We start from the raw sequence: 57,671 nt of genomic DNA, 5'->3' as shown, positions 1-57,671 counted from the left end.
CCGCCCGCACCGGGCCCGCGGCCGGTTCGCGCGCCCGGCACCGGTCCGGCCGGTTCCGGTTCCGGTTCTGATCTTCGGGAGCCGCCCCGAAGGCACTGCGTCGCAGCTCAGGGCTGTGATGTCGGTCTCGACCGTCGCCACCCGGGCAACGGCTTATTACCGTTTTGTTACAAGGCTGATGATCGGGCAAGCTTGCGGACCACGCAGATCCGCGCTTAGGTTGCCGCTGGCAACAAAATAGGAACCTGACCGCTACCCAACGTTCGAGAGGCGGCCACGATGCCCGTGGGGGGTTGCGAACGATGAACGAGGCATCCGTCCTCCTGGAGATGCGTTCGATCACCAAGGAGTTCCCCGGCGTCAAGGCACTGGCCGACGTCAACCTCAGGGTGTACGCCGGCGAGATCCACGCCATCTGCGGCGAGAACGGCGCCGGCAAGTCGACCCTGATGAAGGTGCTGAGCGGCGTCTACCCGTACGGCACTTACCAGGGCTCCATCACGTACCGGGGCGCGGAGGCACGATTCTCCGACATCCGGGCGAGCGAGCGCGCCGGCATCGTGATCATCCACCAGGAGCTCGCGCTCGTCCCGAACATGTCGATCACCGAGAACATCTTCCTCGGCAACGAACCACGCCGGCGGGGCGCGGTCGACTGGAAGGTGGCCAACCGCCGCGCGATCGAGCTGATGGCCCAGGTCGGTCTGCGCGAGGACCCGGACACGCTGGTCAAGGACATCGGTGTCGGTAAGCAGCAGCTCGTGGAGATCGCCAAGGCGTTCGCCAAGGACGTCCGGCTGCTGATCCTGGACGAGCCGACCGCAGCGCTCAACGAGGCCGACTCCCGGCACCTGCTGGACCTGCTGCGTGGCTTCCGCGACCAGGGCATCACCTCGATCATGATCTCGCACAAGCTCAACGAGATCGAGGCGGTGGCCGACCGGATCACCATCCTTCGGGACGGCCGCACCGTCGAGACGCTCGACGTGAAAGCCGGCGGGGTGGACGAGGACCGCATCGTGCGCGGCATGGTCGGCCGCGAGCTGAGCAGCCGCTTCCCGGACCACACCCCTCGGATCGGGGAGGTGTTCTTCGAGGTCCGGAACTGGAACGTCCGGCACCCGATCTCCGCCGAGCGGAAGGTCTGCAAGAACGAGAGCTTCGTCGTACGCCGGGGGGAGATCGTCGGTTTCGCCGGACTGATGGGTGCCGGGCGGACCGAGCTCGCGATGAGCGTCTTCGGCCGCTCCTACGGGGTGTACGAGTCGGGCACGATCGTCAAGGACGGAAAGGAGATCGTGCTGAAGTCCGTGGCCCAGGCGATCCGCCACGGCCTGGCGTACGTCAGCGAGGACCGCAAGGCGGTCGGGCTCAACCTGCTCGACGACATCAAGACCTCGACCGTGTCGGCGAAGCTATCCAAGATCACCCGCCACGGCGTCGTCGACGAGGTCGCCGAGTACCGGGCCGCCGAGGCGTACCGCAAGGACCTGCGGACCAAGGCGCCGACGGTGGACGAGGGGGTCGCCAAGCTCTCCGGCGGCAACCAGCAGAAGGTCGTCCTGGCGAAGTGGATGTTCACCGACCCGGACCTGCTGATCCTCGACGAGCCCACCCGGGGCATCGACGTGGGCGCCAAGTACGAGATCTACGGCATCATCCAGCGGCTCGCCGACCAGGGGAAGGGCGTCGTCGTCATCTCCTCGGAGCTGCCCGAGCTGATCGGGCTCTGCGACCGCATCTACACCGTGTTCGAAGGCGCCATCACCGGTGAGATCGACCGGCGCGACGCGGACCCGGAACTCCTCATGAAGCAGATGACCTCGACGAAGAAGATGCAGACACGATGAGCCGAATCAAGGACCTGCGGAACAACCTCTTCGGAGGCACCACCTCCAACGCACGCCAGTTCGGGATGATCTTCACCCTGCTGGCCATCGTCCTGCTGTTTCAGTTCCTGACCGATGGGCTCACGCTCCGGTCGGACAACCTGATCGCACTCTTCCAGCAGAACTCGTACATCCTCATCCTGGCCATCGGCATGCTGATGGTGATCGTGGCCGGCCACATCGACCTGTCGGTCGGCTCGATCGCCGCCTTCGCGGGCATCCTGGTCGCCAAGGCGATGGCCGACTGGTCGCTGCCGTGGCCGCTGGCCATCCTCTACGGGCTCGCGATCGGCGCGGTCATCGGCGCCTGGCAGGGCTTCTGGGTCGCCTACATCGGCGTGCCGGCCTTCATCGTGACGCTGGCCGGCATGCTGCTCTTCCGCGGTGGCAACCAGTTCATCGGTAACGCCAACACCGTCGCCGTGCCGGAGGGCTTCCGGGTCATCGGCGCCGGCTTCCTGCCCGAGGTCGGACCGGACACCGGATACAACAACCTCACCCTGCTGCTCGGCCTGGCCGCCTGCGCCGCCGTGGTGTGGCGCGAACTGCGGGACCGCCGGACCCGGCGGGAGATGAAGGCCGACCCGATCCCGATGTGGATCTCGCTGCTCCGGCTGGCCGTCATGATCGGCGTGATCGTGTTCGCCGCCCTCCGCTTCGCCAGTGGCCGGGTCGGCACCAGCTTCCCGGTCTCGGGCGTCATCCTGGTCGCGCTCGTGCTCGCCTACTCGTTCTACACCCGTAACACCGCCAGTGGACGGCACATCTACGCGGTCGGCGGAAACTCTCGGGCGGCCGAACTCTCCGGGGTGAAGCTCAAGCGGGTCAACTTCTTCGTCATGATGAACATGTCGATCCTGGCCGCGCTGGCCGGCATGATCTTCGTGGCCCGATCGGCCGCGTCCGGTCCGCAGGACGGCAACGGCTGGGAACTCGACGCCATCGCCGCGGTCTTCATCGGCGGGGCCGCCGTCTCGGGCGGCATCGGCACCATCAGCGGTTCGATCGTCGGCGGCCTGGTCATGGCCGTGCTCAACAACGGCCTCCAACTGCTCGGTGTCGGCACCGACCGGGTGCAGATCATCAAGGGTCTGGTGCTCCTGCTGGCCGTCGCACTCGACGTCTACAACAAGAGCCAGGGCCGCTTCTCCGTCATCGGCAGCATCACCCGGCCGTTCCGGCGGGACACGAGCCCACCTCCCCAGACATCGTCCGCGACGGATCAGGAATCCGCCCGGACCGCGGTGCCCGGCTGACGGCCACCGATCCCTCTCCGCACCACCTCACCAGAAGGGCACATTGCAGCCATGCGTAATCTGATCGGCAAGTCGGTGGCGATCGGCGCCATCGCGGCGCTGGCACTCACCGCCTGCGGCTCCGGCCGTGACGGCGGCTCCGGCGGCGACCAGGGCAGCAGCAAGGGCTTCGCGGCCGACTCCCTCATCGGCGTCGCGCTGCCGGCCAAGACCTCGGAGAACTGGGTTCTCGCCGGTGACCTGTTCACCAACGGCCTCAAGGAGGCCGGGTTCAAGAGCGACGTGCAGTACGCCGGCGCGTCGACCACAGTCGCCGACCAGCAGGCCCAGATCACCGCGATGGTGACCAAGGGCGCCAAGGTCATCGTCATCGGCGCGACCGACGCCGCCCAGCTGTCGACCCAGGTCGCCGCCGCCCACCAGGCCGGTGTCAAGGTCATCGCCTACGACCGGCTCATCACCAACACGCCGGACCTCGACTACTACGTCGCGTTCGACAACTTCAAGGTCGGCCAGCTCCAGGGCCAGGCGCTGCTGGACGGCATGAAGGCCAAGAAGCCGAACGGGCCGTACAACATCGAGCTCTTCTCCGGTTCGCCGGACGACAACAACGCCGGTGTCTTCTTCGACGGCGCGATGAGCGTGCTCAAGCCGGCCATCGACAAGGGCGACGTCGTCGTGGCCTCCAAGCAGACCGACGTCAAGCAGACCGCCATCCAGGGCTGGAAGGCCGAGGGCGCCCAGGCCCGGATGGACCAGCTGCTGACCTCGACCTACGGCAGCAAGACGCTGGACGGCGTCCTGTCGCCGAACGACACCCTGGCCCGCGCGATCATCACCTCGATCAAGGGTGCCGGCAAGCCCGTCCCGGTCGTCACCGGCCAGGACTCCGAGGTCGAGTCGGTCAAGTCGATCATGGCGGGCGAGCAGTACATGACCATCAACAAGGACACCCGCAACCTGGTCAAGCAGACCATTGCGATGGTCAAGTCGCTCCAGGGCGGCAACGACCCCGAGGTCAACGACACCAAGTCGTACAACAACGGGGTGAAGGTCGTCGACACGTACCTGCTGCCGCCCGTGGCCGTCACCAAGGCCAACGCGGCCGAGGCGTACGCCAACGACCCGAAGCTCGCGCCGCTGACCAAGTGAGCGTCGGGAGGTAGTTCCCGGAGCCGGTGGTCCGGGGCCGAGGCCCCGGACCACCGGCTCCGTTCTTCATCCGGGCACCCACCCCGCCGCGGCGCGGAAGGAGGCGAACGACGATGCCGGTGTCGGCATCGCCCCGATCCGCCGGGCCGGGCCGGGGCCGCCCGGCTCCCCCGCCGCCCGCACCCGGCACCAGCCAGGAGGAGATCCGGCGGCAGAATCTCGGCGCGGTGCTGCGACACGTGCATCTGCACGGACCGACCTCGCGCGCCGAGCTGACCAGCCGGCTCGGGCTGAACCGCAGCACCATCGGCGCGCTCGCGACCGAACTCGCCGTCGCCGACCTGGTGCGCCGAGCGCGGGTCGTCGTGCCGGACGGCCCTCGTTGGTGCTCGGTCCGCACGCCGACCGCGTCCAGGTGCTCGCGCTGAGCGTGGAAGCTCGTCGGCTGCGCGTGGCGCGCTTCGGGCTGGGCGGACGTCTCCTCGACCTGCTGCCCGCCGAACCCGGCGGGGACGCCACCTTGATCGGTACCGCCGAGCTGGCCTTCGGCCGGCTGCTCGCCGACCCGCTGACGGTGGCCGCCGGAGCCAGCCCCGTGTTCCCGATCCCGGCTGAGTTCGGTCACCACCATCAGGGCTCGGGCCACCACACCGGACGGACCGTGGCCGTCGCCGCGCGGTGCCGGGTGTCGAGCGGCGCGCCGATCAGCCTCCTCGCGGGCGCCTCGACGGCCACCTCGACAGGCATGGCGGATCGTTCGCCGGGGAATAGTGCCGGGCATGGCCTCGTACTCGGTGAATCTTGCGGCTGTCGCCCGCGCCCGGCGGCTCATCGAAGCACGCCAGTACGTCCTCGACAGCGACTGGGGCGTCGTCCAGCCCCGGGCCACCGACGAGAACGGCTACCTCGACAGGCACTCGTGGCACGAGTACGGCGAATGGTTTCTCGGCCGCACCGAGGGAGCGAACGAGGAGACGAAGGCCCGGTACGCCTTCGTCTACGGCGACTTCCGCCGCGTCCACCGGTCCGGACTGGTCGCGTGCGTCTACCGCGCCTCGGAGTGGCGCCACAAGGACGTCGAGCTGGCCGCGCACGACCTGCTGCAACTGCTCGACCAGAACGCCGGCTGACCCTGCGCACGGGGGTGGACCGGACGCACGCGGGACGCCGGCTCCGTACGCCATCTGGCCGTGCCCGCGAGACCCGCACCGCGGCCGGCACCGACTCGCCAAGCGGGCGCGAGTGGCGTCTGCGCTGTCCGCCGCCGGGGCGGCCGGCACCGGCCGCTACTCGAAGAACTTCAGGCTCCAGCCGGTGTCGGTGTTCGGCCCGGGGACGTTGGCCCGCCGGTAGGTGGTGTTGCCCCACCAGCAGAACGTGCCGGTGTACCAGAACCGGTTGCTCCAGGTGTAGGGCGTTCCCTTCGGCACCGCGTGGAACATCAGCGGGAATCGCGGCCCGGCCGGCGGGCTCGTGGCGATGTCGCCATGCAGCAGCACGAAGGTGTGATGCCCGGGGCCGTTGACGTAGAGGGTCGGATCCCAGCCGGACATCATGGTGGACCGGTTCGAGCCGAACAGGCAGCCGTTGGACTTGTACCAGTCCCACACGTACGTCGGGTCGCCGCCGGCCCGCAGTCGCAGGTCCGCGAGACAGTACTGGTCGCTCCAACTGCCGTTGGCGGAGTAGACGATGTGCAACTGGCCGTTCGGGTCCCGGATCGGCTCCGGCCCCTCGTTGATGAACGGGTTGCCGACCACCCGCTCCCACGGCTCCCGCGGTTGGGAGATGACGTAGCGCGCGCCGACCGGCGTGGTCGGGCTGCTCATCCTGGCGAGGTAGATGTTCTGCTCGACGTTTGTGTCACCGGCCCATCCGGACCAGACGAACCAGCGCTGCCCGTTGAACGTGAACAACGACCCGTCGATCGCCCACTTGTCGTCCGGCAGGGCCAGTTTCTGCTCGGCGGTGTACCCGCTGTCCGGCGACGTCGAGCTGATCACGAACGTGCGGCGACTGCTGCCCGCGCCCAGCGCGAAGTAGATGTAGTAACGTCCGCCGTCGAGGACGATCTCCGGTGCCCAGACGCCGCCGCGGCCCCGGGTGTCCGTCCACACCTGGCGCTGGGCCGCCCCGCTCAACTGGTCGGGTGACGAGGCTTGACGAACGGCGATGCCGTCACCGACCGACTGGGCGGAGATGTAGGTGCCGCCGACCCGGATGACACTGGGATCCGCCGCCCGGATGCTCTGCGCGGCCTCGGCCGGCGAGTCGACGAACCCCACCTGCCACAAGCCGGCCGCGGCGAGCAGAACCGCGACGAGGAGACTCCCGAGCATCCGCTGTCGTTTCATGGCATCGTCCGGTTCCGTTTGGGTTCGAGAGGCGGCTGACCTCCCGGCGCACGAGAGCGCTCTCCCAGACTGACCAATCGACGCTCGCCGTGTCAACCATCGACTCAGATCGATTCAGGGTGAGAGCGGCGGACCGATCGTCAGCCGGCAACGTGGCGACCGCGACGTGCCGGTGGCCCGCCCGCCGGATGCGGTCGGCGAGCCACCGGCAAGCGCCCGTCAGCCGTTGTCGATCAGGCCGGCGATCTCGTTGTAGATCAGGTGTGCCTTCGCACCCTGGTTGGACGGACACCCACCGAGGTGGTGCAGGGCGATGACGCGGTGATTGGCGTCGAGTACCGGCGAGCCCGAGTTGCCGCCCGAGGTGTCGCAGCTGTAACTGATGTTCCAGGTGTTGTAGTTCGCGTTGCGCACCGTGCAGACACCGCCGTTCTGCGTGTCCTCGTAGATCGACAGTCGCTTCGGGCTGCCGTCACCGTGCCCGGGCACGTACATCCGGGTGCCGGTGCTGGTCGCGGTCGTCCTCAGGTAGAGCGTGCCGAACCCCTGGATCGCGGCGAAATTGTTCACCGAATAGAGCGCGTAGTCCAGCTCGCCCGACCCACCGCTGCTCACCCGGTAGAGGGTCGCACCACTCACCTTCGTGCCCGGGCCCGGGTTGTTGCCGCCACAGGTGGCGCACTGGTAGTTGAACTGCGCCTCGCTGGCGCTGACCACGGACTGGGTCGAGAAACAGTGCTTGTTGGTCAGCATCCGGTTGGTGTTCCCGACCCGCCAGGTGGTGCACAGTCCGCCGCCACCGATGAGCAGGCGTGCCACCGCCCGGCCGCGGGCGTACTCGGTGGGGTGGGTGCTCTGGTAGCAGACCACGTCCCGGCGGGCGTCGGTGCTACAGACGGACGTGGTCGAGAAGTTGTGCCGGGCGATCTCGGCCTGGTCGTAGCCCCGCCAGAACCGGTCGACGTCGACGACCGCGCGAGCGGGCCGCGCGCTGTGCAGCGTCACCACGGCGGTGTCCCCTGTCACGGACATCGCCCAGAAGCCCGGCCCGCCGTCGGTGGTGTAGTCCGAGCCGGTCGTCCGGTCGAGGCTCCCGTCGTACCGGTAGCTCTCTCGGCCGTCCGGGCTGGACACCGTGACGTAGTCCCCCTCGTTCAGCCGCAGTGCACTGAAGTGGACCTTGACGTACGTGGCGCCGGGATGCCGGATGAGCTGACGCGCACTCGGCCGGTCGGCGGTGCGGGTGGTGTCGAGTGTGCGCAGCTCACCCACAGTGGTGACGCCTTCGGCGGAGAACTGTGCCGCCTCCGGCGCCCGGACCGATGCCGGCGCCACCGGCCGGGTCGGATCCGCCCCGGAGGCGGATGCCGGCAGCAGGCTCACCCCGAGCGCCCACACACCGAGCACTACCGCCGCGTATCGCGCACCGCGCCGCAACATCTCTCTCATCCGCACTCCTTTCCGAGGAACGGCGGATGCCGTCCCGACGGGCTCCCCCGCACCAGCAATCTATAGAAGGATATCGATTTTTAGCGGGATGCGGTACCGCCGGATCGACGGCCGGCCCGGCAGCGACGCCGGAGCGCCGCACCGTCGCCCGCCCGTCAGGTCCCCGGAGCCGGGCGGCCGAACCGGTACGACGTGTCGGTGACGACCGTGGCGCAAGGGGGCCACGGCCGGGCCGCCCTTACGGTTTGACGTGCCGCGCACATCGCCGCCGGTACGGTCGGACACGTGGATTCGCAACCGGCGCGAGGCGCGGCACCTGGTCACGGCCATCACCGGCGGGCCGACGGACCGGCTGACGACAGCGCCGAACGGACCGGCCGTTCGACCGTCGAGCAGCGTTCGGGGTTGACCCGAGACCTCACCGGGTTCGAGCTGGCAGAGGCGTTCCTGCTCGCCGCCGTGATCGCCGTTCTGGCCATCCGCGGATTCCTCGCGGTCAGCGGATATCCGCAGGTGAGCGGCTCGGGACTGCATATCTCACACATGCTGTGGGGCGGATTGGGGATGTTGGTCGCCCTGCTACTGCTGTTGCTGTTCGTGGGCAGTCGGGTACGCAACGCGGCCGCCTGGATAGGAGGTGCCGGTTTCGGCACCTTCATCGACGAGTTAGGCAAGTTCATCACCCAGGACACCGACTACTTCTTCCAGCCCACCATCGCGCTGATCTACGCCGTGCTCCTGGCCGTCTTCCTGTCCGTACGATTCTTGTCCCAACGCCGTCCGCCCTCCCGGGCCGAGCAACTGAGCTACGCCTACGGCGCACTGACCGACCTTGCGGCGGGACGCCTCAGTGAACGCCGCCGCCGACAGGCGCTGGATCTCCTCAGCGGCGACGATCCGCCGGCGCCACAGGTCTGCGCACTCCTCGACCAGGCCCCCGAGCCCGCTCAGCCGCCGAGCGGGTGGATCCGCCTCACGCGTTCCATGGACCGGGCGCTGACCAGGCTGAGAGCGGTTACCGCCCATCCCATCGTGCGCCGTGCCGTCATCGGGCTGTTCTTCGTTCTCGCCACAGGCATCGTCGCAGTCCTGATGACCCGGATCGTCCGGCGCGGCGACGCCACACCACCACTGAACGTCGAGACCGTCGGCACGATAGCGACCGTCCTCGGCGTCGGAGTGTGCAGCCTGCTCGGGGTCGCGCAGCTATTGTGCGGTGCACGGGTCACCGCACTTCGCCTCTTCTACCGGGCCGCACTGGTGGCGCTGTTCATCGGGCAATTCGTCGCCTTCATCGCCGTTCAGTTCTTCGCGCTGATCAGCTTGGCGGTGAACCTGCTGGTGCTCGCCACGCTCCGGACCGAACTGGCCGCCGAGACCGACGACCGTCGGTGATCGTCTGCCGAGAGACCTCGGCGCCATACACCTCGGCCAGGTGAGCCTGGCTCTCGCCGGCGGGCACGCCGATCCCGTTCAATCGGCCTGCTCCGGCCCTTCTCTGGCCGCTGCGGGAACCGCCTCCGGCGACGGCGACACGAGCGACGACGGCGGGAGGGCCGGCAGCGATGACGACGGGTGGGGGTCCGTCGCGAGGAGGGTCTGGGCGGCAGCCACCAGGGCCACCACACCGGCCGGCAGGGCCAGCTCGATGCTCGGTGCGAAGGCAGGGCTGTGGTTCGTCGGCAGATTGGCGAGCTTCTCGGCCGCGTTCGCACCGGGCGCCGCCCGCCACCGACGCGGCCCGACCGTGCCGAGCATCCAATAGCTGCTCGGTATCCCTCCGGCGGTCAGCAGCGGAAAGTCTTCGGACGCGAGGGAAGGCGGCCACCAGCCGACCCGCTCGGGCCCGAACGCTCGCTCGTGGGCCGCCCGGACCCGGGAGGTCGTTGCCGGATCCGCGACGTGGGCGGGGGTACGCGACACGACCCGTACCGTCGGCTCGCGCGGGCTGCCGGCGGCCTCGCAGGTTGCTCGGACGGTGCGGATGACGCTGCTCAGCACCCGGTCCAGTGTTGCCTCGTGCAGCGCCCGGATCGTCACGCCGAGGGTGGCGTGCTCGGCGATGACCCCCGGGTGGTGGCCGGCGCGCAGCGTGCCGACTGTGAGCGCCACCTGCTCGGCCGGGCTGACCTGACGGGCCACCACGGCCTGCAGCTGCACGACGATGGTCGCGGCGAGCACCACGGGGTCCACGCACAGGTGCGGGGTGGCGGCGTGCCCACCTCGGCCGGGCACGGTGATGTCCAGGGTGATGCAGCCAGCCGTCAGGGGACCGCTGCCGTGGGCGACCATGCCTGCCGGTAGTGGTGCGGCGTGCTGGGCGAGGAGCAGGTCGGGACGGCCGAACCGCTCGTAGAGGCCGTCGTCGAGCAGCGCCGCCGCACCCCGCATGGTCTCCTCGGCCGGCTGCCCGAGGATCAGCAGTGTTCCTCGCCAGCCGTCGCTGTCCCGGGCCAGGTGGGCGGCGGCGCCGACCGCCGCGGCCAGGTGCAGGTCGTGGCCGCAGGCGTGCATGACGGGCACGGTCTGGCCGTGGGCGTCCATGCCGGTCGCGGTGCTCGCGTATGGCAGGCCAGTCTGTTCCGCGACCGGCAGCGCGTCCAGCTCCGCTCGTATCAGCACGCACGGGCCGACCTCGTTGGCGAGGACACCGACGACGCCGTGCCCGCCGATACCGGTCGTGACCTGGGCGCCGATCCCCCGTAGAGCGGCCGCGAAGCGGGCCGCGGTGCGTTCCTCCATACCGGACAGCTCCGGGTTCGCGTGCAGGTCGCGATAGAGCCGGGTCGCGTCGGCGATGACCTCCGGATGGATTGCCGGGCCGCTGGGGCGGGTGACGGTCCGCACTGCGGGTGGTGCCATGGGGTTAGCCAAGCCCACGCCGCTGTCACACCGCTGACATGACATGACAGCGGTTTGCGTCGGCGGCCGTGGGCGATCGGTGAGCGCGCTGAGGTGTGCTTGCGGCGGGGCCGGACGAACCGGCCGGACACCGACCGTTAGGAGTCATCATGGCGCCCGAGACCGACCTCAACGCGCTCGCCGAGGAGATCCTGGAGCTGGAGTCGGAGACCTTCGCGATTTCCGACTACGCCGACGCGTCCGAGGCGATCCTCGCCTCCTGCTCCTCGTCGGGCACCACGTCGACCTGCAGCAGCACCACGTCCACCACCAGCTGCTCGGCCTGACCGATTGCGGCACGGCGTCGGGCCGCCCAGCGGGCGGCCCGACGTTTCGCGTGCCCGCCCACCGCCGCCCCGCGCGCCCCGGCGCCGTTCGTGCCGCGACCGCCCCGCTACGGGAAGGGATGCGGCACGAGGCGCAGATCGGCGTCGGTGAGTTCGGCGTCGGCGAGGCCGGCGGCCGCAGGCGCCGTCCGTAGCCGCGGCAGGTGTGGTGCGCGCTGCCGGATCCAGCCGAAGTCGATCGGTAGCAAGCCGGGCACGATCATGCAGGCCGAGCGGAGGCCGAGCGTCTCCTGCTCGGGCGTGGTCTGGTCGACCATGACCGCCTCAAGTCCCCGCGCGCGCAGCAGATCGAGCACACGGTGCAGGTCGTCGCGCAGGTCCCGGGTGCCAGGGGGCCGGTAGCTGGCGAACAGCTGCCCGATGGGGGCCGTGTCACCGCCGTGGAGGTAGGTCTCGGCGTGCACCGCCATTCGTGGCAGGCCGAAGAGCGCCGAGTGGTCCGGCAGCCGACGGACAAGGGTGTAGTCGTCGGCCATCAGCTCCAGCTCGGGCCGACGTCGACGCACCGTGCCGGGCTGATGAGGGATGTAGGTGAGCGCCTCGGCGAGCGCCGCGGCCACCGCCTGCTGCGGGTCGAGGTGCGCCGCGGCGGCGAACGACAGCAGGCCCGGGCCGCCATCGTGGCGGACGGCGAGGCTGGTGACCACGGGTACGTCGAGGTCGATGCGGTTGTCGAAGGCGTAGAGGCGGTAGCCCTGCAGCTCGGCGCGGTCGGCCATCGCCCGTACTGCCGGCGGGCAGGTGTCGAGGTCGATGCGGGGCAGTGTGAGGTTGCCGTACCAGGCGAGCAGGAACGCGTCGCGCTCTATCAGCTCCAGCAGCCCGAACAGGGCGGCCTCCTCGATGCAGCTGCCGGTGGCGCAGCCGCTGGAGGAGGAGAGCAGGAAGGTGTCCCCCGCGGCCGGCGAGCTGTAGAAGCAGAGCCGGCGGGGCACCAGTACGGGCCGGCCCGTGTGCAGGTTGCGCCCCCACACCCAGGGGATCGGCCGCTGCGGGTCGAATCGGCGCAGGATCGGGTCGGTGTCGTACACCGCGTCGGGGTAGCTGCCACAGGCCTCCGGATGTAGCGCCGCCGCGGTGAGGTCGGTGTACGCGGCGATGACCGGAGTGACGTTGCGCCGCCGGTGGGTGCCCGCGTACCGCTCCAGCCCTTCCAGGTAGGCCAGCGACCGGCTCGCGTCGTAGCCGCCGGCCTGGCCGCTCCAGGAGACGTCGAGCAGCCCGCCGTAGCCGCGGATGAAGACGCTGCCGGTCACCGGTGCGGTCGTCGGCGAGGTGACGGTGAGTTGGGTGCCCACGCCCAGCGCGCCGCAGACCGGGTTCACCAGCGCGGCCTCCGGCAGCGGATAACTGCTCGAGGCGCGCAGCCGGTAGGTGTCGGGGTGCGGCTTGAGTCGGGGCTCGTGCGCGAGCATCGGACTGTCCGGGGTGTCGGGCTGCGGGATGGCGCAGGAGGGGCAGCGGGGCTCGGCCAGCAGGGGGAAGCTGCGGACGCGCAGGCTGGTGAGGTCGAGCTGGCTGACTCGGGGCAGCGGGGTGCTGTGCCGGTCCCAGCTGTCCGGCGGCGGCAGCGGCGGGCCGGCGTGGATGGCGCGGTGCAGATCCCAGACGGCGTCGAGCTGGTAGGCGGTCAGCTGCGGCCACGGGCCGACTGCTGTCATCTGCGCGCCGACTTCCAGGGCGTCGCGCTCGCTGCGGGTGCGTAGCCGCTGCCAGCGGATGGCCAGGCAGTGGCCGCAGGCCCCGCCCGCCGCGCCTGCGTACGGGCCGATCAGCACGGCGGTGGCGCTGAGGTGCACGGTGGCGTCGCGACGGTGCGGCTGTGCTGCGGCGGGTGCCGCGAGCGCGTCGATGTCTCCCAGTGTCACCACCCGCGGTTCGCCGCCGGCAGGGTGTGCCGTCCACCGGCGGTGCAGATGCTCCCGGAGCCGGTCCGCGGCGGCGGCGAGCGGGACGGGTCGCGCCGCCGCCGCGGTGGTGGTCATGAGTCGTTGCTCCATCGGAACGTGCGCACCCCGACGAGCGCGAACACGGCGGCGAACGCGACCAGCGCGGCGCAGGAGAGCAGGTAGTCGGTCATGGTGCCGAAGCCGGTGAAGGCGTAGGCCATGCCGTCGTTGACGTAACGCAGCGGCAGCGCCCGGGAGATCCCCTGCAGCCAGCCCGGCATGAGTTCGAGGGGGTAGAACGACCCGGAGAGGAAGGCCATCGGCACCACGATGCAGTTGGCGATCGCGGCGACGGCCTCTGCCGTGTTCGCCCGGGAGCCGACGATCAGGCCGAGGGCGAGGAACGCCGTCACCGCGAGCAGCATGGTCGGGATGGCCAGTGGCCACGTCGGGTCCGGGCGCATGCCGAAGACCGGCAGCATGGCGACGCCGACGAAGAGCAGGCTCTGCGCCACGCCGATACCGAGAGCGACGACGTAGCGGGAGCCGATCACCGACCAGAGGCTGGTCGGTGAGAGCCGGATGATGCGCAGCAGGTCGTCGTTGCGCCACTGCATGAGGGTGAACGACACCCCGAAGAGGGCGGCGCTGGCCAGGCCCCAGGACAGCACGCCCGGGGCGATGTAGTCGACGTAGCCGCGGCCGGTGTCGCCGACCTGCTGGTTGCGGAAGATCAGCCCGAAGATGACGAGGAAGACCAGCGGGAAGGCGAAGGTGAAGAACAGCGTCGTGGCGTCCCGGACGGTGGCCTTGTAGGTGGCTCGGGACAGTGCGGCGTATGCGCTCATGCCTGCGGCGCTCCGATCAGCTCCAGGTAGACCTCTTCGAGGGTGGCGGGCCGGGTTTCCACATCGTCCAGATCGGCCTCGGCGCCGAGGGCGGCGAGCACCCGCGCGGTGTGCGAGGTGCGCAGCACGAGCGTGTCGTCTTCGACGTGAACGCCGTCGACGCCGTCGAGGTTGCCGGCCTGCTCGGGGCTGAGCCGGCCGGTGGGGACGACCAGGCGGGTGCCGATGCCGGAGCGGGCGATCAGCTCGCGGGGGCTGTCGAGGGCGAGGACCCGCCCGGCGGAGAGGATCGCGACCCGGTCGCAGAGTCCCTGCGCCTCGTCGAGGTGGTGGGTGGTGTAGACGATGGTCTTGCCGATCGTCTTGAGCTTGCGCAGCATCTGGCCGAGGTCACGGCGGGCCTGCGGGTCCAGTGCGGCGGTGGGCTCGTCCAGGAAGATCACCTGGGGGTCGTGCACGAGCGCCGAGGCGATGGCGAGGCGCTGGCGCTGGCCGCCGGAGACGTTGGTGACCCGGACGTCGCCGGAATCGGTGAGCCCGACCAGCTGCAGAGCCCGTTCGGCGGCGGTCGCGGGCAGGCCGTAGAGGGCGGCGACCGTCACCAGGTGCTCGCGGGCGGTCAGCCGGGTGAAGAACGCCGAACGCTGGGTCTGCACACCGATCAGAGGCAGCAGGTCGAGGTTGCGCGGGGCCGGGGACCGGCCCAGCACGGTGACGCTGCCGGTGTCGGGGACACGAAGGCCCTCGATCATCTCGATGAGCGTGGTCTTGCCCGCCCCGTTGGGTCCGAGCAGACCGAAGAACTCGCCGCGGCCGATCGAGATCGAGATCTCGTCGACCGCTCTCACCTCGCCATACGACTTGCTCACGGCGTCCAGCACGATCGCTGGACCGTCGGTGGGTGACATCGGTTCGCCTTTCACTGGTTGTTCCGGTGCAGTGGTTGCGGTGGGGTCCGGTCCGCGGGACGGTGCCGGTGTGGCCGGGCCAGCCAGCCGGCGATCGTCAGGCCGACGATCGCGGCGGGCGGGACGTAGGAGAGCGTGCCGAGGGCGGGACGCAGCAGCGCGCCGCCGACGCCGATCACGACGGCGGCGACGGCCGCGAACGCGATCAGCCACCAGCCGGCGAACAGTCCGAGCTGGACTGCGGTCCGCCGCGGGTAGCGTGGGCCGGGCCGGCGCACCAGCCGCCGCGGGAGCGTCGTGAGGTAGCGGCGGCTCTCCGGGGCCAGGTTCAGCAGGCCCAGCAGGTGGCTGACGATCTTGTAGCCGTCCAGCGGTGGCAGCGGGACGAGGTTGACCAACGTCTGGGCGGCTCCGACCAGCACGTACGCGCTGAAGAGCCGGTCGGCGAAGGCGCCCGGCAGCGCCGCGAGGGCCACACCGACGACCAGCAGGACCAGTCCGTTCGCCACCGCGCCGGCCACGGCGATCATCACTTGCTGGGATCGACGCGGAAGGTAGAGGTAGTCCTCGATCTCGCAGGTCAGGGTGATCAGGTTGATCCGGTTGACGGTGGCGCCGACGTGGACGGCCACGAGCGCGTGGGCGAACTCGTGCAGTGCCGCGCCGAACCAGGCCAGTAGCGTCAGCGCGAGCAGGGCGACCGGGTCGGTGAAGGCCGGGCGGGCAGCCTGCCAGAGCGGGCCCAGCCGCAGCCCGACCACCGCCAGCAGGGCGGCGACGAGCACGGCGAGCAGCGCGAAGACCGCTGGGCGCAGCAGCCACCGCAGCCGGTGCGCCCACCAGCCCAGCACACCGAGTGGTGCCGGGCCGCCCGGCGCGCTGTCGCTGTCGTCGCCGACGGTGCCGACGGGTCGGGTGGACAGCAGGTCGCGCTCGTGTAGCAGCCACAGCAGCCGGGTCCAGTGCTCGTCGCCGAGGCGGCGACCGTACTCGGCGGCGTACTCGGCGCCGACGTCGGCCAGGGACCGGGCGCCGTCGAGGCGGCGCAGCAGGAACTGCTCCTTCGGCGAGATCTCGAACGCCCGAGCGCTGCGCCGGTCCTTGATCAGGTAGACCGTGTCGGGGCCGCGCCGCAGGGGCCGCGAGAAGATCAGGTCCGCGCGCAGCCGGGGCCGCTTGGCCAGCAGGCCGGAGCCGCTCACGCCGGCACCGCCGGGTCGCGCAGCACCCGGGCGAGCAGGTAGGACAGGTACGCCTCGTCGCGGATGGTGGCGTGCAGCCGGTTGTTGGTCATGTGCAGGTACGGCGAGAGCAGCGACGCGAGCGCCTCCCCCGGGTCGTCGACGACCCGGTCGTCGCCGCTCCACGCGCTGATGACCAGCTCACCGGAGCGGGCCAGTGCGAGCACCTTCTCGCGGAGCTGGACGGCGTGCTCGGCCCAGCCGCGCAGGAACCCGGGCAGACGCTCGGTTTCGCCCCGCGCGACGAGGGTGAGGATTTGCCGCACCCGCCGGCCCAGCTCCCCGGCGACGCTGTCGTACATCCGGGTGTACTCGTCGACGCCGATGAGGCTGGTGCCCGCGAAGGCGTGGTGCCAGAAGTGGTGGTACCGGTCGAGGAACGCGATCAGTTCCTCCCGGTCGGGCAGAAACGTGCCGGCGAGCACCGTCATCAGCTGCGCGGCGGTGCCCAGCAGTACCGGGCGCAGGTGCAGGTTCATCGACGAGATGGCCCGCAGCACCGTGTCGCTGGAGTGCTGGAAGTGCCACTCGGCGATCTCGATGCCCGCCGGGCCGCCGTACTTGCCGTACTCCGGCTCGTAGGGGCGGTAGCTGTAGGAGTTGTTGGGTGCCAGCAGCATCTGCCCGTTGGCGTCGATCAGCTGCGCCGGTCGCCCGTCGGGGAACTCCAGCGCGAAGAGGATGTCGTAGAGCTCCCGCAGGTAGCCGGTGCCCATCGCGTACAGCGCCGGGCGGGTGGTGAGGAACCGGCTCACCGCCGCCTCGGCGCGCTGGCGCACCGCCGGCTCGTCGGCCGGTGTGCGCGGTCGCAGCCGCAGCCGCACATGGGGCCCCTCCAGCCAGTAGTTGATGAAGAAGTGACCGGCGAGCAGGTTCTCCTCGGTCAGTTCCCGGATCAGCGGCGCCACGCATTCGACCAGGAGTGGCTGCGGGTTGGCCGCGTAGAAGACGTGCAGCGCGAGCCACTGCCCGCAGGGGTCGGCGACGTGCTCGGCGGCGGTCGGTGCGGCGGCGGACGTGGTCATGGGGTTTCCCTCTCGTCGGTGCGGAAGGTCTCCACGGCCAGCTCGCTGACGTGTCCGCCGTGCTCGCCGTGGGCGGCCAACTCGTCGGCGGCGGGCAGCAGCTCGCGCAGGACGACCCGGTCGTGCGGCCCGTTGAGGCCGGCCCGCAGCGCCTGCATCGACAGTGGGCTGCCGAAGTCGACGTACTGCGGTTTCGGGTTGCTCACCCGTTGCGCCGGGTCGGCCGGGTAGACGGTGGCGAAGACCTGTTCGGGCACGCCGTGTCGAGCGCGCCACCGGCGCCAGTCGAGAAACGCCGCCGCGTCGGCGCCGGGATCGCCCGCGTCGGGCAGGTCGCGTACCCGCACCGACCAGCTGCGGCGGCTGAGCACGACGTTGCCGGCGCGCAGCCGGGGCCGGGTGGTGACCCCGTCGGCGGCGGCCGCGGCGGGCACCCCGCGCCACACGTCGAGGCGCACCATCGACGCGGGCGAGAGCAGCAGCAGCGTACGCGGGATCTGCGGCAGTGCCATGGGCACCAGGTAGCCCAGGTAGACGGGGACGACCTCCCGGTCGAGCCGGGTGGAGCGCAGCACGATCCGGTCGGTCTTCGGGTCGTGCACCAGGTAGAGGTCGTCGAGGGTGAGTTGCCGTTCGGGCGGGACGCTGCTGGTTTCGGCAGGGCAGACGATCACGTAGTCGGTGAGCCGGTCGTGCAGATTCAGGTTGGTGGTGGCCGCGCCTCCGGTGAGCTCGGCGAAGACCACGCCCGGCGGGGTGATCTCGGCCGTCTGGGCGCGCAGCCGTTCGGCGAGGGTCGGGGTGTCGGCGTCGAAGCAGTGGGTGAACCGGCTGAACGGGAAGCAGCTCCCGCCGAAGGACTGGTTGAGCACCAGCAGCGGGTCGGTCTCCCGCAGCGCCAGCTGCACGAAGTGTCCCTGCGGGTGGACGCCGCCGTTGGTCTGCCCGAGCAGCGCGCCGACCTCGTCGAGCAGGTCGGCCGGCAGTGCCAGTTGCGCGCACCGCGGGTCGGCGTCCGCGAGCGCGGCCAGCCGTGCGGCGAACAGTTGCCGCGCCTGGTCGAGCGCGGTCATCTCGGGCCGGCCCAGCCAGTTCTCTTCCGGGGTGTAGCTGCCGTCGTCGGCGAACGGGCGCCGGCCCGCGGTGTAGGAGGAGTACTGGTCGTAGAGGTCGTCGTGGAAGTCCTCCACCAGCCGCAGCAGGTCGTCGCAGCGGCCGCCGACGCCGAAGCGGGCCAGGAAGAAGCCGTGGAACATGATCCGGTGCGGCAGGTTCTGGTCGAAGGCGGGCAGCACGCGTTCGACGGCGGCGAGGTCCACGCCGACCAGCCGCCGCCAGGGTTCGGCGGCGACGGCGACCGGATCACCGGCGACCCGGCTGTCCTCGTAGAGCAGCGTCTGCGGCAGGGTCGGATCCTGCTCCCCCAGCGACCGCATGCTCGTGCGCAGCGCTGACCGCAGCCGGTGCAGCAGCGCGCGGCGCTGCGCGAGGTCGCCGTGACCGAAGGCGTCGACCAGCTCGGTGATCTCGTCAAGCTGGCCGGCGAGCTGGGCGGCCCACGGCCGGTCGAGCTGGGCCAGGGTGGCGGCCAGGGCCCGTATCGGGTCGGCGACGTGCACGTCGGTGTCGAGGCCGACCAGCCGCAGCATGCCCAGCCGCAGCAGCGTCGACAGGTACGCCTCGCCGTCGTCCCGCTCGGCCCCCATGCCGGCGCAGAGTCGGTCCACCAGGTCGGCGCAGCGCATCGTGGCGCGCTCCTGGAGCAGGGCTGTTACCTCGTCCAGGACGCCGCTGCGGCGCAGGAAGAACAGCCCGTCGCGGACCGAGTCGAAGCTGACCGCGGCGCTGTCGTCACCGGTGGTGACCCAGTGGCGTACGTAGCGGATCCGCTCGGCGTCGCGACGCCACCCCGGGCTCAGCGCCACCGGCAGGTCGCCGCGCCGGCGCGGGTCGGCGCTGATCAGGTCGGCGAGCCGGGCGACCAGGACGACGTTGAGCCGGACATACCGCTGCCACTGCTCGCCGACGGCGATCTGAAGCCCCGATGCGCCCTCGGTGAAGCGGCCCAGGGCCACCGCGGTGAAGGTGCTGAACGGGCTGGTCTTGCATGCGGTTCGGTACAGGTAGGACAGCAGCGAGCGCTCGACGCGGCGGGTGCGTTTGTTGGCCGGGGCATCCAGCTGTGGCGGGGCCGCGGCGGCGAGCTGCTCGTCGAGGGTCGGTGAGGCCAGCTGCAGCCCGCCGCGCAGGCGCGGTTCGTCGGCCAGCCGCCACAGGTGTGCGCGGGCTCGGGTGGCGTCGGCGGCGAAGATCGCGCCGCCCTCGTCGTGGCGCCGTGCGAGCTGCGCCCGCCGCTGCAGCCAGCGCCGCACTGCGGGCAGCGCCTGCGGTCGAGTCTGCTCGACGGCGGCCAGCGCCGGCTCGGGCGCGGCGGGCAGGACGTTGCCGAAGATCTGCCGGCGCAGCGTCAGCAGCCTCCGCCGGGCCGCGGTGTCGTCGTTGTCGTTGACCAGTTCGTGAAGCAAGTGGCTGAGCTGCTCGCCGTCGGCGGCGAGCTGCTGCTCCAGGGCGAGCACGTCGTCGGCCCAGGCGCACACAGTGGGGCAGCGCAGCGGGTCGACGGTCGACAGGGGCAGGCCGGCGACGCGGGCGGTGAAGTAGGCGCCGGTGCGCCAGCCGGCGGGCGCCGCGGCGCGCGGCGGGCTCTGCGACAGCACGGCCGGGTTCACCGCAGCTCGTAACGGTAGTCGCCGGGCTGCCCGCGCTCGTCACCGGCGAGCATGATGAGCAGCGGGAACTCGCCGCTGTCGGTCAGCCTCAGCTCCTCCAGGTAGGAGACGCTGTCGAAGCCCAGCGCGACTCCCGCACCGAGGCCCAGCGCGGCGGCGGCGGTGTAGAAGCTCTGGGCGATCGCGCCGACGGTGGCGTTGACGAGGTTGTAGCCGCGCTCGCCGGTGGCGTCCAGCACGGCGTGGGTCCGCACCGTCGGGACGAGCACCACCGCGGCCTGCTCGAGGTTGTAGTTGGCCAGGAAGTAGTTGCGTTGCAGAAACGCCCCCGGTGGCCCGTCGGTGACGGCGACCAGGCTGTGCTCCTGCGGGTCGTAGGCGTAGCCCCCGGCGGGTACGTCGGCGACGTGGTTGATGAAGGCGTAGATCCGGGCCAGCGGCCGGTCGGCGGGGCCGTCGATCTCCGACGGCACGGTGCTGGCCGCGGCGGCCTGCAGCAGCGCGGCCAGCTGCGGGGCTGCCATCGGCCGGCGGTGCAGGAACCGCCCGAAGCTGCTGCGGCGGGCGGTGAGGGCGGCCTCGACGGGCAGCGGCATCGGCGCGGCGGCGGGCAGCGGCAGGCGGGGCCCGCCCGGCGCCGGGTGGGCCGCGGCGGACGCCAGCGAGCCGGTGGCGGGCCGGTCGAGCGCGGCGGCGGTGCTGCGGTTGATCCTGTGCAGGGTGTCGAAGCGGAGCAGGGTCCGGGAGCGTTCCTGGTCGTGGTGGCGCACCCGGACCGTCGCCGGCCGCCGGGTGGGCTGCGGCGGGTCGGCGGCGGGTGACGGGCCGTCGGGTGCGGCCCAGGTCAGCGGGACGACGGCGAACAGCGCCTCGTCGTCGGGAGCGAGGCCGAGCAGGTCGCCGAGGGCGGCCTGGTCGAACCAGAGCACCGGGCGGATCTGACGGCCCTGGGCGCCGGCCCACAGCCGCCAGGTCTGCAGCAGCGTTCCCACGTCCATCGTCACGGCGTGGTAGGAGAAGTTGTTGTACTTGAACGCGTTCTGCCAGTACTTCACCCCGATGATCAGGAACTGGCGGGCGGGGCGGGGCGGGTCGACCGCCGCGTTGACCCGGGCGCTGACGTCGCCGGTGAGCAGCCGCTGCATCGCGTGCCGGGCGTGGGCGTAGTAGTAGACGCCCGGGGTGACCCCGGCGCCGGGGCCGGCGATCCAGTAGACGCTGCACGGGTAGAGGCCGCCGCCGGAGGCGGTCGCGCGGTGCCAGTTGGCGTGGGCGTAGGACGGCAGCGCGGCCAGGTCGGTGTTGGCCTGGATGCCGAGCCGCCGTCCGAGCAGCCCGTATGAGTGGTGCAGCAGGCCGGCCAGCAGCGGCAGCGTGAAGGGCTCGTCGGCGTCGCCCGGGCCGCGCAGCGCGGTGTCCAGGTCGACGCCGCTGGCCGGCGGGGCGGGCAGCGCGAACGTGCTCGCCTGCGGGTAGTACTTGCCGCGGCGGGGTGCGTCGCCCCAGTCGGGGGTGAAGTCGGCCGGGGGCATCGGCTCACGGCCGCGGCGCAGGATCGCGGTCGCGTACGCGTGGGCGAAGCCGGGATTGTCAGGCGTCATGGCATGCACCTCACGGGAACGGGTGGGGAACGAAGTGGATCTCGTCGTCGCGCAGGTCGCGGTCCAGCAGCCCGGCGGTGCGAAACGCGGTCCGCAGCCGCCGCGCGTGCGGGGCGCGCTGGCGCAGCCAGCCGAAGTCGATCGGCAGGAGCCCGGGCACCACGACGCTCGCCGTCGCCAGGCCCAGGTCACGCTGTTCGGGCGTGCTCTGGTCCACGGCGATCACGTCGAAGCCCTGCGCGGTGACCGTCTTCAGGCAGCGTTCGAGGTCGTCGCGCAGGTCGTCGGTGACCGGCGGGGCGGGACGGTCACGCTCGTAGAGCGCGGCCATCGACGCCGGCCGGGGCCCGCGCTGCAGCAGGAACGCGGCGTGGTGCGCCATCTCCGGCAGGCCGTAGAGCAGGGGATGGTCGTGCAGGCCCTGCACCTGGGCGAAGTCGGTCACCATGCGGCGCAGCCGCGGCTCGTCGGCGCCGGCACGGATCCGGACCATGACCGAGTCGGTGGCGATCTCGCACAGCGCCGCGGTGATCGCGGCCTGCGGGTCGAGGCTCGCCCCGCCGCCGAAGGCCAGGGTGCCGAGGCCGCCGTCCGCGCGCACGGCCACCGCCGTCACCACCGGGATGTCGAAGGTCATCCGGGTGTCGAAGAACCGGGCCTGGTAGCCGTACATCGCGAGCCGGTCGATCATCATGCGGGTCTGCGGCCGGTCGATGCTCTCCGGGTCGATCTCCGGCAGCGGCCGGGCGCCGTACCAGGCCAGCAGGAACGCGTCGCGTTCGATCGCCTCCATCAGGCCGTGGTAGACCGCCTCCACCAGCGACGCTCCGGAGGCGCAGCCGTTCGACGTCTCCTGCACGAAGCGCTCCTCGACGCTCGCCGCGTGGTAGTAGACGAGGATCTCCGGCACCAGCACCGCACGCAGGTCGCGCAGCGACCAGCCCCAGACCCAGGTGATCGCCCGGTCCGGGTCGAACCGGTGAAGGTACGGGTTGGCCTGGTAGAACGCGTCGGTGTAGAGCCCGCACTCGCGCGGGTCCAGGGCGTCGGCGCCCAGCTCCCGCAGCGTGGCGGTGACCGCGGTGCGCTTGCCGCGCGGGCGCAGGCCGGCGGCGCGCTCCAAGCCCTCCAGCACCGCGATGCGGGCGCTGCGCCGGTAGCCGTCGGCGTGCCCGCCGTAGAGCGTCTCCCGCAGGTAGCGGCCGCTGCGCAGGGTGAACGAGCCGATCGCCGGGGAGGTGGACAGCGAGGTGACGTCCTGCCACAGGGTGGCGCCGAGCGCGCCGCAGACCGGGTTGGCGAACGCCTCGACCTCCAGTGGATAGTCGTCCAGGTCCCGGCTGCGGAAGGCGCCCGGCGCCACCTTCGGGGTGGCGGCGAGCGCGATCGTGGCCAGCTCCGGCGCGTCGGCGACGCTGCCTCCGCAGCTCGGGCAATCCGGGTCGGGCAGCAGCGGAGCCCGGTGCACCCGCAGGGTGCACACGTCGACCTGCAGCACGGTGTCGGTGCGCTGCCCGGTGGTGCCGGGGCGCCCGGGCCCGTCCGGTGCGGCGCGGTGCGCCTCGATCAGGGCGTGCAGGAAGTCCGCGACGAACGGGGTCGCGTACGGCCAGGGGCCTGCCGCGACGGTGTCGCCGCCCAGCTCCACCGCGTCGCGCAGGTCGCGGTGGCGCACCGCCTGCCAGCGGCGCGCCAGGCAGGTGGGGCAGGCCGCCGCGGGCGGTAGCGGCCCGATCAGCGCCAGCTGCCCGTAGAGCAGCACCCGGGTTGCGCGTGCCGGTCGGGCGGGTGCGCTCAGCTCGTCGCGCACCCCCAGCGCGAGCACCTCGACGTCGCAGCCGCGCTCGGCGAGCAGCCGGGCCAGTCCGGCGCAGACCAGGTCCTCGGCCGTGGACCCGCCGCCGCTCACCGGTCGTCTCCAGCGGCCAGCAGCACCTTCACCACGACCAGCCCACCGGCGGCCAGGTCCGCGCCGCCGACCGGCGCCACCAGTACGTCGTATCCGTGTTCCCGCAGCCGGTGAAGCACGTCGGCCCAGCGGTGGACCACACCGGCGGCGGCGTCCGCCTCGCCGTGCACCGCCACCGTGCCGGCGTCGAAGTCGACCAGCAGGGGGTCACCGGTGTCCGGCACCGCGTCGGGGTCCTGGGCGCGCAGCTGCGCCTGGCCCAGCAGGTCGCGCAGCGCGGCCACCGCCGCCACCGTCCACGCCGGGTCGGCGGCCACCGCGTACGACCACTGGCCCCGCGCCGGGTCGAAGGAGCGCGCCAGCAGCGCGGTCACCCCGGTGTCGGGCTGCCCGCCGAGGTCGAGCAGCTCCACGCCGACCCCGAGGTTCGCCGCCGACTTGATGAGGAAGAGCATCTCGGGGTCGGTGCCGGTGGTGTCGAGGCGGATCCGTCGGACGGTGGTCGTGCCCGCGACGACCTGCCGCAGTGCGTGTCCGGCGAGTGCCGAGGCGAGCCCGCAGCGCACCGCCTCGGCGAGGTCGGCGCCCGCTCCCCCGCCGGCGCTGGTCGGCTCCGCGCTGCGGGCGTGGTTGGCCGGCCCGAACGGCTCCAGCACCGCCGCCGGTACTGCCGCCGCCGCGCCGGTGAGCAGTGACCGGGCGCCGGCCCAGGCGCCGGCGGTGGTGTCGCCCCAGCCCGAGGCGAGGCCGAGCCGGGCGGCGGCGACGCGCGGCAGATCGCCGGTGGCGGGCTCGGTGACGGCGGTGTGGCCGGTGCCGGCGACGGCCGCCACCCGCAGTGCCCGCAGCCGGGCCGCCGCGACGTGGTGTACGTCGAACGCGCTCACGGTGCGGCGCCGGCCGCTGCCGTCGGTGAACTCCACCGCGCCGATCTTGATCGGCGTCTGGTCCCAGCGCTCGTCGTCGTAGCGGCGGAACATCCCGAGGTGCGGCTGCAGCAGCGGCTGGTGGGTGGCCAGTTGCGCGACTGTGGCCTGCGCCTGCGCGGACTGGTCGGCCGCCTCGTCCGCGGCGACGGGTGCCACGTCCAGCTCGACGGCGGTCCAGGCCGCCTCCACCGGCTGCGGACGGCAGAAGGCACACCGCGGGTGGACAAGCAGCCGCTCGGTCAGCACGTCCAGCGAGGCGAGGTGCTGCACGATCACACTGCCGTCGGTCTCCGCCGGCAGCGCCTCGGTGGTCAGCCGGAACACCTCGTACGCCAGCAGGTTCCCGACCATCGCCGCGAGTGGCCCATCCGGCTGAGCGGCCGCCGGCGCGGCACCGGACGGCAACGCCGCGGCCCGCCACACCTGCCCGGCGGCGCCAGTGTCGTCGTTGTCGCCGAGCCGCAGCATCGCGCAGCACCAGCAACCGGTGCGGCCCGGGCCCTGCACCGGGCCGACCAGCATCCGCGCACCGGCGACCCACGCCGGCAGCAGCAGCCGACCGGCGGGGATGCCCGCCGTGAGCAGCCGCAGGGTGTCGCGGGGCGCGTCGTCGCCGGCGGCCACCACGACGATGTCCGCCCCGGCCAGCTCGGGCCAGCCGACCTCGCCGCCGGCGGGCACCACCTCGACGGTCGCGGCGCAGCCGGCCGCGTCCAGCTCGGCCAACTCCGGCGCCAACGCCGGCTCCACCGCCGGCTCGACGCTCACCGTGGCGGCGCCGTTGCGCAGCAGGCCGGTGGCGCACGCGACAGCGACCGGGCCGTCGCCGAGCACCGCGACCCGAGTGGACCGGAAGGTGGCGAAGCGCTGCGGCGCGCGGTCGGCGTAGTGCTCGACGTAGGCGATCTGGGTGGCGAAGTGGGCGGCCACCGCGGGACCGAGGATCGCCGCCGGATCACCCTCACTCTCGGGGATGTCCCGGGCGAAACCCCGTTCATAGAGCGCGCTCACCAGCTCGCCGATCATGGTGCGCTGCGCGGCGGGCAGCGGCGCGCAGATGTCGGCGACCCGGTGGTGCCCGTTCAGGTGCGGGACGAGCACCGACGCCAACCGGTACGCCGTAGCGGAGGTGAGCCGGAAACCGCTGGTGGCGTTGTGGAACAGCACTCCGTCCTCGGTGCGGGTGAACAGCACGTCGTGGCGCATCCGCGGCCGGGTCTGCGCCACCGTCTCGTAGGCAGTGCTCATCACAGGGATCCCTTCGCTCGATACGGGTGTGGTGGCGGGTCGGACCGGTCGGCGACGGCGTGGGCGTGGCGCCGCAGCAGCCCCCGGATCCAGTAGTGATCCACGGCCTCCTCGACCAGGCTGTGGTCGACCAGCGCGTCGAGCAGGTCGCGGGCCGCGGACGCCTGCACGTCCAGCAGCTGCGCCGCCCGCTCCACTGTGATCGGTGCGGGCGCCGCAGTGGCCAGGCGCACGAACGCCGCCGTCAGCGCCTCGCCGGTACGCGACAACGTCTCGTCGAAGCGGAAGCCGATCGACATGTCCGGCTCGCCGGGCAGGCTCAACCGGCCCAGCGGGTCCGCGCCCAGCCACTGCACCGCCTGCGCGAGGCTCATCCGGGCGCGTAACAGGATCCGCGTGGCGGCGATGCGCAGCGCCAACGGCAGGTGATCACACAGCGCCGCGAGTGCTGTGGCGGCCTGCGGGTCGGCGTCGACCTGTTCGGGCCCGAGCGTGGCGGCGAGCATCCGCAGCGAGTCGGCGGGGTCCAGCGGCTCGACCCGGTGCAGCCAGCCGCCGAGCCGCGCGACCGGACCGGAGAGGCTCTGCCGGCTGGTCAGCAGCAGCGCGTCGCCGGGCGCCACCAGGGCGGGCAGTTCCCGCGCCTGGCGGGCGTCGACGACGCCGTCGAGCACCAGCAGCCGCCGGGCGCCGACGTCCCGGCCGAACGCGGCGTGCAGTTGCTGCTCGACGTGCTCCAGCGGCGACGCCTCCCCGCTGCTCACCTCGACGCGCACCTGCCCGCCGGGGAAGTCGTCGGCCACGAGTTGGGCGACGTGCCGCGCCAGCGCGGTCTTGCCCACTCCGGGCGGGCCGCTGAGGGCCACGATCGGGCAGCCCGCGCGCAGCCGCTCGGCGATGGTGCCGCCCAGCGCGTCCCGGCCGACGAAGCCGGGCGTGAGCGGATGCCGGGTCGGTGTAGCGGCGGGTGGGGACACCGGGCCGGCCGGGGTGGGTGCCTCGCCGCGCAGGATGGTCAGCTCCAGCCCGCGCAGCACCGGGCCGGGGGCGACACCGAGTTCGCTGGCGAGGTGCTCCCGGATGCGGCGCAGCTCGGCCAACGCGTCGGCCTGCCGGCCGGTGCGGTAGAGCACTGAGGCGAGCTGCGTCGAGAAACGCTCGTTCGCCGGGTAGGCACGCGTCGCCGTCCAGAGGTCCACCTGCACGGACCGATCCCGGCCCAGGCCGATCTTCAGGTCGCAGACCCGCTCGATCACCCGGACCCGCTCCTCACTGATCCGGGGCACCGTGTCACGGTGCAGCGCCTCCGACGGCACGTTGGCCAGCATCGGGTCGCTCCACAGCGCGAGCGCCTCCTCCAGCAGGGCCAGCTCGGCCTCCGGATCCGGCTCGTCGCGGCTGCGGAGGATCAGATCACGGAAGAGCATCAGGTCGACCGTCTCGGCGGTGGCGGTGATCCGGTAGCCTCCCGGCACGGTCTTGATCACGCTGCCGGTGATGCCGTACCGACTGAACAGCTGCCGCAGGCGCAGCGCGCAGGTCTGCAGCGCGGCCTTGGCCGAGCCGGGTCGCTCGTCGCCCCAGATCGCCTGCTGCAGCGCACCGACCGACACCACCTCGTCGGGGTGCAACAGCAGTGCCGCGAGCAGCGAAGTCACCTTGGACGGCGGCAGGACCAGCGCGTCCGCGCCGCTGGTGAGGGTCAGCGGGCCGAGTACCCGAAAGGCCGCCGGCCGCAGCGCCCGATCGCTGTCCGGTGGGCTCACCGCGACATGTTCCATCGCGACCATTCCTCCCGGGCGGGCGCTAGGTCACTGTCCAGCCGCGCAGTGCCGGCACGCTGCGGATCGCACGCTGGCAGACCCGCTGCACGATGTAGTCGGAGATCGCCTGCTCCGAGGCGATGGTGAAGACCGCGACCTCCACCTGTCCGGCGAAGGCGCGGGCACGGATGTGCCGGATACCGTCGGCCGCGGCGGCGTTGAGCCACAGCAGGTCCGTCAGTTCGCCGGCGGACAGGTCGTAGTCACCGCGCGGCGGCCGCAGCGCGATCCGGGTGAGCAGCACGGCGAGCCTCCGCTGGACCGGGCCGGCCGGGTCTGCGCGCGTGCCCCGATGAGCCGAGCCCCGCACGACGGTCGGCCACCGTCACGAATCGGACCTGTGACGCATTCGTGGCAGTGGTCGCGAATGCGTCGACTGCGCACGTCCGCCCGATGTACATCAGGCACCTCCCGCGTCTGCCGCTCGCCTGGTTGCGGCGCCGGGACAAGCGTGCGGTGCGCGCCTCGCGCGCGTCACCACTTCGGGCGTTGCCGGAACCGGCCACGGCCGGTTCCGGCACGCCGAGGTGTCACCAGAAATCAAAGAATGCCGATTTTGTGGCCCGCGGATCCACTTGTCGCATTGATATGCATGCCTGCGCGTGTTCACCGGTTCGACCCCGGGCGGCCAAGCTCCCGCCGGAGAACGGACACAGTTTCGAGACCTTGCGGAGGACCTCCCGTCAACTAATGTGATCACGCGGTAGACACGAGGGAGGAGACCTTGCTCGAACGGCTGGGTGTGTCGGCAGCTGCCGAAGCCGTCTACTGGGCGATGTTGGACCACCCGACGTGGGACGTAGGCGAGCTCGCCACGAACCTCGACATCCCAGAGACCGTCGTCCACGACGCCCTCTCCGCACTGGCCGACCGCGCCCTCATCACACCCTCAACCAGCCGACCGGGCGTCCTGCGCGCAGTGAGCCCGCAGATCGGCCTACTCGCCCTACTCGACCAAGCCGAGCAGCAGATGATCGCCCAGCAGGCGAAACTCCAAGCAGCACGCGCCTCCGTGCTCGCCCGCGCCGCCAGCCACGACACCCACCGCGAGCGCGAGGAGATCGTCCGGCTCGAAGGCGTCGACGCGGTACGTGACCGCCTCGCCGAACATGCCCGCACCGCCCGCGAGAGCTTCATGACCCTCACCACCGGCCGCGCGATGCCGGCGCAGGCCATCGAGACCGGCAAGAAACTGACCCGGATCGCCCTGTCCCGAGGAGTGACGATCCGGCACATCTACCAGGAACGCATCCTGCACGACGGCGCCTCCCGCGCGTACGCCGAACTGATGGCCGAGCAAGGCGAACAGAGCCGGGTGATGCCCGAGGCGCCGCTGCGGATGACCCTGGTCGACCGGCAGTTCGCGCTCATCCCGATCGAGCCCCGCTCCGGCCGCGGCGCACTGGAGATCCGCGGCAACCACCTTGTCTCCGCGCTGTGCCTGCTCTTCGACATACTCTGGGAGCGGAGCACACCGTTCCCACGGCCATCCACCACCGACGAGAACGGGCTGACCGACCAGGCCGTCGCCATCCTGCGGCTCCTCCGCCAAGGCCGCACCGACGAAGCAATCGGCCGCCAACTAGGACTCTCCGAACGCACCGTACGCCGCATCGTGCGCGACCTCATGCAGCGCCTCGATGCCGAGAGCCGCTTCCAGGCCGGGGTGGAGGCAGCGCTGCGCCGCTGGATCTGATTCCCGCAAACCCCTCCCGGGCCTGCCGCAGCTCGGGAATGTGCGCACCTCCTAGCCGCAGTTCGTGCCCTTCTTGGACTACGACCACGAGGTCCGCAAGATCCTCTTCCCGACCGAGCAGGCGCGATCTCCGCTACGTCTCTGCTGGACGACGAAGTAGAGCACCTTCATCGGCAGTATCACCGGCCGGGTCCGGGTGCCGCCTTTGGACGGCCTCGAACTCGAACGGCCAAGGGCCGTGTCCACATACGAGAGCATGGACAAGGGTTCTTTCCCTTCGGCAAGGTCTAGTAGCAAGGATGTGAGGGTAGCCATCAAAGCGCCCGAACGATGTATCGCAGACAACAGCAGACCACTCCTCTGGCGCTTTCCGTCCGCTCGCTTGCCAGCACAGAAGGCAGTCGGCCCGCACCGTGCCCCACATGCACAACTCGCCATCCAATGTGCCAGATCGGAATGGAAAGCCCCCGCGTCAACGCTCACCCATCCATAGCCCAGTGGTGGTCGTTCACGTACTGAATACGGTCAGTGAACCCTGACCACCTGCATGGATGATGAACGGTCAGGGCGCCCGACGCTTGACCTGCAGACCGATCACCCACGACGCAAGCCTTTACCGCATAGCGCACAGGATTACTGCCGCCAAATAGCGGCGACGCCCGACAGCGCACAAGGATCGCTCAGCCAACGACCGGCGCACCGAGATGAGGGGCACTCACTTCTGTCTGGGGCCGGACGATGTCCAGTATCGGAAGGAACGGATTGACCACTGTCGTCATACGGTGACTGCACCCAGGGCTTCGTCACCCGTTAAGGAGTCAGTCACATGTCACAGCAGAATCGGCCCGGCCGGCGGATCTTCTCCGTCGCGCTGGCCGCCGGGCTCGCCGTCGGCGGCGCGTTTGCCACCGGCGCATATGCCCAGAGCGTGCAAGGCGACGGCGGCGGACCGGCTGCCGCCGCCACCCCGAGCGGCTTTCTCACCTCCGCCGATCCGATTACCGGCAGTTATCTGGTGATGCTCAAGGGGCAGCCGGCTCTGAGCGCCGGTGCCGCCGTCCAGGCGGACGTCCGCGCGGACGTCAGCGACACCGCGACGGATCTGACCGCGCGGTACGGCGGCCTGATCGGCTCGATCTACTCCGCGGCGCTGCGCGGCTTCGCCTTTGCCGGTACGGAGCCGCAGGCACGCGCGCTCGCCGCCGACCCGAAGGTGCAGTTCGTGCAGGAGAACGGACGCGTCAGGGTCGCCGAGACCCAGACCAACCCGCCGTCGTGGGGCCTGGACCGCATCGACCAGCGCAACCTGCCGCTCGACCGGGCCTACACCTATCCGACGACGGCGACGAACGTGCACGTCTACGTGCTGGACACCGGCATCCGGGCCTCTCACCAGGGATTCGGCGGGCGGGCGGACGCGGCGTTCGACAACATCGGCGACGGTCGCAACGGCGTCGACTGTCATGGCCACGGCACCCACGTCGCCGGCACGATCGCAGCCTCCAGCTTCGGTGTGGCCAAGGGCGCGCAGATCCATGCCCTGCGGGTGTTGAACTGCTCCGGCAGCGGTGACGACAACAAGATCGCCGAGGCGATGGACTGGGTTACCGCGAACGCGAAGAAACCCGCGGTGGCGAACATGAGCCTTGGCGCCCAAGGCAGCCACGCCGGGATGGAAGCGGCGCTGCGCAATGCCACTGCGGCGGGGATCACCTTCGTGGTCGCAGGTGGCAACAACAGCGAGAGCGCATGCAACTTCACCCCGGCGCGGGAGCCCGCCGCGGTCACGGTCGGTGCCACCGACCAAAACGACGGCCGGGCAAGCTACTCGAACTACGGCAGTTGCCTCGACATCTTCGCGCCGGGCTCATCGATCGTCTCGGCCAGCCACAGCAGCGACACGGGCTCGGCGACGATGAGCGGTACGTCGATGGCCTCCCCGCACGTGGCAGGAGCGGCTGCGCTGTACCTGTCGACCAACACCAACGCCACCCCGCAGCAGGTCCGCGACCACCTGGTCCGGCAGGGCACCACCGGCAAGGTGACCAACCCGGGCAGCGGTTCGCCGAACGTCCTGCTCTACGTCGGTGGCGACAGCGGCCCGACCCCGACTGCCTCGCCCACCCCGACGACCTCACCGACCACCTCGCCGAGCCCCACGACCCCGCCCACCACCCCGCCGACCGGTGACGTGAAGGTCACCCTCACCCCCGCCGCGGGTTCGGTGCCACAGGGCCACATCGCCACCGCCACAATCTCCGCTGCCGGCGGCAGCGGCAACCTCACGATCGCGGCAAGCGGGCTGCCCCCGGGCACCCAGCTGATGCTCAACCCCACCGTCATCAGGCAGGGCGGCTCCACCACGGCATTCCTCATCACCGGCTTCGGCACACCGGTGGGGACGTACCAGGTGACGTTCCGCGCGACCTCGTCTGACGGCAAGGTCGGCAGCGCCGCCTACACGCTGACGGTCCGGCCGTTCGGCTCCTGATGCACCCGCTACGAGCGCACCCCCACCGCCGGCAGGCGGTGGGGGCGCCCCTTCGCCCCGACGCGGCCGGACGGCATCCTCGGTCCATGGACACCGATCCTTCGACTCCGTCGGTGAGAGCGACCAACGAATGCCGGCCTGTGCCAGACCGCGCAGGACCGGGCCCCGACGGAGGACACCTGCTCGCGGCGGTCGGCTTCGACCAGACGCACAGCGAGCTGTACCTCCGCCTGTTGGAGCGGCCGGACGCCGCCGTCAACGACCTCGCCGGGCTACTGGACCTTCCCACCGCTCGGGTCCGCCGCGTACTTCGTGAGCTGCTCGATGCCGGTCTGGTGAGCCGGCTCGTCGGCACCCGCGGGCGGTATGTAGCCGCCCCACCGGAGCACGCTATCGGTGCGCTGGTCGCCCGGCGCAACCGGGAACTGGAGGAACTGCGCAGCCAGAGCAGACACCTGGCGTCGAGGCTATCCACAGTGACACCCGGCCGGGCCGGCGAGATGATCCAACTTGTCGAGGGCGCGGACGCGGTCGGCCAGCACCTGGCCCGCATGCAGCAAGCCGCCGAGGACGAGGTGTTGATCGTCGACTGCCCGCCGTACCTGCACGGTCGGCCGATGGACAACGACCCCGAACTGCAGGCGTTGCGACGAGGCGCACGTTACCGGGCCATCTATGACACCGATATGTTCACCGACTCCAACCACCTCGATCACATGCTCCGCTACGTCGCCCAGGGCGAACAGGCGCGCGGACTGCCCAGGGTACGGATGAAGATGCTGATCGCCGACCGGCGGATGGCGATGGTACCGCTGAGTTTCCGCGCTGAGGAGTCGGCGACCCGCATCCTCGTACACCCGTCACCTCTACTCGACGCGCTTGTCCTCAGCTTCGAGACGTTGTGGCAGGAGGCAAGCCCACTGGCCGGCTCGTCGGCTCGAGCCGACGAACTGCCCGAGGTCGACCGCCAGCTGCTGTCGATGCTCGCCGCAGGACACAAGGACCGGGCCATTGCCCGAGCGATGGGCGTGACCGAACGTACCGTCGGCCGCCGGATCCACGATCTGATGCGCGTCCTGCGGGCCGAGACCCGGTTCCAAGCCGGCCTTCAGGCCGCTCGTCACGGCATCCTGTAACCGGCGCTGCACCTGGGACACACGCGTGCACAATCAGAAGGACTCCGCACCAGCACCAGCCACCTCCGGGATGCGAGCACGGGACGCCCGCATCCCCTGATCGGCGGCGTTGACCAGCAATCACGCCGCGCAAGCCGTGGTCGATCACGTGTCGCCGGTGCCGTTGTTCGCCACAGCTCGCGACGCGATCGACCACGGCCTCGCCGAATTCGAATACCCCCGCGAACGGGCGCGCGCCACGATCGCCAAGATCATTTTTACTAGCTCTCCGCCTGCTCGGGCTCGATCAGCAGGCGGGCGTAGTTGGCCATGGAACGCTGGTAGCGCGGCAGGTGCGGGGCCAGTGCGGCGACCGCGACGGCGACAGCCTCACGGTCCCGGCCCACGCTGGTCAGCGCCAGCGCGAGGGCGGCGCTGACCGCGTCGTCGAGTTCGTCGGCGGGCTGCTGCCGCTCGGCCGTCAGCAGCGCGACCGACTCCTCGGCCTGGCCCGTGTTGCGCAGGGAGCTGGCCAGCTGGATCACGGAGCGTCGCCGGCGGATGCCGGAGATGCCCCCGGCGAGCGCGGCACGGTACAGCGGTACGGCCCGGTCGGAGTGACCCGTGGAGTCGAAGGAGCAGGCGCGTTCGAACGCGGCCACCGGATCGCCCTCCGGCAGCTCGGCGGCGAGCGCGTCGACGCGCTTGCGGAACTCCTCGGGCTCGTAGTCGTCGATGGCGGTCCACAGCTCGGCGCTGCGCCGCTCCCATTCCGGTGCTGTCGTCATGCCGACGATGGTGGCCGGGGCAGGTAGCGTGGCGCCAGTGATTCGGCCAGGAGCGAATCATACGGGGAGGTGAAGATATGGCGATCACGCTGCGTTTCGGCCCGGCCGACCTGATGCGCTGCCGGTTCGCGGTGTCTCCGGTGCTGGAGACGATCGAGGCCATCCGCCTGACCACGCCCGAGGACGCCCCCGGCTACCACCAGGGCTTCCTCCACGCGATGAGGCACCGCCTGGCCGCGCTGGACCTGCGGCCCGTCACGCTGCTGCAACCCCGCCGCGGTTACAGCCCGGACTTCCTCTCCCCGCCGCCGACGACCGCGCGCCCCCGCTTCGAGGAGGAACTGGCGAGAGTCGAGGCGACCCCGTCCGACCGGGTGGCCGAGGAGATCGCCCGCTCGTTGCGCGCCACGCCGGGCGCGGCGCGCACGGCGGTGGGGCGGCGGCTACTGGCCGACCCGGCCGACGCGCTGCGCCTGCTCACCGGAGTCATCCGGGACGTGTGGCACGAGGTGGTCCAGCCGGCGTGGCCGAACATCCGCGCCCTGCTCGACGCCGACGTGGCCTTTCAGAGTCGCCGGCTCGCCGAGGGCGGCCTGGACCGGCTCTTCGCCGAACTGCACCCCCAGCTGCGCTGGCACGACGGCGTCCTCACCCGCGACCGCGGCGACCACGAGGACCGCCGGCTCACCGGTGAAGGGCTGCTGCTGATCCCGAGCGCCTTCAAGTTCGACCAGGTCCTGGTGATCCTCGACGAGCCGTGGCAACCCGCCGTGATCTATCCGGCGCGCGGCCTGGGCACCCTGTGGCAGTCGACCCGGACAGAGGAACTGGCGGCGGCCGGCCGCCTCATCGGGCGCAGCCGTGCGACCCTGCTGGCCGGGTTGTCCGAGCCCGCCAGCACCACCGTCCTCGCCCACCGGCACGCCCTGGCGGCCGGCACCGTCTCCCAGCATCTGACCGTGCTCCGCGACGCCGGTCTGGTGGTGGGCGCACGCCACGGGCACGAGATCCGGTACCGTCGCACCCCGCTGGGCAGCGCCCTGCTCAGCGGGACGCTCCCCGAGTGAGCTGACCGGCGATGTTCGGGGTGGTGACCGGCTCATGAACGCGCCGGCCGGGCGGACCCGACGCCTGCTCGGCGAGCACCAGGGCACCTCCGGGAGTGGCTGCCCGAGCCGAGACGGCGCCAGCCTTGACCGACCGGGTACGACACGTCGGGCATCAGCGGTCCGGGCGCCCAGCACCACGACGACCACCGTCACGGCGATCACGGCGCCGGCGATCAGCGTGATCGCGCTGACCGCCGGCTGCGCCATCAGGATGCGTCCGGCGCCGGCCGGGGTGGCGCCGAGGCGCCGGTGGACGCCGTTCTCACGGTGACCGCCGATCGCGGACGGGAAGTTGGAGGGTCAGCGGCCGAGGGTGGCCGGATCAGTCGTCGTCATCGTCATCGTCGTCGCGACCGCCGTGACGGTCGTCGTCATCGTCGTCGGCCGCCTCCTGCTCGGCCCGCAGCACCGTACCGTTGTCCCGGTCCACGTCGATGTCGTGCTCGGTGTTCCCGTCCACGATCTCCACGCTCCACACCTTGCGGTCGTGCTCCTGCTCGGCCTCGACCTCGACGATCCGTCCACCGCCCACCCGGGCCAGCGCGATCTCGCCAGCCCGCTGCTGGTCCACACGGTCACCGCCGGTGCCGGCGGGCGGCGTCGACGTGCCACCGGTGGCCGGCGTACCGCCGGTGGCGCTGTCGCCGGGGGTGGCGCGGTCCGTCGGGGTGGCCGTGTCGGTCGGATCGGCCGTCGCGGCGGCCAGGGTGGCGCCCTGGGCCTCCCTGTCGGCGGCGGTGACGCCGGCGGTCACACCGGCCACGGCCAGGACGGCGGCGCCGCCGGCCGACGCCAGGAGGATCGCACTGCGCTTCATGATGTCCACCTCTCCTCGGTTGTTGTCTCCGAGGATCGGCTGGGCGTGGATAGCACCGCGCTGTCCCGACGTTAAGGCCGGGCTAAGCCCTCGGCGGGCCCAGCCGCAGCAGCACCTCGGCCCCGCCGTCCCCACCACCGACGCGCAGCTCAAGACGGCCGCCTGCGGCCTGCGCCGCTCGGCGGGCGATGTCCAGACCGAGCCCCGTGGAGCCGGCCGCGCTCGCCCCCCGGCGCACGGCGTCGGCCGGCAGGCCCGGCCCCTGGTCGGCCACGGTCAGCACCACCTGACCGTCGTCGAGAGCCAATCGGACGGTGAACGGGGTGCCGTCCGGTGTGTGCGCGAAGACGTTCCCGAGCAGGGCGTCCACCGCCGCGGCCAGCTCGTCGCCGGGTACGCCGACCGGAAGCGGACCGGGCGCGAGGTCCAACGTCAGCACGCGCCCGGTGTCCTCGGCGAGCACCGACCAGAAGGCAACCCGTTCGCCGACGATCTCGGCGGCGTCCGTGCCGGTCGGTCCCGCCCGCGGCGACTGCCGCCACCGAGCCTGCCGGATCAGACTCGTCACGGCCCGTTCCAGCCCGTCGACGGCGGCGGTGACCCGGGCCGCATCCTGCGGGTCACGCAGCGACTCCGCCTCCAGCCGCAGCGCGGTCAACGGGGTCCGCAGCCGGTGGGACAGGTCCGCCACCTGCTCGCGTTCCTGCACCAGCAGCACCTGGATCCGGCCGGCGAGGTGGTTTAGCGCGCCGGCCACCTCACGCAGCTCGGCCGGACCGGACGGCGTGACCCGGGCGTCCAGCTCCGCGTTGGCCAGCCGGTGCGACACGGCCGACAGCGCGTCGATGGGCCGGACCAGGGTGCGGGCCAGCCGGTCGGCGACCAGCAGCCCGATCAGGACCAGCAGCAGACCGAGCAGGGCGAGCACCAGCCAGGCCCGGGTCACCCCGGCGGTCAGCTCGGCCCGGGGCACCTGCACCCGGATCACGCCGGTGCCGTCCGGCCGGCCCTGTACGGCGATGACGACCTCGCGCCCCGCCGCCGACTCCCCGGTCAGGCTCTGGCCCCGGGCGGCGAGCGCCACCGCGGCCGTACGCGGTACGGGCGCGCCGAGCACGGTGCCGTCGGGCAGGTAGACGCTCACCGGCCGGCCGGAGTCGGCGGCCAACTGCTCGACGGTCAGCCGGATCGTCGCCGCGTCCTCGGTGCCCACGACGGGCACGAGGCTCTGCGCGTCGGCGGTCGCCCGGACGGTGGCGCGGTCCTCGGCGACGGTCCGCACGAGCAACGCCAAGGGCACCAGGAACGCGACCAGGGTGAGCACGCTGACGGCGGCCACCAGCAGGGCGAGTCGGGCCCTCACCCGGTCGCCCCCGGCGGGTCGAGGCGCACCCCGACCCCGCGCACGGTGTGCAGGTAGCGCGGCTCCTGCGCCGTCTCACCCAGCTTGCGGCGCAGCCAGGACAGGTGCACGTCGACGGTCTTGTCGGCACCGCCGTACGGGATCTGCCACACCTCGGTCAGCAGTTCCCGCTTGGTGACGACCTGGCCGGGGCGGGCGGCCAGATGGTGCAGCAGGTCGAACTCGCGCGGGGTCAGCTCGACCGGCGCGTCGTCGAGCGTCACCTGCCGGGAGCGGGGGTCGACGCGCAGCCCGCCCACGACCAGCGGAGGGTCGGGTGCGCCGGCACCGGACGGCCCCCGGCGCAGCACCGCGCGGACCCGCGCGTCGAGCTGCGCGGCCGTGAACGGCTTCACCACGTAGTCGTCGGCGCCCACGTCGAGTACCCGGACGATCTCGGTCTCATCGTCGCGGGCGGTGGCCACGATGACCGGCACCGCGCTGACCGCGCGCAGCATCCGCAGCAGTTCCCGGCCGTCCAAATCGGGCAAACCCAGATCGAGCACGACCAGGTCGGGCCGGTCGTCGAGGGCATCGCGCAGCCCGGCCATCGCGGTCGAGGCAGCCGCGACCGCGTGTCCCCGTTCACGCAGCGCCCGGATCAGCGGCGTCCGGATCGTGAGGTCGTCCTCGATGAGCAGCAGGCGGGCCACCCTCGCAGGTTAACCACTGACCGCGTCGCACGGCAGCGCCGTTAACCGTCCCTTAGCGCGCCGCTGTCCCGGCGCCAACCTCCGGCCGGGCAGACTCGGTGGATGCCTCGCCGTTCGCTCCTCGTCGTCGCCGGGTGGCTGGCCACCGCCACGGTCGCCACCCTGATCGGGATGGGCGCGATCCGCATGGTCGGGGACAGCATCACCGGAACGCCGGGCGGGGTGCGCAGCGAGGACGAGATCGCCCGCGACCTGGAGGCCGACCCGGTGCCGCCGCCGAGCCCCCCGTCGACGCCCGCACCGACCGCCGCCGTCCCGCCGGCCACCGGATCGGCCCCGACGATGACGCCGACCAGCACAGGCACCCGGCGGAGCTTCACCACCGCCGGGGGCTCGGCGGTCGCCGAGTGCACACCGCAGGGCATACGGCTGGTGTCCTGGGCACCCGCACAGGGCTTCCGCGTGCGGGACGTCGACCGGGGGCCGGACGACGACGTGGAGGTCCGCTTCGAGGGAGCAGCGGGAGCGTACGAACTGAAGGTACGCTGCCTCGGCGACGAGCCGGTGTCCGAGCCGGACGACTGACCTCACTCATGCGGCATGACCTGCGCTTCTGTCCATGCTCGGACAGCTCGCCGACTGATTACGGGCGGGAATCGACCTCGTTCCGAGGGCGAAGGGTGCGATCACCGCCGATCCCGCTTGCCGCACAACTGCCACACCGATGCCCGGCCGGGCCGGCCAGCAGGCAGGACCGCGCCACACCCAGCTCGAAAACCCGGCGAGGGGCGGCGGCCGGCCGTCGGACCAACTCCCGCGGGTCAAGCCATCCGATCACCCTTGCGGTGGTGGCATCCACCCCGCATTCGGTGAGCATCGAGGTGACACGGCCCGTCACGATCGAGCAGTCGCCATCGCGCGCCGGACGGTTCGGCGCGCACTGCCTCATTACCGCACGGGCGCCCCCAGCGACCTGCCCAAGTAGGCTCATAGCTTGATCTTTAACCTGTTGGGCGGTGGCGTCGACCCCGGCTGATCATGGTGACAGCCCTTGATCGATCATTCCTCTTGTCTAGGGAAGAAGATCGCAAACCAAGGGCTGTCTGGTGATCAGTGTGCATGATGCCGGTTCGAGCGGTGAGGTCGGGCGGCTGGCCGCGTTCCGGCGTGAGTTCCACGCCTGTCTTACCGCTCGTGGGGATGCGTTGTTCGAGCTGGCCGACGCGCTGTTGTGCGCAGGCGCGCCGGTGCGGTCTCTGGTCGAGTTGTCGCTGGTGGGTGAGCACCGCCGCGGTCACGGCTCGCTGTACGCGGCGTTGAACTGCGGCCGGATCGACATCGAGCGGCTGCGGACAGCGGTGGCGGCGGTGCCGCTGCCGCGGGCCGCGGACGGGCGGATCGTTTTGGCGGTGGACGTGACCTGCTGGCTGCGGCCGGAGGCGCATACCTGCCCGCAGCGGGTGCTGTGTCACACCTACGGGCGCGGCAAGGACACCCACATCGGGGTGCCGGGCTGGCCGTACTCGTTCGTCACCGCCCTGGAGGCCGGGCGCACCTCGTGGACCGCGCCGTTGGACGCCCGCCGGCTGGCGCCCGGCGATGACGCTGCCACGGTCACCGCCGGGCAGTTGCGGGACGTGGTGCGACGGCTGATCGCTGCCGGGCAGTGGCAGCCTGGTGATCCGGATGTGTGGATCGTCGCGGACGCCGGATACGACGGGCCGCGGCTGGCGTTCCTGCTGGCCGACCTGCCGGTTCAGGTTCTGGTGCGGATGCGTTCCGACCGGGTGCTGCGCCGGCCCACGCCACCCCGGCTGCCGGGCACCACCGGCCGCCCACCAAGGCATGGCGGCGAGTTCATCTTCGGTGACCCGGCCAGTTGGGGCGACCCGGCCGTCGCCACGACCGCCGACACCCGCCTCTACGGCACCGCGACCGTCCGGGCCTGGCGCCGGCTGCACCCCAGGCTGACCCATCGCACCGCGTGGGCCGCCCAGCACGGCCCGCTGCCGATCATCGAGGGCACCGTGATCCTGCTGACCGTCGACCGGCTGCCATCAGGTGCCATCGCGAAACCGGTCTGGCTTTGGTGGTCGCAGCCGGAAGCCACCGCCGCCGAGGTCGACCTGCTCTGGCAGGCGTTCCTGCGCCGCTTCGACATCGAACACACCTTCCGCATGCTCAAGCAAACCCTCGGCTGGACCAGCCCGAAATTGCGCGATCCGCACGCCGCCGACCGTTGGACCTGGCTCGTGTTGGCCGCCTATACCCAGCTGCGCCTCGCCCGAGGCGCCGTCGGCGACCTGCGCCGGCCCTGGGAACGCCCAGCGTCGCCCGAGCGGCTCACGCCCGCCCGCGTCCGGCGAGGGTTTCGGCACCTGCGCGGCAAAGCCGGCAACCCCGCCCGCGCGCCGAAACCGTCCCGACCAGGACCCGGCCGACCACCCGGACTACGCAACCGCCACCCGGCAACCCGCCACGACGTCCACATCGTCACCGCCGCTACCAGCACAAAGCCGAAAGGCGGCACAAAGAAAACGAAGACTTCGAATAACCCGAGGCCACGCCGCACAGGTTAAAGATCAAGATAGGCCGTGTTTCAGAAGTCGGTCAGCAGGCGCCATGATGTGCCGTTCGCCTGGGGAGAGCTGAGGGGATTCGAATGTTGCACCTGCTGTTCCTGCAGTACACGGGGTCGGAGCAGAAAGCGGAGCCGTTCGTCGCCGATCATGTCCTCTTCTTGGAGCGCTATCACCACGAGGGGGCGTTCTTGGTGTCCGGGCAGGCGGTGCCCTCGGTGGAGGGCGGTGCCATCGTGGCGTGCGCCGTCGATCGTGCAGCAGTCGAGCGGATTCTTGCGGAGGACCCGTTCGTCGTGGCAGGGGTCGCCAAGTACACGGTTACGACGATCGATCCGGGGCGGGTTCACCCGGCGTTGGCGGGGATACTTGGCGTCGACGGCTCCCGAGTACGCGGCTGACGCCGACCACAGCCGCGGACCAGCGCGGCGTCGATGTTGATCTCGCTCATGTCGTTGACGATCACCGTCACGCGCAGCCCGTCCCGGTTGGCCAGGACGTGGTTGAGCAGGGTCGTCTTGCCGGCACCGAGAAACCCCGACAGGACCGTCACCGGCAGCCGGCCGGTCACGGCTGGCCCACCACCTGACGTCCCTTGTACAGGCCGCAGTGCGTGCAGCCGTGCGCCGTCGGCGACCTGGACGGCGACAAGGCCGCCGACGCCGCTCGCGCGGTGCTCGTCCGCACCGGCGGGACCGGCCAGTTCTGGAGTGTCGTCTTCCGGGGCAACACCGGCGGCAAGCCGACGTACCGCGCCGTGGTGGACCCGGGCGACCGCATCCCGGTCACCTCGGCCACCGTCGCCGGGCCGAAGGCGACAGTGATCTGGCCGACCCGCTCCGCCGACGCGCCGTACACCCACTGACACGACGGTGCCACCCATCCGTCGTGGTCGATCCGGTGGACCGTCCCGCGTCCGATCGTGGGCGTCGACGACGAGGATCACACGGGGGGGCGCCAGGTGTGAGGATCGACGCGGCAGAAGCGCCCCGGCGCGGCGGTGGCACTCCTTCTGCTCGCCGGCTGGGGCGCCCTCGCCGCCGCGGCTCCGCCCGACGCTCCGCGGGCCTCCGGGATCCGGTCCGAGCGGGTCGTGCCGACGTCGGCGACGACCAGGTCTGGCGGCGGACCGGGCGTCGCCGGTCTGGCGGCCTCGTGGTCGGCCGGGCAGGTCGCGCCGGGCGACACCCCAGGGCTGGGTGTGGAACAACGCCAACCCGCTAACCCGTCGCCTGCCAGGTGGGCTTCTTCTCCCCTACCGGCGCGAGCGCCGCCCTGCCCTGCCAGTTCGAGGCGACCCGCCGCTGGTACTCGCAACAACCGGGCGGGGAACGACGCTTCCACTTCCAGCTCCGCGACAGCGGCGCCGTCACCTGCGCGGCCACCGTCCTGCTCTCCACGCAACCATCCACGTACGACTGCACCACCGCCCCGCTCGCACCCGGCGCCAGCGGCAACTACCGCTGGGTCGAGCAGGTGTCACCGACCGTGCTCACCGCCACGCACCTGCTCGGCCTGTCCCCTGGGGCGCGCAGCTCACCGACCCGTGCCAGATGGAGATCACCCGCAGCTGGTACGTCCAACGGATCAATCCCGACGGCACCGCCCAACGCCAGCTCGTCCTGACCGTGACCAACGTCGGCGCGATCGGCTGCACCGCCACGGTCTTCCTCACCCCGCTGACCACCTGACGGGCGGCGCGGCGGTCACCGCCCGCGCCGCCGGGCGACCGGGGCCGGGCCCGGCGCGAAGGCCCGCTCGGCGTCCGGTCGCAGGCGGTACGGCACCGTGGCGTCCACCCAGGACCGGCCGGCGGGTCCCCGCTCCGCCCGCCAGGCGTCGCTCTGCGACGGGTCCATCGGCAGCGGCGGGAAGTCGGCGAAGGTGCCACAGTCGGCGCCCAGGTTGGACCGGGTGGACATCGCCCACAACACGTCCTCGGCGCAGCGCACGTCCACGTCGTCGTCGGTGAACACGACGAGCTTGGCGAACGGGTGGGCGTCGAACACCTCCCGGGCCAGCCGGCCGGGCGCGGCGTCGTCCCCCGGCGAGCGCTTGCGCAGGCCGGCCACGAGCGTGAGCATGCCGCCCCCGGCCGGGCTGAAGTGCAGGTCCCGGACCAGGCCCCAGTCGCGCCCCCGACCGGCGAGCTGCACCGACAGCGCGCCGGCCAGGCCGAGGATCACCGACTGTTCCCGACCCGGCCCGACCACCGCCTGGAACGCCGCGCCGGGCCGCACGGTCATCCCGGTCACCGTGACCACCGGCAGGCCGGACTGCGCCCGGCCGTGGTAGCCGAGGAACTCCGGCAGCGAGCCGGCCACCCGGTCGTCGAGCGTCTCGTCGGCGGTGGCGCCGTCGAGGTGACCCTCCAGCACGATCTCCGCGTCGGCGAGCACCGGCGCCGGCTGGGTCACCGCGTCCGCGAGTCGCAACGGCGTGCCGGCCAGCGCGCCGGCCAGCGCGAGTTTGTCGACGCCGGCGGGCAGGAACCGGGCGTTGACCGCCGAGGCGATCATGGCCGCGGGCGCGATGCCGATGTTGATCGACACCGGCAGCTTCCGGCCGGCGCGGCGCGCCTGCTCGTACAGGCGGCCCAGGGTGCGGCCGGGCACCATCCACAGCGTCAGCCGCTCGCGGTCGAGCACCAGCATCCGGTGTACGGAGAACGCGGTCTCGCCGCCGTGCCGGGCCAGCACCGCGCCGGTGGTCAGGTAGGCCCCGGCGTCGCGGGGCGTCGCCCGCAGCGCCGGCAGCGAGGTGAGGTCGACCGGCCGGTGGTCCGCCGACCGGGCCCCGGCCACCGGCGCCCGGGTGGCGCCGAGCAGCCGACGTACCGCCCGGCGGGTCACCCGGGCCGGGTATCCGGGCAGCCAGCGGCGGACCCGGTCCGCGTCCCCGTACAGGCCGAGCAGCACCGGCAGCCCGTCCGGGCCGGGCGACCGGTAGCGGACCACGTCCTCCTCGACGGCGCGGGGCGTGGCCGGCACCCCGGCGTACCGGCGGGCGTAGTCGGCCGCCACCGCGTCGAGCGGCAGGTGGCGGCGTTCGTGGTAGCGGCCCGGCTCGACGCCCCGCACCTCGGCCACGGCCGCGCGCAGGCAGAGCGCGGGCGTGGTCACCGGGTCCCCGCGCCGAGCGCGTCCCGTTCCAGGGACCCGTTGACGAAGCGCATGGCCGGCGCGAACAGGTTCGGGTGCGCCTGGCGCAGGTCGGTGACGATGCGGTCGTACGGCAGATCGCTGAACTCGCCGTGCACGCGGAGGAACTCCATGTGCCGGCGGCCGTCCATGTCGTACGGGTGGTACAGGCTGTCGGTGCGCCCGTCGAACTCGAGTTCACCGATCCGGTACAACCGGCACAGCCGGCGGCTGAACACCGGCGTGGCCTTGATCCACCGGCCGTCCAGGTGCACCAGCGTGTAGCAGTGGTGGCGGAAGACGTCGCCGCCCATCAACGCGCGCAGGCGGTCGGAGGTGAGGTGGTTGCGCACGTCCGCGAGGACCAGCCGGCTCGGCACGCCGATGGCGCGCAGCGCGGCGGCGTACAGCATCGACTTGTGGATGCACAGGCCGGTGCCGGCGCGGGCGACGGTGCTGGCCCGCAACCCGTCCCGGCTCATGTCGGCGGCGTAGACCTCGTAGCGGACCGAGTCGCGGACGGCGTAGTAGAGCGCGACAGCCCGCGCGGTGAGGTCCGGGCCGGGCGGGGCGTGCCGGGTCACGAAGTCGGCCACCTCGGTCGAGTCGTGGTCCAGGAACCAGGTCGCGGCGAGGTCCGCCGCGCTCGGCGGGACGGTGCCCGTCGGCACCTCGGGTACGGACGCGGCCGGGTCCGGCCGGTCGGGGCTCACCGGGCCACCGTGGCGGTGACGTAGCGGACCGGAACCGGGATGGTCAGCGGGCCGTCCCCCGGGCGCATCACGTCGAGTGCCGTGATCAGGCGCTCGCGCAGCTCGGCGCTCTCGCGTACCGGCAGGTGCTGCCAGAGCAGCCGCATGCCCTGCGTGTGTGACCAGTCCACCCAGGCGGTTCCGGAGGCGGCGGTCATCGCCACGTCCTCGTCCGCCATGTCGACGTCGGCGAAACCGGCCCCGCGCAGCGTCCGCACCAGGTCGGCGGGGTCGGCCAGCCAACTGTTGAATCGGCGGGACAGCTCCGCCGGCTGCCACTCCGGCGGCAGGTTGCGCAGCAGTTCCCGCGGGATCAGCTCGGTGAAGACCGGAGGCAGGAACGGGAACGTGTCGGCGGTGAAGACCGGGCTGGTGAAGCCGAGCCGGCCGCCGTCGGCGAGCAGCCCCGCGTAGCGGGCCAGCGCGGCGGGCGCGTCGGGGAAGAAGATGACGCTGTAGCTGCCGGTGACCACATCGTACGAGCGGGCCGGCAGGTCCGGGTGCTCGCCGTCCATCACCCGGGCCTCGACCGTGGTCAGTCCCGCCCGGCGGGCCGCCTCGCGGGCCTCGCCGACCATCGCCTCGGCGATGTCGACACCCAGCACCCGGCCGGTCGGCCCGACCCGTTCGGCGGCCGGGAAGAGGCAGGCGCCACGTCCGCACCCGACGTCGAGGACGCGGTCCCCGGGCCGTGGCGCCACCCGTTCCACCAGCCGGCGGCCCATCGGCGTGAAGAACTCCACGCCCATCCGGTCGTAGCTGGCGGCGGCCTGGTTGAACGCCTGCGTCACGGCCGTCTTGTACGTCGCGGTATCCACGTCAACTCCCGGGTCGTAAGTGGGCGGGCGGCTGCGTCCGCCCGGGTCCGACCCTGCCCCGGCCCGGTGGAGCCGGGTTCGAGGCCCACCGGAGCGACAGGCGCCGCCCGGCGGCTCCAGCGGAGCTGTGCGCGGCCTCGAGCGGGACCGCCCACGATCGATCCGCTGACGACGGCCAGAGAAGGGGTGCAGCATGTCGGGACTGGCACGCATCGCGGCGGGCGACCCACGGTACGAGGACTTCGTGGTCCGGGGCGACAACGCCCGCTTTTCCCCACGACCGGACGCGTTCGTCCTGGCCCGCTCGACCGAGGATGTCGTCCGGACGGTGCAGGACGCGGTCCGGGCCGGGCAGCGTATCGCGGTCCGCAGCGGCGGTCACTGCTACGAGGACTTCGTGTCCGACCCGACGGTCCGGGTGGTGCTCGACCTGGCCGCCATGGACCGGGTCGGGTTCGACGCGGAGCGGCAGGCCTTCGCGGTCGAGCCGGGCGTCCGGCTGATGGACCTGTACCGGGCGCTCTACCTCGGCTGGGGCGTCACCGTGCCCGGCGGCGCGAGCGAGCTGGTCGGGATCGGCGGCCACCTGCTCGGCGGCGGGTACGGCCCGCTGTCCCGACGCTTCGGCGCCTGCTCCGACCACCTGTACGCGGTCGAGGTCGTGGTGGTCGACGCGGACGGCCGGGCCCGGGCGGTGGTGGCCACCCGCGACCCGGCGGACCCGAACCACGACCTGTGGTGGGCGCACACCGGCGCGGGCGGCGGCAACTTCGGCGTGGTGACCCGTTACTGGCTGCGCAGCCCGGGCGCCGAGGGCGAGCCGGGTGACCTGCTGCCCCGGCCGCCGGCGTCGGTGCTGGCGTCGAGCACCGTGTTCCCGCGCGAGGGGTTGACCCGGGAGGCACTGCGGGCGCTGGTCGGTGGCCACGGCCGCTGGCACGAGCGCAACAGCGCTCCCGACTCGCCGTACGCCGGGCTGTTCAGCGGGCTGGTGCTGTTCGCGGTGGCGCCCCAGGACGATCCGGGCATCGGGGCGATCCTGTTCAACCACCTCGACGGCACCGGCGCGGACGCCGAGGAGATGCTGGCCCGCGCGGTGCGGGAGATGACCGGGGACGTCGATGCGCCCCGCTACGACATGCAGGGGGAGCGGGCGCCGTGGCTGTCCACGATGGTGAAGCTGGCGCGGGCGCAGGACGGCGAGTCCGGCCGGCACAAGATCAAGTCGGCGTACCTGCGGCGCGGCTACACCGACGCCCAGATCGACACCATCCACGACCACCTGTGGGGCGACGGCCACGCCTTCTCCAGCGCCACGATCTCACTCCAGTCGTACGGCTGCGCCGCGAACGCCGTCGCACCGGACGCCACCGCGACCGCCCAGCGCGACTCGGTCCTGCGGGCGCTCTACCTGACGTCCTGGGCGGACCCGTCGACCGACGAGGCGAACCTCGACTGGACCCGCCGGCTGTACCGGGACGTGTACGCGGCGACCGGCGGCGTCCCGCTGCCCGACGACCGCAACGACGGCTGCTACATCAACTTCCCCGACGTCGACATGGCCGACCCGCGGTGGAACGCCTCCGGGGCGCCCTGGCAGTACCTCTACTTCAAGGAGAACCACCCGCGCCTGCAACAGATCAAGAAGCGGTGGGATCCGCTCACCGTCTTCAGCCACGCCCTGTCCGTTCAGTGAACCGGGCCGAGGAAAGGAATCCGTCCACGATGACCGACACCATGGTCAAGCCCGAGACGAAGGACCCGAAGCGCATCCGGCTCCAGGAGGCGGTCGACAAGCTGGTGACCGTCGGTGCGGCCGGCGCCCAGTTCCGGGTCACCAGTGGCGACGAGACGTTCACCGTGCGCGCCGGCGTACGGAAGTACGGCGACGACGACCCGGTGCCCACCGACGGCAAGTTCCGGATCGCCTGCATCACCAAGGTCTTCGTCGCTACGGTGCTGCTCCAGCTCGTCGCCGAGGGCCGGATCGACCTCGACAAGCCGATCGGGGAGTACCTGCCGGGGCTGCTGCCGCAGGGCGGGGAGGTGGCGGTCCGCAACCTGCTCCAGCACACCAGCGGGCTGTACAACCACGCCGACGCGTTCCAGCGCCCCGGTGACCGCTTCGAGCGGGACCGCTACAAGCACTTCGACCCCGAGGACCTGGTGAAGATCGCCGCGGACAAGCCGCTGAACTTCACCCCGGGCAGCACGTTCGAGTACTCGAACACCAACTACATCGTCCTCGGCCTGCTGATCAAGGCGGTCACCGGCCGCAGCTACGCCGAGGAGATCCGGACCCGGATCATCGAGCCGCTCGGGCTGCGCGACACCGTGCTGCCCGGCGACGACCCGCACATCCCGGGCAGCCACGCCCGGGGCTACATGAAGATCAAGGGCAGGTCGGTCGACGTCACCGAGATGAACCCGTCCGAGGCGTGCTCGGCCGGCGAGATGATCTCGACGACCAAGGACCTCGACACGTTCCTGGTGGCCCTGGTCACCGGCAAGCTGCTCCAGCCGGAGCAGCTCGAGCAGATGAAGACCACCGTGCCGCCGGAGTGGGTGACGCTGCCCATGTCCAACGGCTACGGCCTCGGCTTCATGCCCCTGGTCACCGAGCGCGGCATCAGCCTCTGGGGCCACGGCGGCGGCATCCCCGGCTACGCCACGTTCATCGGCGCCACGCTGGACGGCCGGCAGCGGCTGGAGTCGTCGATCACGCTGGACATCGACCCCGACGACTTCTCCGGCGTCTTCGAGGACGCGGTGGTGGACGCCATCAACGCCGCCGCGGACTGCCTCTGACCGCACCTCCGCCGGCGGCGGGCGGGCGCCCGGACCGGGCCGCCCGCCGCCGGCACGTCACCGACCCCGGACGAGACCGGCCGCGTCCGGGCGCCGGCGCACCGGCGGCCGGACCAGCACGCAGAGGAGCAGGGCATGGATCTGCTGTACGTGACCGAGGCGACCGCGACCGGCGACGGACGGGAGGGCAGCGTCCGCACCGACGACGGGGTGCTGACCGCGACGCTCTCGGCGCCGCCGGCGCTGGGCGGGGCCGGCGGGACCGGCACCAACCCGGAGCAGCTCTTCGCCGCCGGGTACGCGGCCTGCTTTCACAGCGCGCTGCGCTGGATCGCCCGGCAGGACGACGTCGACCTGACCGGATCGGCGGTCACCGCCCGGGTCGCCCTGGGCAGCGTCGGCGACGCGCTGCGCCTGGCCGTGGAGCTGCGCGCGGAGCTGCCCGGACTGCCGCCGGAGCAGGCCGAGGCGTTGGTCCGGCGGGCGCACGAGACCTGCCCCTACTCGGCCGCGCTGCGCGGTGACGTGGTGGTGCTGGCCCGGGTCGCCGTGCCGGCCGAGGCGACGCGCTGAGCGGGCTGCGGGCTACCCGGCGGCGGCCGGGCCCGAGCCGACCGGACCGGCCTCACCCGTGCGCTCGGCGACCACCACCGCGATGCCGTCCAGCACCCGCCGCAGCCCGAACTCGAACGCGTACTCCGGGCCGTACGCCGCGCCGTGCGCCGCCCCGGCCGCGGAGCCGACCCGGGCCGCGGTCGGGTAGCTGCCGGAATTCATGAACTTCTCCAGCCACGGGCCGTGGGTCTGCCACCACTGCCCATCGGTCATCCCGGTCTCGCGCTCCAGCTCCGCGCCGTCGTAACCGGCCCGGGCGATGCTCTTGACGTGCCCCAGGACCAGGGTGAGCACGGCGTCCATCTCCACGTCGTCGAGCCCCACGCCGGCCACCGCGCTCAGCTCGTAGTCGTACTTGGCGAGCGTGTGGGGGCCGAGCACCGGCCGGCTGGTCTCGGCGCGCAGCAGCCACGGGTGGGCGCGGTAGAGCGCCAGGTTGTCCCGGGCGATCCGGTCCAGCCGACCGCGCCACCCGCCCGGCACGTCGCCCGGGCGGGGCATGTCGCCGTAGACGGTGTCGACCATGACGTCGAGCAGCTCCGACTTGCCGGGCACGTAGGTGTAGACCGACATGGTGCCGGCGCCCAGCGCCTCGCTGACCCGCCGCATGGTCAGCGCGTCGATGCCCTCCGCGTCGGCGATCTCGACGGCTGCCCGCACGATCCGCTCGACGCTGAGCCCCGGGCCCGTCCCACGGCTGGTGGGCTCCCAGGTGCGCCAGAGGATGGCCAGGCTGCGTGCGGGGTCGGCCTTGCCCATGCGCTCCTTCGTCATAGTGACCCCATCCTACCGGGCGCATACCGTATCGCGTACGGGCCGGGCGACGAACGCCGACCGGCCCGTACGCGCCGGTCAGGCCGGCCGGAACGCGTCGGCGTGGTCGCTCGCCCAGCGGACGAACGGCGTCCCCGGCCGCCCGGTGAGCTTCTCCACCGTCGGCGACACCACCGGCGGCCGGTCCACCGAGTCGGCGAGGTAGCCCAGCACCATGTCGACCACCACCTCCGGCATGAACGCGGTCAGCTCCGCGCGCGCCGCCGCCGGGCTCACCTCCTCGAAGCGGATCGGTCGCCCGGTCGCGGCCGCGAGCTGCGCGACCTGGGTGCGCTGGTCCAACGCCTCCGGCCCGGTCAGGTCGTACACCTGACCGGCGTGGCCGTCGGTGGTCAGCGCGAGCGCCACCACCGCCGCGATGTCCACCTCGTGGATCAACGCGCGCCGGGCCTGCGGGTACGGGCCCCGGACCACGCCCTCGGTCCGGATCGAGTGCCCCCACTTCCACAGCAGGTTGGTGGCGAACTCGTCCGGCCGCACGAACGTCCAGTCCACGCCGCTCTCCTCCACCGCCCGCTCCACCGTGCGGTGGTAGACGCCGCTGAAGTTGCCGGCGTCGGCCGCGGAGGTCGACGAGAGCACCACCACGTGCCCGACGCCCGCGTCGGCCGCCCGGCGGGCCACCTCCGCCGCGGTGTCCGGCACCGGGAACAGGTACATCCGCCGGATCCCGCGCAACGCGTCGGTGAGGCCGGCCGGCTCGGCCAGGTCACCCCGGACCACCTCCACCCCGTCCGGAAACACGGCCCGGTCCGGCTCACGGGTCATCGCCCGCACCGCGTGCCCCTCCGCCAACAACTCCGTGAGCACGTGCCGGCCCACATGGCCGGTCGCCCCGGTCACCAGAATCGTCATCGCCTCCACCCGTCCCTTCCCTCGGCGGGCCGCGCCCGCGATGCCAGGAGCATCACGACCTGCCCTTGAGGGGTCCTTGAGGGCAGGTCGCGAGGGTGGACACGTCAAGCCGTCCGGCCCCGAGGAGTGCCACATGTCCCTGACCGAGAACGCCGACCGGACCGTCACCGACGAGCGGACCCTGGCCGAGAACAAGGAACGCTGCCTCCAGATGGTGGCGGCCTGGAACCGGTGGGAGCTCAACGGCATCATCGAGCACTGGGCACCGGACGTCGTCCACTACTCCGAGGACGCGGTCGTCGACACCGACGAGATGATCCGGCGCATGGAGGGCGGCCTCCAGGCGTTCCCCGACCTGCACCTGGACGTGAAGAGCATCCTCGCCGAGGGCGACCGGGTCGCGCTGCGGATCACCATCACCGCCACGCAGAAGGGCCAGTTCGGCGACCTGCCGCCGACGAACAAGCAGGTCACCTGGCACATCGTGGAGGAGCTGCGGTTCGTCGACGGCAAGGTGGTGGAGCACTGGGACGTGATGAACTACCTGCCGATGCTCAAGGAGCTCGGCAAAGTCCCCGCGGACGTCTGAGCATGGACGTGGACACGGGCCGCGAGGCCCCGCCGGGAACGGCGAACCGTCGGGTCGTGATGACCACCGTGGGTGAGCCGGAACAGCTCCGCCTGGAGACCACCCCACGACCGGGCGCCCGACGCGGCCGGGTGGTCGTCCGGGTGGAGGCCGCCGGCATCTCCTTCGCCGAGGTGCAGACGCTGCGCGGGCTGCACCCATTTCCGCCGAAACCGCCGTGCGTGCCCGGCTACGACCTCGTCGGGCACATCGTGGAGGTCGGGCCGGGCGTCACCGGCTGGCACGTCGGCGACCGGGTGGTGGCGATGCCCCGCACCGGGGCCTGGCAGAAGTACGCCGAGGTGAGCGCGGCCTCGCTGGCGCGCGTACCGGTGGAGCTGGACGCCGGTGAGGCGGTGGCGCTGGTCTGCAACGGCGTCACCGCCTGGCAGATGCTGCACCGCTCCGCCCGGGTCCGCCCCGGCGCGACGGTGCTGGTGCACGGCGCCGGCGGCGGGGTGGGCACGCTGCTCACCCAACTCGCCGTGCGGCACGGCATCCGGGTGCTCGGCACCGCGTCGCCCGCCAAGCACGACGCGGTGCGGGCGCTCGGCGCGGAACCGCTGGACTACCGCGGGGACGTGGCCGGAGAGGTGCGGCGACTGGCCCCCCGGGGCGTGGACGCCGTCTTCGACCACATCGGCGGCGCCGGCCTCGACGTCGGCTGGTCGCTGCTCGCGCCCGGCGGGACGCTGGTCTCGTACGACTCGTCGGTGGCCGGCTACCCGCCGGGGCAGTGGTTCCGGCCGCACCTGCCGGCGCTGCGCCGGGTGATCGGATGGAACCTGGCCGGGCTGGCCGGCGCGACCCGCGGCCGGCGGGCGCGCACGTACTACGTCAAGCCCGGACCGCGCTTCCGCGACGACCTGGCCAGCCTGTTCACGCTGGTCCGCGATGGCGTGCTGCGACCCACGGTGGCCCGCCGGTACCCGCTGGAGGAGGCCGGCAGCGCGGTGCGGGAACTGATCGACGGCGGCGTGGTCGGCAAGCTGGTCCTGCTGCCGTGACGGCCACGCCGGGAGCGCGCGGGTCCCGCGCGCTCCCCGCCGGCCGGCGGGACCGAGGGAGGGGGCTGGCGTGACGGACGCGATCCGCATCGGACTGATCGGCTGCTCGTCCATCGCGGCCCGCCGGTTCGTGCCGGCGCTGGTCAGCTCGACGGCCCGGCTGACCGCGGTCGCCGCGCGCGACCCGGCCCGCGCGGCCGCGTTCGCCGCCCGGTTCGGCGCGGCGGCGACCACCGGCTACCGCGAGCTGCTGGCGCGCGACGACGTGGACGCGGTCTACGTCTCGGTGCCGACCGGACGGCACGCGGCCGAGACGACGGCCGCGCTGGCCGCCGGCCGGCACGTCCTGGTGGAGAAGCCGCTGGCCGTGGACGCGGCCGAGGGCGCGGCGGTGCTGGCGGCGGCCCGGCGGGCCGGTCGGGTGGTGATGGAGAACCGGATGTTCGTCCACCACGGACAGCACCGGGTCGCGGCCGAGCTGCTCGCCGACGGCGCGATCGGCGACCTGCGGGTGCTCGGTGCGGCGATGGCCGTGCCGCCGCTGCCCGCCGACGACATCCGGCACCGGTCCGACCTCGGCGGCGGCGCGCTGCTCGACGTGGGCTACTACCCGGCGCACGCCGCGCTGCTGCACCTGAGCACGCCGTTGGAGGTGCTCGGCGCCACGCGGCGCACCGACCCACGCTACGACGTGGAGGTGGGCGGCGCGGCGCTGCTGCGGGACGCCGCCGGCGTCGACGCGCACCTGACGTACGGCTTCACGCACGCCTACCGCTCCCGCTACGAGTTGTGGGGCGAGCGGGGCCGGCTGGTGCTGGAGCGGGCGTTCACCCCGGCGGCCGGCTGGCATCCGGTGCTGCGGCTGCACCGGCAGGACCGGGTGGAGCTGCGCACGCTGCCCGCGGAGGACCACTTCCGGGGCGCCCTGGACGCCTTCCTGGCCGCCGTACGCGGCGACGCGGAACCGGCCGCGCACGGCGCGCGGACCCTCGCCGGACTCGCCCTGCTGGACGCGATCCGCGCCGTCGGCCGGCGGGTAGGGCCGCGGCGCTGAGCGCCGACGCGCCGGCGGTGGCCGGCCGGGGCGGGACCCCGCCGGCCGGCCACCGGTCCGCAACTCAGTCCTTTGCCAGGTCCAGCAGCGCGTCGGCCGGCTCCGGGCCGGGCAGGCCCGCCGGCCACCACTCCCCCGAGCGCCTGCGGAACGGATACCAGCGACCGTCGCGTCCGTAGCGCACCTGCACGTCCCGACCCACGGTCCAGCGGTTACGCCAGTTCTTCACCTCCGGCGTGGCACCACCGATGCCCGCGGCCTCGCGCAGCGCCTCGGTGGCCCGGGACACCAACTCCTTCGGCGGGCCGAACACCGCGTCGACCACGTCCAGGCCGGCGTCGCCGGCGTACTCCCACGCCTTGATCGCCCGGGGCAGGTCGTCAGCCCGGCCGCTGGCCTCGCCGAGGCGGCGCGCGGCCCGTGAGCGCGGCATCCGCGACGCCAGTCGCACCGCGTCCTGCCAGGCGTCGGGCTCGGGGGCGAGCATCTCGGCCGCAGTCGCGGTGAGCAGGTGCCGGGCCCGGGACGCGGCGTCCGCGGCGAGCACCCCCAGCGCCTCGGCGTCGAGGCCGGGCGCGTCGTGCGCGGCCAGCAGCGGCGTGAGCGCCATCGGCTCACCACGCACCGGCGGCGGCGGGCCGGGCAGCTCGGCCGGGACGGCCGCGTACGCCTCCTCGGCCCGGTCACCGACGGCGTCCTCCTCCTCGGCGGCGGCCGCGCGGCCGGTGTTGCGCGCGCGCAGCTCCTCGATCAGCTCCGGCTCCGCCCGGCCGCGCATCAGCAGCAGCACGAACGGGTCCCGGTCGAGCAGCCAGGACGCCTGGTAGGACAGGGCGGCGGCGTGCCGGCAGGGGTGGTCCCACGACGGGCAGTCGCACGCCGGATCCAGGTCGCCGTAGCCGGGCAGCAACCGCACGCCGGCGTCGTCGGCGGTGTGCACCAGGTCGTGCGGCATGTCCCGGTCGAGCAGCGCGGCGATGTGCCCGGCCTTGGCGGCCACCTTGTCCAGCAGGCGGTCCCACTCCGCGTCGGAGAGCGTCCCGATCCGCACCACTGTGTCGTGCGGGGTGTACTGGTCGCCGTCGTGCACCGGCGCGGAGATCCGCCCGGGGCTGACCGTGATCGAGCCGACCTGGCCGGCGAACGCGTACCGCCGTCCCTTCTTGAGCTGTTCCGGGTCGAGCGCGGTGTGCTCCATCGACTCGATCCAGGCGTTGCCCCACCAGGTGTCGGCGAACTTCTTGCCGATCCGCCGGCCCGGCCCGAACGCCGGGAAGCTGCGGGCCCGCCCGTCGTCCTCGACCGGTTCGGCCGCCTCGTCGTCCGCCTCGTCGTCGAACTCGAAGTCGAAGTCCACGTCGCTCATCCCTCCTCACGCAGCTGCACGAGCCGGAACAGCTCGGCGTCGGACAGTTCGGTCAGGGCGGTCTCGCCGCCGCTGAGCACGGCGTCGGCCAGCTCCCGCTTGGACTCCAGCAGCGCGGCGATCCGGTCCTCCAGGGTGCCCTGGGCGATCAGCCGGTGCACCTGCACCGGCTTGGTCTGACCGATCCGGTACGCCCGGTCGGTGGCCTGCTCCTCCACCGCCGGGTTCCACCACCTGTCGTAGTGGATGACGTGGTCGGCGCGGGTCAGGTTGAGACCGGTGCCGGCCGCCTTGAGCGACAGCAGGAACACCGGCACCGCGCCGGCCTGGAACCGGCGGACCATCTCCTCGCGCTGCGGCACCGGCGTGCCGCCGTGCAGCAACTGCGCCGGCACGCCCCGCTCGGCCAGGTGCCGCTCCAGCAGCCGGGCCATCTGCACGTACTGCGTGAAGACCAGGGCGCCGCCGTCCTCGGCGAGGATGGTCTCCAGCAGGTCGTCGAGGAGCTGCAACTTCTCCGAACGGCCGGAGAGCTTGCCGTGCGGCTCCTTGAGGTAGTGCGCCGGGTGGTTGCACACCTGCTTCAGGCCGACGAGGAGCTTCAGCACCAGACCGCGCCGGGCGATGCTGGTCGGGCTGGTGCGGATCTCGCCCATCACCTCGTCGACGACCCGCCGGTAGAGCGTCGCCTGCTCGTCGGTGAGCGAGATCAGGTGGTCGGTGACCGTCTTCGGCGGCAGCTCCGGCGCGATGCCCGGGTCGGACTTGCGGCGGCGCAGCAGGAAGGGCCGGACCAGGCGGGCGAGCCGGTCCACGCCGGACGTGTCCCGGTCCACCTCGATCGGCCGGGCCCACCGGGCCCGGAACGTGCCGACCTTGTCCAGCAGCCCGGGCGTGGTCCAGTCGAGGATGGTCCACAGCTCGGAGAGGTTGTTCTCCACCGGCGTGCCGGTGAGCGCGAGTCGGGCGCCGGCCGGGATCTCGCGCAACGCCTTCGCGGTACCGCTGAGCCGGTTCTTGACGTACTGCGCCTCGTCCGCCACCACCATCCCCCACCGCTGCCCGCCCAGCACTGCGGCGTCCAGGCGCATGGTGCCGTAGCTGGTCAGCACGAACCCGTCGTCGAGTCCGTCGAGCGAGCGGGCGGCCCCGTGGAACCGGCGGACCGGCACGTCCGGGGCGAACCGCCGGATCTCGCGTTCCCAGTTGCCCAGCACCGAAGCCGGGCAGACCACGAGCGTCGGCCCGGTGAGCGCCGGATCGGCACGGCGGCGCAGGTGCAGCGAGATGACCGTGATCGTCTTGCCCAGACCCATGTCGTCGGCGAGGCAGCCGCCGAAGCCGAGCGAGGTCATCCGGTCCAGCCAGCGCAGCCCGCGCAACTGGTACTCGCGCAGCGTGCCGTCCAGCCCGGTCGGCGGGACCAGCGGCTCGGGGCCGCCGTCCGGCTCGGCGATCCGCTCGCGCAACGCGCCGAGCCAGCCGTCGGCCACCACCTCGACGCGCTCGTCGTCCACCTCGGTGCTGGCGATCAGCGTCGCGGCCAGCGCGTCGTACGCCTTGAGCGGACGGAGCTGCCGCTCCCGGGCCTTGCGCGCCAGCTCCGGCTCGACCGCCACCCACTGCCCGCGCAGCGCGACGATGGGCCGGGACTTGGCGACCAGGTCCATCTCCGCGTCGGTGAGCGCCTCACCGGCGAACGTGAGCTGCCAGCTCTGCGGCATCAGCGCCGCCGAGCGGAAGAAACCGGCCGGATCGGCCGGCTGTTCCGGTGGCGAGCCGATCAGGACGCGGGCGTTGAGCTCGCGGGACACCTGCGGCGGCCACTCGACGTCGATGCCGGCCCCGGCGAGCCGCCGCTCGGCGCCGCCGAGGAGGTCGATCAGGTCCTCGTCGAGCAACTCCAGCTCGACCGGGGCGGCCTCGTCGAGCAGCCGCCCCAGCGGCTGCCACACCGTCGCGGCCCGGCGCACCGCGAGCATGGCCTCGAACGTCGCCTGCTCGCCGAGCCCGTGCTCGTCGCCCTCCCACAGCGCCGCCGCGTCGCTGACCAGGGTCGGGTCGGCGAGGCTGCGCATGCGGACCACGGCGGTGAGGCCGGTGGTCTCGAAGTCGCCCCGCCCCTCCAGCCGCAACGCCACCCGCAACCCGGTGTCGACGCCGGCGGAGACCTCCTGCGCCCACTCGCGCAGCTCCTCCACCGGCTCCGGGTCCAGGCCGGTGAACCGGTCGTCGCCGGTCAGCCACGGCGCCGCCGGGATGCGCGGCAGCGTGTCGGCCACCGCGTCCAGGAACGCCCGGACCAGGCCCTCGGCGTCGGGCAGCACGAGGGGCTCGGCGAACGGGTCGACGGGCACGGCGCGGGCCTCGGCCGGCATCGCCGCGGCGAGCACACGGATGCGCTGCACGTCGGCGACGTCTAACGGTCCGACCCGCCAGGCGTCGTGCCCGTACGGGCTGACGCCGGGCAGCAGCCGGCCGCGCGCGACCAGGTGCAGGCCGGTGACCGCCACGGCCGACCAGAACGCCGCGGCCGGCGTCACGTCCATCTCGTCGCGCAGCGCGACGAGATGCCGCACCGCGTCGGCGACCGGCATGGCGCAGACCTGCACCTGCCACGCGGCGACCGGCCCGTCGAGGGGCAGGGCCAGCTCCAGCCCGCAGACCTCACCCAACTCGTCGAACTCGTCCGGCACCGCGTCGCCGGTCGGGTCGTAGAAGCTCACCGTGCCGGCCCGGGGCGGATCGCCCGGCTCGAAGACGACCGCGAACCGCCCGAGTAGCACCCTGATACCTCCCGATTGTCGACGCGGGCGGCAGCCACCCGCCGGTCGCCCACCCCGTCTAGCGTACAACGTACCGTAGAGTACCCGACGAAGCCGTCCGGCCGGGACGGACGCGGTCGCGCCCGGTCAGTACGGGCCGTGGAAACCGGCCGCCGCGCTGGTCAACCGCGGCAGCTCGCCGCGCCGGTCACCGACCAGGGCCAGGCACGCCTCCACGATCTCGTCCGCGCCCGGATGGAACGCCTCCTCCAGCGGCCACGACACCGGCGCCGGGCAGTCCGGCAGCGTCACCCGGCGCACCGGCGCGCGCAACGCCTCCGGCACCGTCTCCGCCACCACGGCGGCCACCTCCGCGGCGAAGCCGTAGCGGGCCCAACTGGTGTCGGCCACCACGAGCCGGCCGGTACGCGCGACCGACTCGCAGATGATCCGCTCGTCCAACGGCCGGATGCTGCGCACGTCCACCACCTCCACCCCGACCCCCCGCGTCGCCAACTGGTCGGCGGCACGCTCCGCCTCGGCCACCATCAGCGAGGCGGCGACCACCGTCACGTCGTCGCCGGCCCGGACGATCCGGCCCACCCCGAACGGCACCGGTTCCGGCTCCTCCGGCACCGGCCCGGTCATCGGGTAGAGGTTGCGGTTCTCGATCAGCACCACCGGAGTGTCCCCGCGCAGCGCCTGCACCAGCAGGCCCTTCGCGTCCGCCGGCGACGCGGGCGTGGCCACGTACAGGCCGGCGTAGTGGCCGAACGTCGCGTGCGGGCTCTGCGAGTGGGTGGCGCCCTGCCCCCAGCCCCGACCCACAACGCCCCGGGTCACCACCGGCACGCCGCCCTGATCGCCGTACATGTAGCGCC

General features: G+C 72.4%; 46 protein-coding genes and 3 pseudogenes (1 of these 49 running past the window's edge). 22 read left to right on the top strand and 27 right to left on the bottom strand.

Going from position 1 to position 57,671, the window contains the following annotated elements:
• Positions 1–302 precede the first annotated feature (302 nt).
• The 5 genes and pseudogenes from mmsA to O7622_RS16015 all read left to right on the top strand — a co-directional run bounded on the left by mmsA (position 303) and on the right by O7622_RS16015 (position 5,427).
• Complete coding sequence (gene mmsA, locus O7622_RS16035) at positions 303–1,850, top strand: multiple monosaccharide ABC transporter ATP-binding protein (RefSeq protein ID WP_282308973.1); 1,548 nt, start codon at positions 303–305, stop codon at positions 1,848–1,850.
• Complete coding sequence (gene mmsB / locus O7622_RS16030) at positions 1,847–3,145, top strand: multiple monosaccharide ABC transporter permease (protein ID WP_282308972.1); 1,299 nt, start codon at positions 1,847–1,849, stop codon at positions 3,143–3,145. The genes mmsA and mmsB overlap by 4 nt, the downstream gene beginning before the upstream one ends.
• Before the next feature lie 51 nt (positions 3,146–3,196).
• Complete coding sequence (locus O7622_RS16025) at positions 3,197–4,297, top strand: sugar-binding protein (protein ID WP_282308971.1); 1,101 nt, start codon at positions 3,197–3,199, stop codon at positions 4,295–4,297.
• 113 nt (positions 4,298–4,410) lie between these two features.
• A pseudogene (locus O7622_RS16020) lies at positions 4,411–4,784 on the top strand (sugar kinase); the annotation flags it as partial.
• Between the two features lie 292 nt (positions 4,785–5,076).
• Positions 5,077–5,427 (top strand): hypothetical protein, encoded by a 351-nt coding sequence (locus tag O7622_RS16015; RefSeq protein WP_282308970.1) that lies wholly within the window; start codon positions 5,077–5,079, stop codon positions 5,425–5,427.
• A gap of 156 nt (positions 5,428–5,583) precedes the next feature.
• On the opposite strand, the gene O7622_RS16010 is transcribed toward O7622_RS16015, so the two are convergent.
• Both O7622_RS16010 and O7622_RS16005 read right to left on the bottom strand, forming a co-directional pair.
• Positions 5,584–6,636: a glycoside hydrolase family 43 protein gene (locus O7622_RS16010; protein ID WP_282308969.1), complete on the bottom strand. Its 1,053-nt coding sequence runs from the start codon at positions 6,634–6,636 to the stop codon at positions 5,584–5,586.
• A 234-nt stretch (positions 6,637–6,870) separates the two neighbouring features.
• Entirely contained in the window at positions 6,871–8,100 is a 1,230-nt protein-coding gene (locus O7622_RS16005; RefSeq protein ID WP_282308968.1) for a trypsin-like peptidase domain-containing protein, read from the bottom strand.
• Positions 8,101–8,385: 285 nt separating this feature from the next.
• Between O7622_RS16005 and O7622_RS16000 the strand changes: the two genes are divergently transcribed.
• Entirely contained in the window at positions 8,386–9,495 is a 1,110-nt protein-coding gene (locus O7622_RS16000) for a hypothetical protein (protein WP_282308967.1), read from the top strand.
• 189 nt (positions 9,496–9,684) lie between these two features.
• Here the strand turns inward: O7622_RS16000 and O7622_RS15995 are convergent.
• Positions 9,685–10,962 (bottom strand): annotated as a pseudogene (locus O7622_RS15995) (amidohydrolase); the annotation flags it as partial.
• Between the two features lie 149 nt (positions 10,963–11,111).
• Between O7622_RS15995 and O7622_RS15990 the strand changes: the two are divergent.
• Positions 11,112–11,288, top strand: coding sequence for a thiazolylpeptide-type bacteriocin (locus tag O7622_RS15990; protein ID WP_073827725.1), 177 nt, complete (start codon positions 11,112–11,114; stop codon positions 11,286–11,288).
• Positions 11,289–11,395: 107 nt separating this feature from the next.
• Here the strand turns inward: O7622_RS15990 and O7622_RS15985 are convergent, their stop codons facing one another.
• The 11 genes from O7622_RS15985 to O7622_RS15935 are packed head-to-tail and all read right to left on the bottom strand — an operon-like array spanning position 11,396 to position 27,742.
• Positions 11,396–13,333, bottom strand: coding sequence for a TOMM precursor leader peptide-binding protein (locus O7622_RS15985; RefSeq protein ID WP_282308966.1), 1,938 nt, complete (start codon positions 13,331–13,333; stop codon positions 11,396–11,398).
• Positions 13,330–14,085 (bottom strand): ABC transporter permease, encoded by a 756-nt coding sequence (locus tag O7622_RS15980; protein WP_282308965.1) that lies wholly within the window; start codon positions 14,083–14,085, stop codon positions 13,330–13,332. Before O7622_RS15980 ends, O7622_RS15985 begins: the two co-directional genes overlap by 4 nt.
• Positions 14,082–15,008 carry an ABC transporter ATP-binding protein gene (locus tag O7622_RS15975; protein ID WP_282308963.1) on the bottom strand — a complete coding sequence of 309 codons (927 nt, stop codon included), beginning with the start codon at positions 15,006–15,008 and terminating at the stop codon, positions 14,082–14,084. Before O7622_RS15975 ends, O7622_RS15980 begins: the two co-directional genes overlap by 4 nt.
• On the bottom strand, positions 15,005–16,195 hold the full coding sequence (locus tag O7622_RS15970; protein WP_282308962.1) for a M50 family metallopeptidase: 1,191 nt from the start codon (positions 16,193–16,195) through the stop codon (positions 15,005–15,007). The genes O7622_RS15975 and O7622_RS15970 overlap by 4 nt, the downstream gene beginning before the upstream one ends.
• Complete coding sequence (locus O7622_RS15965) at positions 16,192–17,259, bottom strand: lantibiotic dehydratase C-terminal domain-containing protein (protein WP_282308961.1); 1,068 nt, start codon at positions 17,257–17,259, stop codon at positions 16,192–16,194. Before O7622_RS15965 ends, O7622_RS15970 begins: the two co-directional genes overlap by 4 nt.
• The gene (locus O7622_RS15960) at positions 17,256–19,988 is read right to left on the bottom strand and encodes a lantibiotic dehydratase (RefSeq protein ID WP_282308960.1); all 2,733 of its coding nucleotides are present in this window, start codon (positions 19,986–19,988) and stop codon (positions 17,256–17,258) included. The genes O7622_RS15965 and O7622_RS15960 overlap by 4 nt, the downstream gene beginning before the upstream one ends.
• Complete coding sequence (locus O7622_RS15955) at positions 19,985–21,589, bottom strand: nitroreductase family protein (RefSeq protein ID WP_282308959.1); 1,605 nt, start codon at positions 21,587–21,589, stop codon at positions 19,985–19,987. The genes O7622_RS15960 and O7622_RS15955 overlap by 4 nt, the downstream gene beginning before the upstream one ends.
• Positions 21,590–21,599: 10 nt before the next feature.
• A complete protein-coding gene (locus O7622_RS15950) occupies positions 21,600–23,498 on the bottom strand; it encodes a TOMM precursor leader peptide-binding protein (RefSeq protein ID WP_282308958.1) in 1,899 nt (632 codons plus the stop codon).
• Complete coding sequence (locus tag O7622_RS15945; RefSeq protein WP_282308957.1) at positions 23,495–25,675, bottom strand: TOMM precursor leader peptide-binding protein; 2,181 nt, start codon at positions 25,673–25,675, stop codon at positions 23,495–23,497. The genes O7622_RS15950 and O7622_RS15945 overlap by 4 nt, the downstream gene beginning before the upstream one ends.
• Positions 25,675–27,456 (bottom strand): BTAD domain-containing putative transcriptional regulator, encoded by a 1,782-nt coding sequence (locus O7622_RS15940; RefSeq protein WP_282308956.1) that lies wholly within the window; start codon positions 27,454–27,456, stop codon positions 25,675–25,677. The genes O7622_RS15945 and O7622_RS15940 overlap by 1 nt, the downstream gene beginning before the upstream one ends.
• Before the next feature lie 25 nt (positions 27,457–27,481).
• Positions 27,482–27,742, bottom strand: a complete 261-nt coding sequence (locus tag O7622_RS15935; protein ID WP_282308955.1) for a hypothetical protein — start codon at positions 27,740–27,742, stop codon at positions 27,482–27,484.
• Positions 27,743–28,222: 480 nt separating this feature from the next.
• Here O7622_RS15935 and O7622_RS15930 point away from each other — a divergent pair, with 480 nt between their 5' ends.
• The 3 genes from O7622_RS15930 (at position 28,223) to O7622_RS15920 (ending at position 32,821) form a co-directional block, all read left to right on the top strand.
• Positions 28,223–29,194: a LuxR family transcriptional regulator gene (locus O7622_RS15930; protein WP_282308954.1), complete on the top strand. Its 972-nt coding sequence runs from the start codon at positions 28,223–28,225 to the stop codon at positions 29,192–29,194.
• A 928-nt stretch (positions 29,195–30,122) separates the two neighbouring features.
• Complete coding sequence (locus O7622_RS15925) at positions 30,123–31,685, top strand: S8 family peptidase (RefSeq protein WP_282308953.1); 1,563 nt, start codon at positions 30,123–30,125, stop codon at positions 31,683–31,685.
• Positions 31,686–31,771: 86 nt separating this feature from the next.
• Entirely contained in the window at positions 31,772–32,821 is a 1,050-nt protein-coding gene (locus tag O7622_RS15920) for a helix-turn-helix domain-containing protein (RefSeq protein WP_282308952.1), read from the top strand.
• Between the two features lie 260 nt (positions 32,822–33,081).
• Here O7622_RS15920 and O7622_RS15915 read toward each other — a convergent pair whose 3' ends face one another.
• On the bottom strand, positions 33,082–33,588 hold the full coding sequence (locus O7622_RS15915; RefSeq protein ID WP_282308951.1) for a tetratricopeptide repeat protein: 507 nt from the start codon (positions 33,586–33,588) through the stop codon (positions 33,082–33,084).
• 77 nt (positions 33,589–33,665) lie between these two features.
• Between O7622_RS15915 and O7622_RS15910 the strand changes: the two genes are divergently transcribed.
• The gene (locus tag O7622_RS15910) at positions 33,666–34,655 is read left to right on the top strand and encodes a DUF5937 family protein (protein WP_282308950.1); all 990 of its coding nucleotides are present in this window, start codon (positions 33,666–33,668) and stop codon (positions 34,653–34,655) included.
• 364 nt (positions 34,656–35,019) lie between these two features.
• Here the strand turns inward: O7622_RS15910 and O7622_RS15905 are convergent, their stop codons facing one another.
• From O7622_RS15905 to O7622_RS15895, 3 genes are all read right to left on the bottom strand, one after another.
• Positions 35,020–35,514, bottom strand: coding sequence for a PepSY domain-containing protein (locus tag O7622_RS15905; protein WP_282308949.1), 495 nt, complete (start codon positions 35,512–35,514; stop codon positions 35,020–35,022).
• Positions 35,515–35,596: 82 nt separating this feature from the next.
• Positions 35,597–36,877, bottom strand: a complete 1,281-nt coding sequence (locus O7622_RS15900; protein ID WP_282308948.1) for a HAMP domain-containing sensor histidine kinase — start codon at positions 36,875–36,877, stop codon at positions 35,597–35,599.
• Positions 36,874–37,569: a response regulator transcription factor gene (locus O7622_RS15895; protein WP_282308947.1), complete on the bottom strand. Its 696-nt coding sequence runs from the start codon at positions 37,567–37,569 to the stop codon at positions 36,874–36,876. Before O7622_RS15895 ends, O7622_RS15900 begins: the two co-directional genes overlap by 4 nt.
• A 102-nt stretch (positions 37,570–37,671) precedes the next feature.
• Here O7622_RS15895 and O7622_RS15890 point away from each other — a divergent pair, with 102 nt between their 5' ends.
• From O7622_RS15890 to O7622_RS15880, 3 genes are all read left to right on the top strand, one after another.
• A complete protein-coding gene (locus O7622_RS15890) occupies positions 37,672–38,154 on the top strand; it encodes a septum formation initiator (RefSeq protein ID WP_282308946.1) in 483 nt (160 codons plus the stop codon).
• A 521-nt stretch (positions 38,155–38,675) separates the two neighbouring features.
• Positions 38,676–40,148, top strand: coding sequence for an NF041680 family putative transposase (locus tag O7622_RS15885; RefSeq protein ID WP_282308945.1), 1,473 nt, complete (start codon positions 38,676–38,678; stop codon positions 40,146–40,148).
• Positions 40,149–40,231: 83 nt separating this feature from the next.
• Positions 40,232–40,549, top strand: coding sequence for a YciI family protein (locus tag O7622_RS15880; protein ID WP_282308944.1), 318 nt, complete (start codon positions 40,232–40,234; stop codon positions 40,547–40,549).
• A gap of 14 nt (positions 40,550–40,563) precedes the next feature.
• Here O7622_RS15880 and O7622_RS15875 read toward each other — a convergent pair.
• Positions 40,564–40,719, bottom strand: a pseudogene (locus tag O7622_RS15875) (GTP-binding protein); the annotation flags it as partial.
• 42 nt (positions 40,720–40,761) lie between these two features.
• Between O7622_RS15875 and O7622_RS15870 the strand changes: the two are divergent.
• Both O7622_RS15870 and O7622_RS15865 read left to right on the top strand, forming a co-directional pair.
• Positions 40,762–41,013 (top strand): hypothetical protein, encoded by a 252-nt coding sequence (locus tag O7622_RS15870; protein ID WP_282308943.1) that lies wholly within the window; start codon positions 40,762–40,764, stop codon positions 41,011–41,013.
• A gap of 688 nt (positions 41,014–41,701) precedes the next feature.
• Positions 41,702–41,839, top strand: coding sequence for a hypothetical protein (locus tag O7622_RS15865; RefSeq protein ID WP_282308942.1), 138 nt, complete (start codon positions 41,702–41,704; stop codon positions 41,837–41,839).
• 15 nt (positions 41,840–41,854) lie between these two features.
• On the opposite strand, the gene O7622_RS15860 is transcribed toward O7622_RS15865, so the two are convergent.
• The 3 genes from O7622_RS15860 to O7622_RS15850 are packed head-to-tail and all read right to left on the bottom strand — an operon-like array spanning position 41,855 to position 44,858.
• On the bottom strand, positions 41,855–43,270 hold the full coding sequence (locus tag O7622_RS15860) for a UbiD family decarboxylase (RefSeq protein WP_282308941.1): 1,416 nt from the start codon (positions 43,268–43,270) through the stop codon (positions 41,855–41,857).
• Positions 43,267–44,001, bottom strand: coding sequence for a transglutaminase-like domain-containing protein (locus tag O7622_RS15855; RefSeq protein WP_282308940.1), 735 nt, complete (start codon positions 43,999–44,001; stop codon positions 43,267–43,269). The genes O7622_RS15860 and O7622_RS15855 overlap by 4 nt, the downstream gene beginning before the upstream one ends.
• Complete coding sequence (locus O7622_RS15850; protein ID WP_282308939.1) at positions 43,998–44,858, bottom strand: class I SAM-dependent methyltransferase; 861 nt, start codon at positions 44,856–44,858, stop codon at positions 43,998–44,000. Before O7622_RS15850 ends, O7622_RS15855 begins: the two co-directional genes overlap by 4 nt.
• Before the next feature lie 193 nt (positions 44,859–45,051).
• On the opposite strand from O7622_RS15850, the gene O7622_RS15845 reads away from it, so the two are divergent.
• From O7622_RS15845 to O7622_RS15835, 3 genes are all read left to right on the top strand, one after another.
• The gene (locus O7622_RS15845) at positions 45,052–46,554 is read left to right on the top strand and encodes an FAD-binding oxidoreductase (RefSeq protein WP_282308938.1); all 1,503 of its coding nucleotides are present in this window, start codon (positions 45,052–45,054) and stop codon (positions 46,552–46,554) included.
• Positions 46,555–46,583: 29 nt separating this feature from the next.
• Positions 46,584–47,666, top strand: a complete 1,083-nt coding sequence (locus O7622_RS15840) for a serine hydrolase domain-containing protein (protein ID WP_282308937.1) — start codon at positions 46,584–46,586, stop codon at positions 47,664–47,666.
• Between the two features lie 135 nt (positions 47,667–47,801).
• On the top strand, positions 47,802–48,239 hold the full coding sequence (locus tag O7622_RS15835) for an Ohr family peroxiredoxin (protein ID WP_282308936.1): 438 nt from the start codon (positions 47,802–47,804) through the stop codon (positions 48,237–48,239).
• A gap of 12 nt (positions 48,240–48,251) precedes the next feature.
• On the opposite strand, the gene O7622_RS15830 is transcribed toward O7622_RS15835, so the two are convergent.
• On the bottom strand, positions 48,252–49,055 hold the full coding sequence (locus O7622_RS15830; RefSeq protein WP_282308935.1) for a TetR/AcrR family transcriptional regulator: 804 nt from the start codon (positions 49,053–49,055) through the stop codon (positions 48,252–48,254).
• Positions 49,056–49,133: 78 nt separating this feature from the next.
• Positions 49,134–49,970 (bottom strand): NAD(P)H-binding protein, encoded by an 837-nt coding sequence (locus O7622_RS15825; protein ID WP_282308934.1) that lies wholly within the window; start codon positions 49,968–49,970, stop codon positions 49,134–49,136.
• Positions 49,971–50,103: 133 nt separating this feature from the next.
• Between O7622_RS15825 and O7622_RS15820 the strand changes: the two genes are divergently transcribed.
• The 3 genes from O7622_RS15820 (at position 50,104) to O7622_RS15810 (ending at position 52,659) form a co-directional block, all read left to right on the top strand.
• Complete coding sequence (locus O7622_RS15820; RefSeq protein WP_282308933.1) at positions 50,104–50,559, top strand: ester cyclase; 456 nt, start codon at positions 50,104–50,106, stop codon at positions 50,557–50,559.
• 59 nt (positions 50,560–50,618) lie between these two features.
• The gene (locus tag O7622_RS15815; RefSeq protein WP_282314153.1) at positions 50,619–51,605 is read left to right on the top strand and encodes a zinc-binding dehydrogenase; all 987 of its coding nucleotides are present in this window, start codon (positions 50,619–50,621) and stop codon (positions 51,603–51,605) included.
• Positions 51,606–51,675: 70 nt separating this feature from the next.
• Entirely contained in the window at positions 51,676–52,659 is a 984-nt protein-coding gene (locus O7622_RS15810) for a Gfo/Idh/MocA family oxidoreductase (protein WP_282308932.1), read from the top strand.
• Positions 52,660–52,723: 64 nt separating this feature from the next.
• Here the strand turns inward: O7622_RS15810 and O7622_RS15805 are convergent, their stop codons facing one another.
• From O7622_RS15805 to O7622_RS15795, 3 genes are all read right to left on the bottom strand, one after another.
• A complete protein-coding gene (locus tag O7622_RS15805) occupies positions 52,724–54,025 on the bottom strand; it encodes an SWIM zinc finger family protein (protein WP_282308931.1) in 1,302 nt (433 codons plus the stop codon).
• The gene (locus O7622_RS15800; protein ID WP_282308930.1) at positions 54,022–56,811 is read right to left on the bottom strand and encodes a DEAD/DEAH box helicase; all 2,790 of its coding nucleotides are present in this window, start codon (positions 56,809–56,811) and stop codon (positions 54,022–54,024) included. Before O7622_RS15800 ends, O7622_RS15805 begins: the two co-directional genes overlap by 4 nt.
• A gap of 126 nt (positions 56,812–56,937) precedes the next feature.
• Positions 56,938–57,671, bottom strand: partial view of a transketolase C-terminal domain-containing protein gene (locus tag O7622_RS15795; RefSeq protein WP_282308929.1) — the 3' portion only. It continues 301 nt past the right edge of the window; only the last 734 of its 1,035 coding nucleotides appear in the window; its start codon lies beyond the right edge, outside the window; the stop codon is at positions 56,938–56,940.

Origin of the sequence: Micromonospora sp. WMMD1076, from assembly GCF_029581475.1 — a bacterium.
GTDB classification, from domain to species: Bacteria; Actinomycetota; Actinomycetes; order Mycobacteriales; family Micromonosporaceae; genus Micromonospora; species Micromonospora aurantiaca.
Note: the sequence above shows the minus strand (reverse complement) of the source record. Positions and strands in the feature narration are given on the sequence as shown.

Coding starts and splice junctions, on each gene's coding strand:
- mmsA (WP_282308973.1), top strand. CDS start 303: ATGAACGAGGCATCCGTCCTCCTGGAGATGCGTTCGATCACCAAGGAG.
- mmsB (WP_282308972.1), top strand. CDS start 1,847: ATGAGCCGAATCAAGGACCTGCGGAACAACCTCTTCGGAGGCACCACC.
- O7622_RS16025 (WP_282308971.1), top strand. CDS start 3,197: ATGCGTAATCTGATCGGCAAGTCGGTGGCGATCGGCGCCATCGCGGCG.
- O7622_RS16015 (WP_282308970.1), top strand. CDS start 5,077: ATGGCCTCGTACTCGGTGAATCTTGCGGCTGTCGCCCGCGCCCGGCGG.
- O7622_RS16010 (WP_282308969.1), bottom strand. CDS start 6,636: ATGCTCGGGAGTCTCCTCGTCGCGGTTCTGCTCGCCGCGGCCGGCTTG.
- O7622_RS16005 (WP_282308968.1), bottom strand. CDS start 8,100: ATGAGAGAGATGTTGCGGCGCGGTGCGCGATACGCGGCGGTAGTGCTC.
- O7622_RS15990 (WP_073827725.1), top strand. CDS start 11,112: ATGGCGCCCGAGACCGACCTCAACGCGCTCGCCGAGGAGATCCTGGAG.
- O7622_RS15985 (WP_282308966.1), bottom strand. CDS start 13,333: ATGACCACCACCGCGGCGGCGGCGCGACCCGTCCCGCTCGCCGCCGCC.
- O7622_RS15980 (WP_282308965.1), bottom strand. CDS start 14,085: ATGAGCGCATACGCCGCACTGTCCCGAGCCACCTACAAGGCCACCGTC.
- O7622_RS15965 (WP_282308961.1), bottom strand. CDS start 17,259: ATGACCACGTCCGCCGCCGCACCGACCGCCGCCGAGCACGTCGCCGAC.
- O7622_RS15955 (WP_282308959.1), bottom strand. CDS start 21,589: ATGACGCCTGACAATCCCGGCTTCGCCCACGCGTACGCGACCGCGATC.
- O7622_RS15945 (WP_282308957.1), bottom strand. CDS start 25,675: ATGAGCACTGCCTACGAGACGGTGGCGCAGACCCGGCCGCGGATGCGC.
- O7622_RS15940 (WP_282308956.1), bottom strand. CDS start 27,456: ATGGAACATGTCGCGGTGAGCCCACCGGACAGCGATCGGGCGCTGCGG.
- O7622_RS15920 (WP_282308952.1), top strand. CDS start 31,772: ATGGACACCGATCCTTCGACTCCGTCGGTGAGAGCGACCAACGAATGC.
- O7622_RS15915 (WP_282308951.1), bottom strand. CDS start 33,588: ATGACGACAGCACCGGAATGGGAGCGGCGCAGCGCCGAGCTGTGGACC.
- O7622_RS15910 (WP_282308950.1), top strand. CDS start 33,666: ATGGCGATCACGCTGCGTTTCGGCCCGGCCGACCTGATGCGCTGCCGG.
- O7622_RS15905 (WP_282308949.1), bottom strand. CDS start 35,514: ATGAAGCGCAGTGCGATCCTCCTGGCGTCGGCCGGCGGCGCCGCCGTC.
- O7622_RS15890 (WP_282308946.1), top strand. CDS start 37,672: ATGCCTCGCCGTTCGCTCCTCGTCGTCGCCGGGTGGCTGGCCACCGCC.
- O7622_RS15880 (WP_282308944.1), top strand. CDS start 40,232: ATGTTGCACCTGCTGTTCCTGCAGTACACGGGGTCGGAGCAGAAAGCG.
- O7622_RS15865 (WP_282308942.1), top strand. CDS start 41,702: ATGGAGATCACCCGCAGCTGGTACGTCCAACGGATCAATCCCGACGGC.
- O7622_RS15845 (WP_282308938.1), top strand. CDS start 45,052: ATGTCGGGACTGGCACGCATCGCGGCGGGCGACCCACGGTACGAGGAC.
- O7622_RS15840 (WP_282308937.1), top strand. CDS start 46,584: ATGACCGACACCATGGTCAAGCCCGAGACGAAGGACCCGAAGCGCATC.
- O7622_RS15835 (WP_282308936.1), top strand. CDS start 47,802: ATGGATCTGCTGTACGTGACCGAGGCGACCGCGACCGGCGACGGACGG.
- O7622_RS15830 (WP_282308935.1), bottom strand. CDS start 49,055: ATGACGAAGGAGCGCATGGGCAAGGCCGACCCCGCACGCAGCCTGGCC.
- O7622_RS15825 (WP_282308934.1), bottom strand. CDS start 49,970: ATGACGATTCTGGTGACCGGGGCGACCGGCCATGTGGGCCGGCACGTG.
- O7622_RS15820 (WP_282308933.1), top strand. CDS start 50,104: ATGTCCCTGACCGAGAACGCCGACCGGACCGTCACCGACGAGCGGACC.
- O7622_RS15815 (WP_282314153.1), top strand. CDS start 50,619: ATGACCACCGTGGGTGAGCCGGAACAGCTCCGCCTGGAGACCACCCCA.
- O7622_RS15805 (WP_282308931.1), bottom strand. CDS start 54,025: ATGAGCGACGTGGACTTCGACTTCGAGTTCGACGACGAGGCGGACGAC.